We start from the raw sequence: 56,698 nt of genomic DNA, 5'->3' as shown, positions 1-56,698 counted from the left end.
CCCCGCTGTGGCTTGCGTTCCTGACGCTGGGCACCGCCCTCTGGCTGAGCGGCTCGAGCCTCGTGTCGAGCTGGAGCGTGCTGCCCGCCGAACTCGCCGGCCTGTGGCTCTGGACCCTGTGCCTGCTGTTCCTGCCGCGCGTGCTGGGCATCGCTGCCGTGCTGATGCGCGGCGAGCAACGCCAGTACGGTGGTGTGTGGGGCCTCGTGAAGAGCTCGGTGCTCGAAGCCGGCCTGGCCATCGTGCAGGCCCCGGTCCGCATGCTGGCCCACTCGCTGTTCGTGCTCGTCGCCCTCACCGGCATCAAGCTCGACTGGAAGTCGCCCCCGCGTGAAGCCGCTGCCGTGCCGTGGAAGGTCGCTGCAACCCAGCTGGCCCCCATGACGCTGGTGATCGCCATGCTCGCCGTCGGCGTCGCCATGATCGACCCGAGCGCGCTGATCTGGCTCATGCCTGTCGGCCTGCCGCTGCTGCTGGCGATTCCGCTGACCGTGCTGACCAGTCAGATCGCGCTGGGCACCACGCTGCGCGACCGCGGCTTCCTGCTGATTCCCGAGGAATCGCGTTCGCCCGCCGTGCTACGCCGTGCGTGGATGCATGCCTTGCGCCTGGCGCGCCCGGCACTGGCGACCGCCTGATGCGCTGAAGACACAGCACCGATAAGAAGCCGACCTCAGGGTCGGCTTTTTTCATGGCGCATAGCTAGAATCGCGCCTTCCTTTTTTATCCCCCCACGGATCTCTTCGATCCCCTGGAGCGCCAAGTGCCTCGATTCGCCGTCATCACTCTCTGACGCCGACAACACCACTTCATTGCTGGTCATGTCGGGCGCCAAGCTGCGTTCCCACATTGACCAGACACGGCCCGCTCCGGCCGCCGAGTCGATCTCTCTTCCAGCTTCGCTCCCGCACGTTGTCGGTTCTTCCTGATTTGCATCTGGAGAACAACGTGTTCCCTCTCCCTTCCCTTTCTCTTTCGTCGATCCCGCTGCTCAAGTACCCGCGTACTGTGCATCTGGAAGGCTCGCGCCTGCAGGCCGGCGATACCGACGACGGCCAGACGCCGCTGTCTGCACTGCACGGCCAGCAGGTGGTCATCGAGGAAAAACTCGATGGCGCCAACGCGGCCGTGTCGTTCACTTCGGCGGGCGAACTGCTGCTGCAATCGCGCGGCCACTACCTGGCCGGCGGCGCGGGCGAGCGGCAGTTCAACCTGTTCAAGCACTGGGCCGCGGCGCATGAAGCGGCACTGCTCGAGCGGCTCGAAGACCGCTACGTGATGTACGGCGAGTGGTGCTTTGCCAAGCACAGCTGCTGGTACGACCGGCTGCCGGCCTTCTTCCTCGAGTTCGACATCTACGACCGGCAGGCACAGTGCTTCCTGTCGACGCCCGCGCGGCATGCGCTGCTGGCCGGTGGCCCGGTGCTGTCGGTGCCCGTGCTGTACGAGGGCGAGATGCCGCGCAACGCAAAGGCATTGCGCACGCTGGTGCAGCCGTCGCTCGCGCGCAGTGTCGACTGGAAGCCGGCCTTCGAGCAGGCGGTGGCGCACGAAGGCCAACCGCTCGACCTCGTGCGGCAGCAGACCGACCTGTCCGACCTGGCCGAGGGCCTGTACCTCAAGACCGAATCGGACGGCGAGGTGACCGGCCGCTACAAGTGGGTGCGACCCGACTTCGTGCAGACCATCCTCGACTCGGGCTCGCACCACAGTCGCCGACCCGTGCTGCCGAACCAAATGGCGCCGGGTGTGGACCTCTACGCGCCGACACCGCAAGTGAGCTGGCAAGACCTGGGGCTGCGCACGCTGCGCGACCCAGCCGAGCTGGCACCAACTACAAGGAGGCCGCGATGACCTACGACGATTTGCGCGCACTCGTCCCGACGTCTTCACAGGACTACGACTGGGCGCAGTGCTGCGACCTGCTGCCGGCCCTGCTGCGCCTGGAAGAAACACCACAGGACCCGTACTACCACGCCGAAGGCAACGTCGGCATCCACACACGCATGGTGCTCGACGCGCTCCTGGCCGACGCGCACTACCAGCGCGCCGATGCCGACGGCCGCTTCGTGCTGTTCATGGCCTGCCTGCTGCACGACATCGCCAAGCCCGACACCACGGTGATCGACGAGGCCAGCGGCCGCATCGGCCAGCCGGGCCATTCGCGCCGCGGATCGGTCGACGTGCGCGTGCTGATGTGGAAGGCCCGCGTGCCGTTCGCGTTGCGCGAGGCCGTGTGCCGGATCATCGCCGTGCACCAGGTACCGTTCCACGCCTTCGCCTCGCGCAAGGGCGTGCGGCCCGAGTGGCTGGTGCACAAGCTCTCGTGGGAGCTGAGCCTGCCCGACCTGTGCTGCGTGGCGCGCTGCGACATGGTGGGACGCCACTATGAAAAGCGCGCCGACAGCCTGGCCGACATCGCGCTCTTCGAGCAGCTGGCGCAGGAAGAAGGCTGCTGGGAAGGTCCACGAAAAATGGCCGATGCACACACGCGCCTGGCCTACTTCCGCGGCGCCGACACCAGCCCCGACTACCCGCTGTTCCAGACGCCGGGATCGCAGGTCACCGTGATGTGCGGCCTGCCCGCGAGCGGCAAGAACCACTGGGTGGCGCAGCACCGCAAGGGCTGGCCGGTCGTGTCGTTCGACGACGCGCGCGCCGAACTGGGCCTCAAGCACGGCGAGAACGACGGGCTCGCCGCGCACCACGCGGTCGACCAGGCGAAGGCATTGCTGCGCAAGCAGGAACGCTTCGTGTGGAACGCCACGCACCTGAGCCAGCAGATGCGCACCAAGACGCTCGACCTGCTCTGGGCGTACCACGCACAGACCGAGCTGGTGTACCTGGAGGTGCCGCACGCCGAGCTGATGCGCCGCAACCGCACGCGCGACACGACGCTGTCGAACGCCGGCATCGAGCGGATGCTGCACCGCTGGGAGCTGCCCGCGCCCGTCGAAGCGCACGCCACGGTCTACGACGTGCAAGCCTGAAAACGACAAAGCCCGCCGGGGCATCCCCCGGCGGGCTTCTGTCTGTCTCTATATATGCAGGCGACTCAGAACGGCAGCTTGCCGCCGCCTCCGCCCATGCCGGGCATTCCGCCCATGCCCTTCATGCCGCCCATCTTCTTCATCATCTTCATGAGGCCGCCGCCCTTCATCTTCTTCATCATGCCCTGCATCTGCTCGAACTCGTTGAGCAGGCGGTTCACTTCCTGAACCTGCACGCCGGCGCCGGCCGCGATGCGGCGCTTGCGCGTGGCCTTCAGCAGTTCGGGCTTGCGGCGTTCCAGCGGCGTCATGCTCTGGATGATCCCTTCCTTGCGGCGGATGTCGCGCTCGGCGCGGGTCATGTCGGCCTCGCTGGCCTTGGCGGCCATCTGCTGGGGCAGCTTGTCCATCAGGCTCGAGAGTCCGCCCATCTGCTTCATCTGCTGCAGCTGGCCAAGGAAGTCGTTCAGATCGAAGCCCGCGCCGCTCTTGACCTTGGCCGCGAGCTTCTGCGCCGCCTCGACGTCGACGCCAGCCGTGACCTGTTCGACCAGCGCGACGATGTCGCCCATGCCCAGGATGCGGCCGGCATGGCGCTCGGCGTCGAACACCTCGAGGCCGTCGATCTTCTCGCTCGTGCCGGCGAACTTGATCGGCACGCCCGTAACCTGGCGCACCGACAGCGCCGCACCGCCGCGCGAATCGCCGTCGGTCTTGGTCAGGATGATGCCGGTGAGGGGCAACGCTTCCTTGAAGGCCTTGGCGGTGTTGATCGCGTCTTGGCCCTGCATGGCATCGACCACGAACAGGGTTTCGACCGGATCGAGCGCCGCGTGCAGCTGCTTGATTTCGGTCATCAGCACTTCGTCGATGGCCAGGCGGCCGGCCGTGTCGACCAGCAGCACGTCGAAGTAGTGGCGCTTGGCGTGGTCGAGCGCAGCGCGTGCGATGTCCAGCGGTTTCTGGTCGGGCGTGCTCGGGAACCACTCGGCGCCGGCCTGCTTGGTCACCGTCTTGAGCTGCTCGATGGCGGCCGGGCGGTACACGTCGCCCGACACGGTGAGCACCTTCTTCTTGCGCTTCTCGATCAGGTGCTTGGCCAGCTTGGCGGTGGTGGTGGTCTTGCCGGCGCCCTGCAGGCCGGCCATGAGGATCACCGCCGGCGGCTGGGCCGCGAGGTTGATGTCCGACACGCCCTCGCCCATGGTGGCGGCGAGTTCGCGGTTGACGATACCGACCAGCGCCTGGCCCGGCTTGAGGGAGCCCAGCACTTCCTGGCCGAGCGCCTTCTCCTTCACGCGGGCGACGAAGTCGCGCACCACGGGCAGCGCCACGTCGGCCTCCAGCAGCGCCATGCGCACCTCGCGCAGCATGTCCTGCACGTTGCTTTCGGTGATGCGCGCCTGGCCGCTCATCGTCTTGACGAGGCGGGAGAACTTTTCGGTGAGGGCGGTGGCCATGAGCGGGATGCCTTGTCGCCCGCTGCGGCGGGCTATTTGAAAATCGGAAAGCGTCGCCCCGGTGAGGGGGTTGGCGCTGCGACACGAAGTGCGCAAGCCTGGGGGAGATAAACTGTACTGATGATTTTAGCGATCCCCTCCCCACTCGGCGTGGCGCTGGGCATCGCCACCGCGGCGGCCTACGGTTTTGCCGCTGCCGCCGGTGCGCGGCTCAGCCGCCAGACCACCCAATGGGCGCTCGGCATCGCATGGCTTCTGCATGCCGCGGTGCTCGGCCATGGGTTGGTCGGCGGCGACCCTCGCTTCGGTTTTGCGCCGGCGCTGTCGGTCACGGCGTGGCTGGTGCTCACGGTCTACGCGGTCGAAAGCCGCCTGTACCCGCAACTGAAGGCACGCCGCGCGCTGGCCTGGCTGGGCGCGGCCGCCGTGCTGCTGGCGCTGCTGTTCCCCGGCACGCCGCTGCATGTCAGCGCCTCGCCGTGGCTGCCGCTGCACCTGGCGCTGGGCATCGCTTCGTATGGTCTGTTCGGCGCCGCCGTGGTGCACGCCTGGCTGATCACGCGGGCCGAAAAGCAGATCCGCCTCGCCAGTGCCGATGCACAGGCCGGCGTGCCGCTGCTCACGCTGGAACGCCTCACCTTCCGTTTCGTCACCGCGGGCTTCGTGCTGCTGTCGGCCACGCTGCTGGCCGGCCTGCTGTTCAGCGAACAGCTCTACGGCGCCGCCGGCCGCGCCTGGAAGTGGGACCACAAGACCATCTTCTCGGTGCTCGCCTGGCTCAGCTTCGCGGTGCTGCTGACCGGGCGCGCGCGCTTCGGCTGGCGCGGACGCACCGCGCGACGCGTGCTGTACGCAGGCGCCGCGCTGCTGCTGCTGGCCTACGTGGGCTCGCGCTTCGTGCTCGAAGTCGTGCTGACGCGCCTGCCGGCATGAAGTACCTGCTCGTCCTCGCGGTGGTGTGGGTCGCGATCTGGCTCTGGCGCAAGAACCGGCGCGAAGAGATGCGCGACGCCCAACAGGAACGCGCCAGGAAGGCGCAGCAACGCACACCGGCCGTCGGCCCGCCGCAAGCCATGGTGCGCTGCGCCCACTGCGGGCTGCACCTGCCCGCGGCCGACGCACTCCCCGGGCCGGACGGCGCGGTGTACTGCAGCGCCGCGCACCGTCAGGCCGGCGCCGCCTCATGAGTTCGTTGCGCCGGTCGCGCGGCGAGCCGGCCACCGACTGGGACGTGCTCGACCTGGGCGCCGGCGACAGCACCGCCCTGCTGCGGCTGTGGCGCGGCTTCATGGCGGCACGCTGTTTCGTGGCGCTGGTGCTGGTGCTGCTGCAGGGCGTGGCTTTCGCCATCGGACAGGCCGTGCAGCCGCTGCCGATCGTGCTGTCGGGCGGCTACCTCGTGCTGGCCTGGCTGGAGATGCGCTACGCGCACTTCGAACCGCCGATCCGCGGCTTCTCGACGCTCTGGCTGCTGACCATCGGGGTCGACCTGGGCATCTTCAGCGCCTTGCAGGTGCTGCAGGGCGGCAGCGTCAACTACACGCCGCTGTTCGCGCTGCCGGTGTTGATGAGCGCGGTGCTCGGCACCCTGCTCGTCGGCCTGGGCACCACGGCCACCGTGACGCTGCTGCTGCTGGCCGACGCCGGCTGGCACTGGCTGCAGCAACCCAACGACCCGTCTGCGCGCTTCGTGCAGGCCGCCCTCACCGGCACCGGCCTGTTCGTGGTGGCGCTGCTCGCGCACGAGCTGGCACGCCGGCTGGCGCGCGAAGAGGCGGTGGCGCAACGCAGCCGCAGCCATGCGCAGATGCAGGCGCAGGTCAACGACCTCGTGATCGAAACGCTCAGCGAAGGCGTGCTCGTGATCGACGCCGAAGGACTGGTGCATGCGGTCAACCCGGCGGCCGACGCCATCCTCGGCCAGGGCCTGGCGCAACTGGCGCTGCCGTTCCCGCTGCACACCCAGCCGGCCTGGCATGCGCTGGCCGCGCTGGCGCGCCAGACCTTCGCGCGGCGCGCGCCGCAGACCGAAGAAATCCCGGTGGCGCAGGCACGCGGCGCGGCGCGCGAGGTGCGCGTGCGCACCCGGCTCACGCCCACCGACGACCGGCGCGCCGACAGCCTGTGCGTGATGTTCCTGCAGGACCTGCGCGAGCTCGAAGCCCGCATCCGCACCGAAAAGCTCGCCGCGATGGGCCGCATGTCGGCCGCGGTGGCGCATGAAATCCGCAACCCGCTGGCCGCCATCGCGCAGGCCAGCGCGCTGCTCAGCGAAGACCTGACCGACCCGGCGCACCGCAAGCTGACCGACATGGTGCAGCACAACGCGCAGCGCCTGGCGCGCATCGTGGACGACGTGCTCGACGTCTCGCGCGCGCGCCAGCAGCGCGTGCTGTCGCTGGGCGAACAACTGGTGCTCGACCCGGCCGCGCAGATCCTGGCCGAGGAATGGGTGCGCCAGACGCAGCGCAAGGGCGTGCGCATCGCGCTCGACGCGCCGGGCAGCGAGGTGCGCTTCGAGGCCGAGCACCTGCGCCGCCTGCTGGTGAACCTGCTGGACAACGCGGCGCGCTACGCGAGCCAGCGCGAGGGCGCGATCCAGGTCATCACCACCTTGCAGCGAGCCGGCGTGCAGCGCGCCGCGTTGCTGGTGTGGAGCGATGGTGCACCGCTGGAACCGGCGGTGCAGCGCCACCTGTTCGAACCCTTCTTCTCGTCCGAGAGCCGCTCCAGCGGCCTGGGCCTGTTCCTGTGCCGCGAGCTGTGCCGGCGCCACGGCGCGACCATCGGCTACGAACGGCGCGCGCTGGTGCCGGGCGGCCCCGAGGGCAATGAATTCTTCGTCAGCTTCGCACCGAGCGAAAACCGGCTGACACAATAGCGGCCGTGAGCTCCCTCCCGCCCTCCGCCGCCGCCTCGCGCCCCGCGCAGATCCTCGTCATCGACGACGAGCCCGACCTGCGCACGCTCTACGAACTCACGCTGCTGCGCGAAGGCTACCGGGTGGAGGCCGCGGGCAGCGTGTCCGAAGCCTGGCAGCACCTCGAGGCCGGCCGCTTCGACGCCGTGATCACCGACATGCGGCTGCCCGACGGCGAAGGCATGGAGATCATCCACCGCATCCAGAAGGACCAGCGCAGCGAGCGTTGCGTGGTCATGACCGCCTACGGCTCGGCCGAGAACGCGGTCGAGGCGCTGAAGGCCGGCGCCTTCGACTACCTCACGAAGCCGGTCGACCTGAAGCAGTTCCGCGCGGTGGTCGCGTCGGCCGTGCAGGCCAACCGCGCCGCGGTGGTCGTGCCGCAGAAGCCCGCGCCGCAAGCCGCCGGCCGCAGCGGCGAACGCCCCGACGCACTGGCCGTGACGCGCAGCGGCGCCACCGCGCTCGACCGGCTGGTCGGCGACTCCGAGCCGATGCGCCTCGTCAAGTCGCGCATCGCCAAGGTGGCGCGCGGCATGGCGCCCGTGCTGGTGCGCGGCGAATCGGGCACCGGCAAGGAGCTGGTCGCGCGCGCCGTGCACGGCTGCAGCCAGCGCAGCGACGGCCCGTTCGTTGCGGTGAACTGCGGCGCCATTCCCGAGAACCTGCTCGAGGCCGAGTTCTTCGGCGCCAAGAAGGGCTCGTACACCGGCTCGTCGCAAGACCGCGACGGCTACTTCCAGGCGGCGCGCGACGGCACGCTGTTTCTCGACGAGATCGGCGACCTGCCGCTGGCCATGCAGTCGAAGCTGCTGCGCGCCATCCAGGAACGCAGCGTGCGCGCCATCGGCTCGACGCAGGAAGACGCGGTCGACGTGCGCATCGTGAGCGCCACCCACAAGGATCTGCACGCCGAAGTGCTGGCCGGCCGCTTCCGGCAAGACCTGTTCTACCGCCTCAACGTGATCGAGATCGCGGTGCCCGCGCTGCGCGAGCGCCGCGAAGACCTGCCCGCCCTGTGCACCGCGCTGCTCGCACGCATCGCGCAAGACGGGGGCCTGCCGGCGCCGCGCCTGTCCGACGCGCTGCTGCAGCGCCTGGCCCAGCACCCGCTCGACGGCAACGTGCGCGAACTCGAGAACCTGCTGCACCGCGCCGTGGCGCTGAACGACGGCGACGAGCTGCACATCGACCTCATGGGTGCGATGCCGGTGGCGCCTCGCACCGAATCGATCGTGCCGACCGAGGCGGCGACCGCCGCTGTTGCGGCGCCCGCACCGGCACCAGCCGTCGAGCCCAAGCCCGCACCGCCGCCGCTGCCTTCCGATCTGCAAGCCTGGCTCGACCAGCAGGAGCGCGAGATCCTCGTGCGCGCGCTGCACGAAAGCGGCTTCAACCGCACGGCCGCCGCCGCGCGGCTGGGCATGAGCCTGCGCCAGATCCGCTACCGCATCGCGCGCTTGGGCATCTCCACGCCCAACGGCGACGACGGCGCCACCGCGCATGCCGACGACTGACGGCCTCGCCAATCCACCGACCGGCGACGACGGACTCTGGCGCGCCGGCTGGTACCGCTTCGCCAAGGCCCTGCCCTCGCCCAACTTCGGCCCGCGCCCCGTCGGCGCGCAGACCGACCTGATCGTGCTGCACTCGATCAGCCTGCCGCCGGGCGAGTACGGCGGCGACGCGGTGCAGCAGCTCTTCACCAACCGGCTCGACTGGGACGCGCACCCGTACTTCCAGTCGATCCGCGGGCTCGAGGTGTCCTCGCATTTCTATGTGCGGCGCAACGGCGAGCTCTGGCAATTCGTGAGCTGCGACGACCGCGCCTGGCATGCCGGTGTGTCGTCGTGGCGCGGACGCACCAACTGCAACGACGACTCCGTCGGCATCGAGCTCGAAGGCCTCGAGGGCGAGCGCTTCGAAGAGGCGCAGTACGAAACGCTGGCCAGCCTCTGCGCCGCGCTCGCGCAGCACTGCGCCATCGCCCACATCGCCGGCCACGAGCACATCGCGCCCGGCCGCAAGCAGGACCCCGGCGCCGGTTTCGACTGGCGCCTGCTGCGCGAACAGCTCGGCTGGAATCCACAGATGTTTCCCGAGCAGGTGGTGGCGCGCTAATTTTTTCAATCGCTCCGTGGCCCGCGATGCGCCGCTCTCGCAGCGCAGCAATCTCGTAAGCGCAGGCACGCGACGCAGCAACCATGCGGCCTGCAGGCCCAAATCGCCTTGCAAGCCGCGCCCCGCGTGGGTTGCGCCACCATGGTCCAGTATTCACGCGGCATCGCTGGCGATGCGCTGAGTGCGGAGCAATTTCCGCAGGGACCGCCCCAGAGGAAAACACTACCTGTAGTGGCTTGTAGGGCGCCGACACCCTAGATATAGTGTCTTCCCGTTCGGCAACAACGCCGACGCAAGGCCCGCGAGGCCTTGCCAACCAACAAGAATTGCACAACCGAGAGGAAGCGAATGCAAACTGCACTGAACACCCCGTCGACCCCCCGCGCCGTCCCCGCGACGCCGCAGCAGCAACAAGACACTGCGGGCTCGCCCACCGGTCAGAACCTCGCCCACTACCAGATCATTCGCCGCAACGGCGCCGTCGTTCCCTTCGAACCGAACAAGATCGCCATCGCCATGATGAAGGCCTTCCTGGCCGTGCATGGCACCCAGGGCGCGGCTTCGGCCAGCGTGCGCGAGACGGTCGACACGCTCACGCAAGGCGTGATCCGCGCCATGGTGCGTTCGCGTCCGGGCGGCGGCACCTTCCACATCGAAGACGTGCAGGACCAGGTCGAGCTCGGCCTGATGCGTGGCGGCCACCACGAAATCGCGCGTGCCTACGTGCTGTACCGCGAACGCCGCACGCAGGAACGCTCCAAGCAAGTCGAGCAAGACCTGCCCACCGCGCCGGTGCTGCACGTGCTCGACAACGGCGAGCGCGTGGCGCTCGACCTGAACGAGCTCAAGGGCCTGATCGAATCGGCCTGCGAAAACCTGGGCGACAGCATCACCGCGGCCCCCATCGTCGCCGAGACGATGCGCAACCTGTACGACGGCGTGCCGCTGGACGAGGTCTACAAGGCCTCCATCCTGGCCGCCCGCACGCTGATCGAGAAGGACCCCGACTACACCTTCGCCACCGCGCGCCTGCTGCTGCACACGATCTTCAAGGAGATCATCGGCCGCGAAGTGATGCCGGTCGAGCGCGCCACCGCCTACGCCGATTACTTCCCGCAGTTCATCAAGAAGGGCGTCGAGAACGAGCTGCTCGACGAGAAGCTGCTGCAGTACGACCTGCCCCGCCTGGGCGCCGCCCTGAAGGCCGAGCGCGACAACCAGTTCGACTACCTCGGCCTGCAGACGCTGTACGACCGCTACTTCCTGCACGTGCGCAAGACCCGCATCGAGCTGCCGCAGGCCTTCTTCATGCGCGTGGCCATGGGCCTGTCGCTTGGCGAAATCGACCGCGAAGCCCGCGCCATCGAGTTCTACGAAGTGCTGTCGTCGTTCGACTTCATGTCGAGCACGCCCACGCTGTTCAACGCCGGCACGCTGCGCTCGCAGCTGTCCAGCTGCTACCTGACCACCGTGCCCGACGACCTGGACGGCATCTACGAGTCGATCAAGGAAAACGCGCTGCTGTCGAAGTTCGCCGGCGGCCTGGGCAACGACTGGACCCGCGTGCGCGCGCTGGGCAGCCACATCAAGGGCACCAACGGCGAATCGCAGGGCGTGGTGCCCTTCCTGAAGGTGGTGAACGACACGGCCGTGGCCGTGAACCAGGGCGGCAAGCGCAAGGGCGCCGTCTGCACCTACCTGGAAACCTGGCACCTCGACATCGAGGAGTTCCTGGAGCTGCGCAAGAACACCGGCGACGACCGCCGCCGCACGCACGACATGAACACCGCCAACTGGATCCCCGACCTCTTCATGCGCCGCGTGATGGAAAAGGGCACCTGGACGCTGTTCTCGCCGTCGAACGTGCCTGACCTGCACGACCTGTTCGGCGCCGACTTCGAAAAGGCCTACGTCGCCTACGAAGAGAAGGCCGCCCGCGGCGAGATCAAGCCCGCGCGCACCCTCCAGGCGTCGGACCTGTGGCGCAAGATGCTCACGATGCTGTTCGAGACCGGCCATCCCTGGATCACGTTCAAGGACGCCTGCAACGTGCGCTCGCCGCAGCAGCACGCCGGTGTCGTGCACTCGTCTAACCTGTGCACCGAGATCACGCTGAACACCAGCGACACCGAAACCGCCGTGTGCAACCTGGGTTCCGTGAACCTGCTGCAGCATCTGAAGGACGGCAAGGTCGACCAGGAAAAGCTGAAGAAGACGATCTCCACGGCGATGCGCATGCTCGACAACGTGATCGACATCAACTACTACGCCGTGAAGAAGGCGCGCGACTCCAACCTGCGCCACCGTCCGGTCGGCCTGGGCCTCATGGGCTTCCAGGACGCGCTGTACGAACTGCGCATTCCCTACGCTTCGCAGGAAGCCGTGCAGTTCGCCGACGAGTCGATGGAAGCCATCTGCTACCACGCCTACTGGGCCTCGACCGAGCTGGCCAAGGAACGCGGCAAGTACTCGAGCTACAAGGGCTCGCTGTGGGACAAGGGCATCCTGCCGATCGACTCGCTCGACCTGCTCGAGAAGGCCCGCGGCGGCTACGTCGAAGTGGACCGTTCGGCCACCCTCGACTGGGACACGCTGCGCGCCAAGATCAAGGCCGACGGCATGCGCAATTCGAACTGCGTGGCGATCGCCCCGACCGCGACCATCTCGAACATCATCGGCGTGGATGCTTCCATCGAACCCTGCTTCGGCAACCTGTCGGTCAAGTCGAACCTGTCGGGCGAATTCACCGTCATCAACCACTACCTGGTGCGCGACCTGAAGCGCCTGGGCCTGTGGGACGACGTGATGGTCATGGACCTGAAGCACTTCGACGGTTCGCTGCGTCCCATCGACCGCGTGCCGCAAGACGTGAAGGCGCTGTACGCCACCGCGTTCGAAGTGGAAACCACGTGGCTGGTGGAAGCCGCCGCACGTCGCCAGAAGTGGATCGACCAGGCGCAGTCGCTGAACATCTACATGGCCGGCGCCTCGGGCAAGAAGCTCGACGACACCTACAAGCTCGCGTGGCTGCGCGGCCTGAAGACCACGTACTACCTGCGCACGCAGAGCGCGACGCACGCTGAAAAGTCGACGGTGCAATCGGGCCGTCTCAACGCGGTGTCGTCGGGCAACGACGCACCCTCGGGCATGAGTGCACTCGAAGCCGCCGCTGCTGCAGCGAAGGCACAGATGAGCGCGATGCCCGCCACCGACATCGCGTTCTGCGGTGTCGACGATCCGACCTGCGAAGCCTGCCAGTGATGTGCAAGTGAAGCGTCATTGAAAAAAAGACGCTTCGATCGATCAGCGAGGTGCTCGCAAAAGCGAAAGCGAAAAGCGCGCGACGTTCAATCAATCAAGGCATTGACTGACGTCGCGCGATGCATGCGAGCAACATAACAACCCCATAAATGGCGCACGATGTGAACGAGCACTTTGCAACTCACATCGTTGCTCCGATAATTGCGCATTGGATTTTTCTATGTTGACCTGGGACGAAGAAGTCAAGCCCTCCTTACCAAAGGATATGCAACAAGGATTGCAGCAGCACCACGCATCGACCAGCGGTTCTTCCGCAGGTCGCGCGGTCGCCGCTCCGACTTCGTCGCTTGCACAACCCACCACTGCCACCGCACCGGTGGCCGCCGCTGCAGGCCAGCGCGTCAAGGCTTCCGACAAGCGCATCATCAACGGCCAGACCGACGTCAACCAGTTGGTGCCGTTCAAGTACAAGTGGGCCTGGGAAAAGTACCTCGCCACCTGCGCCAACCACTGGATGCCGCAGGAAGTGAACATGACGCGCGACATCGCGTTGTGGAAAGACCCGAACGGCCTGACCGAAGACGAACGCCGCATCGTCAAGCGCAACCTCGGCTTCTTCGTGACCGCCGACTCGCTGGCCGCCAACAACATCGTGCTGGGCACCTACCGCCACATCACGGCCCCCGAGTGCCGCCAGTTCCTGCTGCGCCAGGCCTTCGAGGAAGCGATCCACACGCACGCGTACCAGTACATCGTCGAGTCGCTCGGCCTGGACGAGAGCGAGATCTTCAACGCCTACAACGAAGTGCAATCGATCCGCGAGAAGGACCAGTTCCTGCTCCCGTTCATCGACGCCATCAGCGACCCGCTCTTCAAGACCGGCACGCACGAGACCGACCAGACGCTGCTCAAGTCGCTCATCGTGTTCGCCTGCCTGATGGAAGGCCTCTTCTTCTACGTCGGCTTCACGCAGATCCTTGCGCTGGGCCGCCAGAACAAGATGACCGGCGCCGCCGAGCAGTACCAGTACATCCTGCGCGACGAGTCGATGCACTGCAATTTCGGCATCGACCTGATCAACCAGCTCAAGCTCGAGAATCCCGGCCTGTGGACTGCAGAGTTCAAGGCCGAGATCAAGGACCTCTTCATGAAGGCCGTCGAGCTCGAATACAAATACGCCGAAGACACCATGCCGCGCGGCGTGCTCGGCATGAACGCCTCCATGTTCAAGGGCTACCTGCGCTACATCGCCAACCGGCGCGCGCAGCAGATCGGCCTCGAAACGCTCTTCCCGAACGAGGAAAACCCGTTCCCCTGGATGAGCGAAATGATTGACCTGAAGAAAGAGCGCAACTTTTTCGAAACCCGCGTGATCGAGTACCAGTCGGGTGGTGCGCTCTCCTGGGATTGAATTTTTCGATACACAACAATTCATGAATTCAAGAATTGCCCTTGCCACCGACTGCGCCACAGAGCGCGGCATGGACGAGGGCTCAGGTGTTCATGGTGCTGGAGCTCAGATTCCAACGCCATGAATCACTTCACGCTCCCAACGCGCGTGGAGTGCTTCAATAGGTTGATTTTTTCAACTTGATCAAGGAGAAATAGAAATGGCAACTGCAAAGAAAGCGCCGACCAAGAAGGTCGCTGCAAAGAAGGCTCCGGCAAAGAAGGCTGTCGCCGCGAAGAAGGCTCCGGCAAAGAAGGTCGCTGCCAAGAAGGCTCCGGCTAAGAAGGCTGTCGCCAAGAAGGTCGTAGCGAAGAAGGCTCCGGCAAAGAAGGTCGCGGCCAAGAAGGTTGCAGCCAAGAAGGTCGTAGCGAAGAAGGCTGCACCGGCGAAGAAGGCCGCTGCCAAGAAGGCTCCGGCAAAGAAGGCCGCCGCCAAGAAGGCGCCAGCCAAGAAGGCCGTAGCGAAGAAGGCGCCTGCCAAGAAGGCTGCTGCCAAGAAGGCCCCTGCGAAGAAGGCTGCCGCCAAGAAGGCTCCTGCCAAAAAGGCAGCCGCCAAGAAAGCCGCGAAAAAGCCCGCTGCCAAGCCTGCCGCTGCTGCCAAGAAGCCTGCTGCCAAGAAGGCCGCCGCGCCTGCGAAGGCTGCCGTAGCGCCTGCCCCTGCGGCGCAAACGACGCTGAATCCCCAGGCAGCCTGGCCGTTTCCGACGGCCAGCAAGCCCTGAGTGAATTCTCAGCGGCCCTGAAAGGCACAAAGCCCGGCACCGCAAGGTGCCGGGCTTTTTTCATGGGCGCCCGCTATTTGCCGTATCGCCGAAGCGATGCAGGCACGTCAGCGAATCACAGGTCGAGCGTCGCGCGATCGATCTGGTAGTTCTGCGGTCCGCGTTGCGCAATCTTGAGCGCGCCGATGCGATTGCCGAGGGCTGCGCAGCGGGCCAGCGGCCATTCCTTTTCCAGGCCGTACAGCAGGCCGCCGCGCCATGCGTCGCCGCAACCCGTGGGCTCGATCACCGCTGCGGGCACCACGCCGGGCACGTGCTCGCGCTCGCCGTTCGTCCACACCTCGCAGCCTTCGGCGGCCAGCGTGACCACAAGACCACGCACGCGCTGCGAGATCTCGGCCAGGCTCCATCCGGTGCGCTGCGCCAGCATCTTGCCTTCGTAGTCGTTGACCACGACCCAGCTCGCGAGCTCGATGAAGTGACGCAGCGCGTCGCCGTCGAACATCGGAAGGCCCTGGCCCGGATCGAACACGAAGGGAATGCCGGCGGCGGCGAATTGCTCGGCGTGCTGCAGCATCGCGTCGCGGCCGTCGGGCGCGATGATGCCGAGCTTGATGTCTTCGCGCGCCACCACCTTCGTGACGTGCGCCTGCTGCATCGCGCCGGGGTGGAACGCCGTGATCTGGTTGTTGTCCGTGTCGTTCATGATCATCGCCTGCGCGGTGAACGTGTCGTCGAGCTGACGCACGAACTCCGTGCTGATGCCCAGCGTGCGCATGCGTTCGGCGTAGTCGGCACCGTCGCTGCCCAGCGTGGCCATCGGCAGCGCCGTGCCGCCGAGTGCGTTGAGGCTGTAGGCAATGTTGCCGGCACAGCCGCCGAAGTCACGACGCAGGCCCGGCACCAGGAACGACACATTCAGGATGTGCAGCTGGTCCGGAAGGATCTGGTCGGCGAACCGGCCCTCGAAAGTCATGATGGTGTCGAACGCGAGGGAACCGCAAATCACTGCTGCCATGGGTGGACCGTAGGTTGGATGAAAAAGGGAACGAACGGCGCGCGTGTCGGCGCTCCGCTCAGGGATAGAAAGCTTCGACGCGGTAGCCCGCGATCGGCGGCAGCGCCGCTGCTTCGCTGGCCGACAAGGTCAGCGGCAGCGAGGCCGCACGGTCGGCACGCGCGGCCAGCACGCCGGGCGCGCCGTAGTCGGTCGGTGTCAGCACGCGCCGCACGACAGCCTGCTCCTGCGAGTCGAGCAGCGACAACTCGATGGCCGGCATGGCGAGCGGCACGGTCGCCGCATTGCGCAAGGTGAAGCTCAGCCGGTAGTCGTTGCCACCGCTCTTCTCGCGCGCGAAGGCCGCGCCTTCGATCACGATGTCGCCGATCTGGCGCAGCGGTGCGAGCTCGCAGCCGGTGTACTGGCACAGCGCCGACAGGGCCGGCCGCAGGTTCGGCTGGCGCGCCACGATGCCGTCGCGCTCATGGCGAACGACCTGCACGATGAGGATCAACGCCGCGAGCACGGCCAACACCGCGATCAGGCGACGTGTGCCCTTGCGTTGCCAGAAGCCGAGAGACTTTTTGACCGGCTCGTCTTCTTCGGCGAAGGGATGGTCCTCGGGCGCCTCGAAGGTTGCGGAGAGCGAGAAGTCGGGCTCGCCTTCGGCACGGATGCCGGGGCCGGGCAGCGGCGCGACCGCCGCTTCGTGCTGTTGCGCGTCGCGGGCCTTGGCGTTCGCGATCTTGGCCGACTTGGCGCGCGCGCGGCGCAACGCCTTCTGGATCAGGAGCTGGTCGTGGTCTTTTTCTTCCTGCTCACGCTCTCCAGCCGCGCCGTCGTCATCCTCACCGGTCGCTGCGACCAGCCCGCGCAGCGCGGAACTGCGCGGCAGGTTGGGCAAGGGCGGCGCAGGCGACGGTGACGCGGGCGGCGGTGCGCCGAGGTTCAGGTCGATGTTCGGAAACGGCGGCAGCGAACTCGCGGGCGGACGCCATGCGGGTTCTCGGGTGTCAAGATCGGACCAGGGCTCGTCTGCAGAAAGTCCGTGCGCGGGCAGCGTCAGCGAGAAAGGCAGGGGCGGCGCGGCCGGCGCCGCGGCAGCGGTCGACAGGCCCGCCTCGTCGTGAGGCGCAGGCGTTGGCGCTTGCGGCTCGGACTCGTCGTCGAGAAAGTCTGCTTCCTCGACTGCTGCTGGCACCGCCGTCAGGTCGATGCGCGCATCCTCGAAAGACGCCACCAGTGCGGCCATCGAAGCCATCGGCGAAGAGGCCGGTGCGGGTGCCGGCGCGGCAGGCGCGGACGCGGCACCATCGGGCGCATCCTGCAGGTCGAGCGTGGCATCGAACACATGGCTGCAGCGGCCGCAGCGCACCCAACCGTCCGAGATGCGAAGCTGGTCGCGCACCACCTTGAAGGTGGTGGTGCAGGCGGGGCAACGCGTGACGAGGCTCATGACGGGGCGATTGTAGGGTTGGGCCCTCGCCACTCAGGCAGGCGCCCGGGGCGCCCGCAGCGCGAGCGCCCGGCCGCGCGCTTCAGCAGCGCGCGGTCATGAGGATCCAGCCGTCCTCGGTGTCGCTGACTTCGAGCGCGGCGTAGGGCGCATAGGCTGCCTTCAGCTCGTCGGCCTGGCGCTCGAGGATGCCGGCCAGCACCAGCGAACCGCCGGCGGCCACGTGGCTGCGCAGCAGCGGCGCCAGCACCTTGAGCGGCGTCGCGAGGATGTTGGCGAGCACCGTCTGGTACTCGCCCTTGGCCGCTTCAGGCAGGCCGGCGTTCAGTTGCACGCTGTTGGCTTCGGCGTTGAGGCGGGTCGAGGAGACCGCGGCCTCGTCGATGTCGACGGCGTCGATGGTGCGCGCGCCGAACTTCGCTGCACCGATGGCCAGGATGCCGGAGCCGCAGCCGTAGTCGAGCACGCGCTGGTCGGCAAAGGCGCCCTCGCCTTGCGTCGCGATCCAGCGCAGGCACATGCGCGTGGTCGGGTGCGTGCCGGTGCCGAAGGCCAGGCCCGGGTCGAGCCGGATCACCTGCCTGGCTTGTGCCGGCGGCTCGTGCCAGGTGGGCACGATCCAGAACTCGGGCGTGATCTCGACCGGCGCGAACTGCGATTGCGTGAGCCGCACCCAGTCCTGATCGGGCACCGGCGCCACGCCGAGCACCGCACAACCGCCGAAGAGGTCCTGCAGCGCGAGCACCGAGGCGGCCTCGTTGGCAGCAGCTTCATCGGGGAACAGCGCGATCACGCGCGAACGCTGCCAACCCTCCTTGGGCGGCGGCATGCCGGGCTCGCCGAACAGGGCCTGCTCGGCATCGGTTTGCGCGTCGGCGTCTTCGACCGACACGCTCAGCGCATCGAGTGCGTCGAGCGCATCGCCGAGCCATTCGACCCGGTCTTCCGGCGCCATCAGGCGGAGTTCAAACATACAGGGCGTTTTCGCGCGTGGACTCAGCGCTTGTGCGCTGCGAGCCACTCTTCGAGGTAGTGGATGTTCGTGCCGCCACTCATGAACTTGGCGTCGACCATCAGCTCGCGGTGCAGCGGCATGTTGGTCTGGATGCCTTCGATCACGGTTTCGTTCAGCGCCGTGCGCATGCGCGCCATGGCCTGCTCGCGCGTGTCGCCGTACACGATGATCTTGCCGATCATCGAGTCGTAGTTCGGGGGCACGAAGTAGTTGGTGTACACGTGCGAGTCGACGCGAACACCCGGACCACCCGGCGGGTGCCACATGGTGATGCGGCCCGGCGACGGCGTGAACTTCCACGGGTCTTCGGCGTTGATACGCACCTCGATGGCGTGGCCGCGCATCTCGATCTGGCGCTGCGTGAACGGCAGCTTTTCGCCCGCGGCGACCATGATCTGCGTCTTCACGATGTCGATGCCGGTGGTGAACTCCGTGACCGGATGCTCCACCTGCACGCGCGTGTTCATCTCGATGAAGTAGAACTCGCCGTTCTCGTACAGGAACTCGAAGGTGCCGGCGCCGCGGTAGCCGATCTTCTTGCAGGCGGCGGCGCAGCGCTCGCCGATCTTCTCGATCAGCTTGCGCGGAATGCCGGGGGCCGGCGATTCCTCGATCACCTTCTGGTGGCGGCGCTGCATGGAGCAGTCGCGTTCGCCCAGGTAGACCGCGTTCTTGTGCTTGTCCGCGAGGATCTGGATTTCGATGTGGCGCGGGTTCTGGAGAAATTTCTCCATGTACACGGCCGGATTGTTGAAGGCCGCGCCGGCTTCCGCCTTGGTCATCTGGATCGCATTGACCAGCGCCGCCTCGGTGTGCACCACGCGCATGCCGCGGCCACCGCCGCCGCCTGCCGCCTTGATGATCACCGGGTAGCCGATCGCACGGGCGATGCGCTTGTTGGTGGCGGCGTCGTCGGACAGTTCGCCTTCCGAGCCGGGCACGCAAGGCACGCCAGCCTTGATCATGGCCTGCTTGGCCGAGACCTTGTCACCCATCGTGCGGATGTTGTCGGGCGTCGGGCCGATGAACTGGAAGCCGCTTTGCTCCACGCGTTCGGCGAAATTGGCGTTCTCGCTGAGGAAACCGTAGCCGGGGTGAATGGCTTCGGCATCCGTCACCTCGGCGGCCGAAATGATGGCCGGCATGTTGAGGTAGCTCAGGCCTGACGGCGCGGGGCCGATGCAGACGGCTTCCTGTGCCAGCTTGACGTACTTGGCGTCGCGATCAGCCTCGGAATAGACCATCACGGCCTTGATGCCCATCTCGCTGCAGGCACGCTGAATCCGAAGGGCAATCTCGCCGCGATTGGCGACCAGAATCTTCTTGAACATGCTTACTCGATGATGAACAGCGGCTGGCCGTATTCGACCGCCTGGCCGTTTTCGCCGAGGATCTGGGTGATCGTGCCGGACTTGTCGGCCTCGATTTCGTTAAGGATCTTCATCGCCTCGATGATGCAGACCGTGTCGCCCTCGTTCACCTTGCTGCCGATTTCGACAAAGGCCGCAGCACCGGGGCTGGACGAACGATAGAAAGTGCCAACCATCGGCGACTTCACGGCATGGCCGCTCGGTGCAGCTTCGATGGTGGGGGCCGCGGCGGCCGGGGCGGCAGCACCAGCCACGGGCGCTGCGACAGCGGGCGCGGCGGCCAGGGTCTGCACGTACTGCACGGGGGCGGCACCGCCACCCTTGACGATGCGGACCTTGCCTTCGGTTTCGGTGATTTCCAGTTCGGAAATATTCGATTCGGACACCAGATCGATCAGTGTCTTGAGTTTGCGCAGATCCATGGGACTCCAGTGCCAGCTTTGCCGGTCTTTAGGAAAGAACTTGACCGAAAACCGTCGATTTTCGGCGTTTGGCGTCTAACGCCAGCTTGTGTATTTAAATTCTAACCGTGAACAAGTTGGCGTCGCCAAGCGTCCAGGTCGGTGGTTTCAAGCTTGCCCATTTTACGAGCCAGCACGGAACCATCGCCATGAAGCACCAAGGTGAACGGCAGGCCGCCCCCAGTGTTGCCCAGATTCTTGACCAGTTCCATGCCCTGCAACCCGGCCAATGCGGTCGGGTAAGTGACGGGCGTGCGCTGCAGGAACTTGCGCACGGCACTCGGTTGATCAATGGCCAAGCCTACAACTTGCCAGCCGTTGACACCATGTTCACGGAAAAAGGCGTCGATCATCGGCATTTCTTCGACGCAGGGCGGGCACCACGTGGCCCAGAAGTTGAGCAGCACGGGCTTGCCGCGCAGGCTCGTCAGGGCCAGCTCGCCGCCTTCGGGGCGCTCGAAGCGCTGGTCCCAGAACATGGCCGCATCGAGCTTTTCGCCGCCCGTGGCCGCCACGCCGTTGTCATTGCGCTCCCGCCACCAAGCGCCGGCCACGCCGGCCGCAGCAGCGACTGCCGCCACGCCGGCATACAGCATGCCGCGTCGTGTGGGCGTTGAAGTCATTCACTGGTCCTTTTCTTGTTCAATGCGTCGGCGCAGCGCGTTCAGGTCGCCGCGCGGCGCTCGCCCCTGGGCGTCGGGCTTGAGGGCGCCGCGCAGGTCGTCGAGGTCGTACACCAACAGGTGAACCCCGATTTCCTCGCCCAGCGCCCGGCTCGGCGCGTGGACGCTGAGGGCTTCGACCTGTTCGCCATGGAAGCCGGTCACCATGCGCGGCTCGTAGTCCACATGGTGATCGATCAAGGCAATTTCGGCCGACTTGGAATCATCGCAGAACAATTGAATATAAATGTCTGACAAACGTGTGGCCGTGCCATGCCAGACGGCCCCGCCCACATGCGGCCGGAACACGGCCATGCGCTCCATCCACTCGAGCGCGAGCAGGCGCAGCGCGTGCAGTTCCTGGGGTTGGGTGTCGGCGCAGAAGAGCGCGATGTAGTCGCGCACCTCAGCCTCGACCTCGTCGTTGTTGGGCAGGCCGGTGCGCGTCGGGAGGCCGAGTTCGCGCAGCGCCCGGCGCTTGGCCGGGCCGTACTCGAGCCCCTCCTCGACGACGAGTCGGGCGGCAACGGCTGCGATTTCACGCTTGGACGTGTCCATCGGGGCATTTTGCCCGCTGCGGGCGTCCCTCACATGAACATCAGTACGGCGCCCGGGGCGAAGCGGCCAAGGCACCCGCGGCGCCTCCCTAGAATTGGCCGATGCACATTCATATTCTGGGTATCTGCGGCACGTTCATGGGCGGTGTGGCCGCCCTCGCACGCGAAGCAGGCCACCGGGTCACGGGCTGCGACGCCGGCGTGTACCCCCCGATGAGCGACCAGCTGCGCGCGCTCGGCATCGACCTCATCGAAGGCTTCGGCGCCGACCAGCTGGCCCTCGCCCCCGACATGTTCGTGGTCGGCAACGTGGTGTCGCGGGCCCGCCTGCCCGACGGCAGCCCCAAGTTTCCGCTGATGGAAGCCATCCTCGACGCCGGCAAGCCCTACACGAGCGGCCCGCAGTGGCTGGCCGAGCACGTGCTGCAGGGCCGGCACGTGCTGGCCGTGGCCGGCACACACGGCAAGACGACCACCACCTCGATGCTGGCCTGGGTGCTCGAACAGGGCGGCAAGGCGCCCGGCTTCCTGGTCGGCGGCGTGCCGCTCGACTTCGGCGTGTCAGCCCGATTGGGCGACGGCCCGGCCTTCGTGATCGAGGCCGACGAGTACGACACGGCCTTCTTCGACAAGCGCAGCAAGTTCGTCCATTACCGGCCGCGCACCGCCGTGCTGAACAACCTGGAGTTCGATCACGCCGACATCTTTGACGATCTGGCCGCCATCGAACGCCAGTTCCATCACCTCGTGCGCACCGTGCCCGGCACCGGGCGCCTGGTGGTGAACGCCACCGAAGAGAGCCTGCAGCGCGTGCTGGCCCAGGGCTGCTGGAGCGAACTCGCCCGTTTCGGCGATGGCGGTCCGGCCACGGAATGGCAGGCGCGCGGCACGCACGATGCCTTCGATGTGCTGCACTGCGGCGAGGTAGTCGGCCGGGTCGAGTGGGACCTCTCCGGCCTGCACAACCAGATGAACGCGCTGGCCGCCATTGCCGCAGCCGACCACGTGGGCGTGCCGCCGGCCGAGGCCGCCCGCGCGCTCGGGCGCTTTCGCAACGTGCGCCGCCGCATGGAGCTGCGCGGCACGGTCGAGGGCAGCGGCGGCGCGATCACCGTGTACGACGACTTCGCGCACCACCCCACCGCGATCCGCACCACGCTCGACGGCCTGCGCAAGAAGCTCGACGATGCCGGCAAGCAAAGTGAGCGCATCCTCGCGGCCTTCGAGCCGCGCAGCAACACGATGAAGCTGGGCGTGATGGCCGCGCAACTGCCATGGAGCCTGGAATCGGCCGACCTGTCGTTCTGCCACACGGCCGGCCTCGACTGGGACGCCGCCGCCGCGCTGGCGCCGATGGGCGCAAGCGCCCAGGTCGCCGGCGCCATCGAGCCGCTGGTGCAACAGGTCGTGGCCGCCGCGCGGCCGGGCGATCACATCGTCTGCATGAGCAACGGCGGCTTCGGCGGCGTGCACGAGAAACTGCTGGACGCCCTGCGCGCCGCCCACGGGTCATGAGCAGCATGCGCGCGCGTGAGTTGATCGACAGCTTGAAGCTCCAGCCCCACCCCGAGGGCGGCTGGTACAGCGAGGTGTTCCGGTCGGCCGCAAGCGTGACGCCTGCTGATGGCCGCGCGCCGCGCAGCGCGCTGACAAGCATCTATTTCCTGCTCGAAGCCCACCAGCATTCACGCTGGCACCGGGTGCTGTCCGATGAAGTCTGGGTGCATCTGGAAGGCGTGCCGCTGGCGCTGTGGACTTGCGATGCCGCGATGCGGACTGCGCCGGCCCGCGTGAAGCTGGGCCCTGTCGATATCCACGGCACCCGGCCGCAGCACGTGGTGCCCGCCGGCCAATGGCAGGCCGCGCGCCCGATCCAGGGCCACGCGGCCGGCGACTACACGCTGGTCGCCTGCATGGTCGGGCCGGGTTTCGACTTCGCGGATTTCTCGCTGGTGCCGCAGGGCAGCGACGAAGCGGCGTCGATGCGGCACCACTGGCCTGACCTGGCCGGCATGCTCTAACTAGCTACGCTTCAGCCGCGGCGCTGCTTGACGGCTTGAGACAAGGTCTCGAGCACCTGCACCGAATCGTCCCAGCCGATGCACGCATCGGTGATGCTCTTGCCGTACTCGAGGCCCGACAGCTGGTCCTTGCCCGGCGTGAACTTCTGGGCGCCCGCCTGCAGATGGCTTTCGATCATCACGCCGAACACGCGCTTGGAGCCGCCGGCGATCTGGTCGGCGATGTCCTTGGCCACGTCGATCTGCTTCTGGTGCTGCTTGGAGCTGTTGGCGTGGCTGCAGTCGACCATGAGCGTGGGCGGCAGCTTGGCGGCTTCGAGGTCCTTGCAGGCGGCCTCGACGCTGGCGGCGTCGTAGTTCGGCGTCTTGCCGCCGCGCAGGATCACGTGGCAGTCGCGGTTGCCGTTGGTCTGCACGATCGCGACCTGGCCGTTCTTGTGCACCGACAGGAAGTGGTGGCCGCGTGCCGCCGCCTGGATGGCGTCGGTGGCGATGCGGATGTTGCCGTCGGTGCCGTTCTTGAAGCCGATGGGCGCCGAAAGGCCCGAGGCCAGCTCGCGGTGCACCTGGCTTTCGGTGGTGCGCGCACCGATGGCGCCCCAGGCGATCAGGTCACCGATGTACTGCGGCGAGATCACGTCGAGGAATTCGCTGCCCGCCGGCAGGCCCAGGCGGTTGATGTCGATCAGCAGCTGGCGCGCAATGCGCAGGCCTTCGTCGATGCGATAGCTCTCGTCCAGGTACGGGTCGTTGATGAGCCCCTTCCAGCCGACCGTGGTGCGCGGCTTTTCGAAGTACACGCGCATCACGATTTCCAGCGTGCCGGCGTACTTGTCGCGCTCGGCCTTGAGGCGGCGGGCGTACTCGAGGGCTGCGGCCGGGTCGTGGATCGAACACGGGCCCATGACCACCAGCAGCCGGTCGTCCTTGCCGGCCATGATGTTGTGGATGCCCCGGCGGGTGCCGGTGATCAGCGTTTCGATCGGCGTGCCGCGGATCGGGAAGAAGCGGATCAGATGTTCGGGAGGGGGGAGCACGTTGATGTCCTTGATGCGTTCGTCGTCGGTCTTGCTGGTTTTTTCGACGCTCGCATACCAGCTGTCGCCGGTGGGAGGGGTGTTCGTGCTCATCATTTCTTCCTTGTTGGTGTGAATGAAAAATCGTCAGGGCATAAAAAAACCGCCGGGGGCTGGAAGCCACCGGCGGTTCTGGGAGGGTGTTCGTTTGCTTTACGCGCTCGCCTCTCGTCCGCCGGAAACCGGGAACCAAAAGTAGGCAAAAAAGTAAGCGCGGAGGGCGGACATGTGGGCGGAATGTAGCACGGAAAACAAAAACCCGGTCACGCGACCGGGCCCCTGTTGTTTTTACCTGTAGCCGGATTCGTTGGCGTTGTGAATGATCCAGATCAGGTTGCCGCTGCTGAAATCGCCCATGCCGCCGCCCGCGAAGATCAGGCGGCCCTGGCCCTTGTAGGTCATCTCGAAACGGTGGCGGTCGCTGCCGAAGTAGAACGGAATCCAGGCCTTGCCCGTCATGTAGGCGCCCTGGTCGGTGGGCTGGCCGGCGATGTCGGTGACCTGCTTGGTGCTCATGCCGATCTGCAGGCGCGTGAACTTGCTGTTGCGCGCCGGGTTGCCGGTGATCTCGCCTTCGTAGCCGTTCAGGCCCTTGACGGTGCGGCCGCTGCCGGCCTCGACCTTGGACGAGTCGACCACGTTGCCACGGGCGTCCAGGCCGGCCCTGGAACCGCTGGGCGCCGCGGGCGCTGCAGCAGCGGGTGCCGGTGCGGCAGCGGGCTGGCTGCCCGAACCGCCGCGCGAGGCGCAACCTACGGTGGCCAGCGCCACCACGGCGGTCGCGGCCCACAACACCGCGGGCGAATTGATCCTGTTCCCCATTGAAATGCTCCTTGATTCGTCGTTCGCAAAAAAGGAGCGCAGCTTAGCAACCGAACGAAACAGCCGGCAAGTGCCGAAAGTCCTAAGCCGTTCCACCTACCGTCAGGCCATCGATGCGAAGGGTCGGCTGGCCGACGCCCACGGGCACGCTCTGGCCTTCCTTGCCGCAGGTGCCGACGCCCGAATCGAGCGCCATGTCGTTGCCGATCATGGTCACGCGGGTGAGCGCGTCGGGGCCGTTGCCCACGATGGTCGCGCCCTTCACCGGGTACTGGATCTTGCCGTTCTCAACCCAGAAGGCCTCGCTGGCCGAGAACACGAACTTGCCGCTCGTGATGTCGACCTGCCCGCCGCCGAAGTTGGTGGCGTACAGGCCCTTCTTGATGCTGGCGACGATTTCCTTCGGGTCCTTGTCGCCGCCGAGCATGTAGGTGTTGGTCATGCGCGGCATCGGCACGTGGGCGTAGCTCTCGCGGCGGCCGTTGCCCGTGGGCTTGACCTTCATGAGGCGCGCGTTCATCGAATCCTGGATGTAGCCCTTGAGGATGCCGTCCTCGATCAGCACGTTGCGCTGGCTGGCGTGGCCTTCGTCGTCCACGTTGAGCGAGCCCCGGCGATCGACGATGGTGCCGTCGTCGAGCACCGTGACGCCCTTGGCCGCCACGCGCTGGCCGATGCGGCCCGAAAACGCGCTCGAGCCCTTGCGGTTGAAGTCGCCCTCCAGGCCGTGGCCGATGGCTTCGTGCAGCAGGATGCCGGGCCAGCCCGAGCCGAGCACCACGGTCATCTCGCCGGCCGGGGCCGGGCGGGCATCGAGATTGGTCAGCGCGGCCTTCACGGCGTGGTCGACGTACTCGGCGATCTGCTCGTCGGTGAAGTAAGCCAGGCCGAAGCGCCCGCCGCCGCCGCCCGAGCCGACCTCGCGGCGGCCGTTCTGCTCGGCGATCACGGTCACCGACAGCCGCACCAGCGGTCGCACATCGGCCGCCAGCGTGCCGTCGGCGCGCGCCACCAGAATCACGTCGTACTCGCTGGCCAGGCCGGCCATGACCTGCGCCACGCGCGGGTCGCGCGAACGGGCCAGCTTCTCGACCCGTTCGAGCAGCTTGACCTTGGCGGTGCTGTCGAGCGTGGAAATGGGATCGACGCCGTTGTAGAGCGAGCGGCTCGCGGCGATCTTGCGGGCGGGCGTCTTCACGCGGGCCGTGCGACCGGCGGAAGAAATGGAGCGCACCGTGCGCGCCGCGTCGAGCAGCGAAGCCTCGGAGATGTCGTCCGAATAGGCAAAGGCGGTTTTCTCGCCGCTCACGGCGCGCACGCCGACGCCCTGGTCGATGCTGAAGCTGCCGGTCTTGACGATGCCTTCCTCGAGGCTCCAGCCTTCGCTGCGGGTGTACTGGAAGTACAGGTCGGCATCGTCCACGCGGTGCGCGGTGATCTCGGCCAGTGCCTTGCTCAGGTGCGATTCGTCCAGGCCGAACGGCGTGAGCAGGAGCTGTTGCGCTATAGCCAAGCGCTCGATGGTGGGTTCGCGAGAGATCATGACGGATTATTGCTCGCCCCCAGGCTCCGCGCACTTCGTGTCGCTTCTCCAACCCCCTACCGGGGGCAACACCTGAGGCCCGGCAAAGCCGGTTCCTCGGTGTTTCTGGCCTGATTCAGTTCTGGGACAGTTTCCGCGCCCGGGCAATCGACATCAGCAGGCCCAGCCCCAGCCCCAGCGTGACCATGGCGGTGCCGCCGTAGCTGATGAACGGCAGCGGCACGCCCACCACAGGCAGGATGCCGCTGACCATGCCCATGTTCACGAAGGCGTAGGTGAAGAAGATCATGGTCACCGCCCCGGCCAGCAGGCGCGAGAACAGCGTGGTCGCGTTCAGCGCGATGGTCAGCCCGCGGAAGATGAGCAGGATGAAGGCCGCGATCAGCGCCAGGTTGCCGATCAGGCCGAATTCTTCCGAATACGCCGCGAAGATGAAGTCGGTGGTGCGCTCGGGAATGAACTCGAGGTGCGTCTGCGTGCCCTGCATGAAGCCCTTGCCGCCCACGCCGCCCGAGCCGATGGCGATCATCCCCTGGATGATGTGAAAGCCCTTGCCCAGCGGGTCCTTGCTGGGGTCGAGCAGCGTGCACACGCGCTGCTTCTGGTAGTCGTGCAGCACGCGCCAGTCGACGCCGTCGACGCACAGCCGCGACTCGAAACCCACGATGAGCGTGATCGCCACCGCGCCGATCACCACCGGCGGCACGATGAGCTTCCACGGCAGTCCGGCAAAGAAGATCACCGCCAGCCCGGCCGCCAGCACCAGCAGCGAGGTGCCCAGGTCGGGCTGTTTCATGATGAGCCCGACCGGCACCGCCAGCAGCACGGTCGCCACCACGAAGTCGAGCGGGCGCAGCTGCCCTTCGCGGCGCTGGAACCACCAGGCCAGCATCAGGGGCATCGCGATCTTGAGAATTTCGCTGGGCTGGATCACCACGCCCACATTGATCCAGCGCTGGGCGCCTTTCTTCGTGATACCGAACAGCGCGACCGCGATCAGCAGCGCCACCCCCGCTGCGTAGAGCGGCACGGCGAACACCATCAGCCGCTGCGGCGGCACCTGCGCCACCACGAACATGATGCCGCCGGCCAGCAGCATGTTGCGGCCATGGTCGAGAAAGCGCGAGCCATGGTCGTAGCCGGACGAATACATGGTGAGCAGCCCGGCAAAGGCGAGCAGCATCACGGCAAAGGCCAGGAAGCCGTCGAAGCCCTGGAAGATGGGCGCAATGCGACGCGCCAGGGAGGGCTGGTTGAACACGGCAGACATGATGGGGGCGGATTATCCCCGCCCCGCCCGCCCGATCAGTCGAAACCGAGCTGAACGACCGTGCGGCCCGGTCGGCTTTCGAGCGCCAGACGCGCCCCGATCGCGGCGGCGCGCTTCGACAGCGCCGTCGGCACCTCGGCGGCGTCGAAACCCACGCCGTTGTCGATCACACGCAGGTGCACGGCGCCGGCGCGCGCGTCGGCCTCGATGCGCAGCGCGCTCGCGTGGGCGTGCTGCAGCACGTTCGAGATGGCCTCGAACAGCAGGAACTGCAGCTGCCGCGTGGCGTGGGCGTCGAGCTGCGTCACCGTGGGCAGCTCGTCCACACCCCATTCGAAGGCGATGTCCGCCGCGGCCAGCCGGGGCTCCAGCCGGTAGCGCAGCGCCGCCAGCAGCGCGCCGATGTCGCCGGGCGGCAGGTGGATGGAGTCGATCGACAGCTTGAGCTGGTCGAGCGAGTCGCGCAGGGTGCGCAGCAGTTCTTCGGGGCTGGTCTGGCCCGATTGCAGCTGGCGGATCGCCGAACTGATGTGCGAGCCCACGCCGTCGTGCATGTCGCGCAGGATGCGCTCGCGCTCGTGGGTGCGCGCCTGGTCGCGCGCCACGGCTTCCAGCTCGGCGTAGGTGGCCGCCAGTTCGCGCTCGCGCTGCGCCACGCGGTCGGCCAGCGTCTGGACCCAGCCGCGCGCCTGCACGCTCGCGAAGTGAAAGCGCCGCAGCACGATGAGCAGCAGCGCCACCCCGAACAGCACCGAGGTGTAGCGCACCCAGGTGGTTTCGCCGTAGGCGTCGCTCAGGCGGATCACCAGCCAGTCGCGCACGCCGAAAGCCACCGTGACCAGCGCGGCGCCGGCCACCAGCAGCCGCTCGACACTGGGCCGGCGCACCGTGGCCACGGCAAAGGCGATCACGAAGCCGACGACGATGGTGATCTCGACCGCCAGCCAGCCCGTGAGCCAGCGCGGTTCTTCGCGGTTCAGCGCCAGCCAGGTGAACACCACGGTGCCGGCCACCACGGCCGCCATCGGCCAGCGCGCCCAGCGCAGGCGCGGGTTCTGCGCCCAGTCGGCGAGGTGATAGCAGAACATCATGGCAGAGGCGGCCCAGCCTGCGTAGCAGCCGGCCATCAGCACGCCCCAGAGCTGCCACGGCAGCGGCGGCTCGGGAATCATGGCGTCGGCCACGCGCACCGCCCAGCAGAACTCGGCGACCGCGGCCCAGAAATAGAGGGCGTCGCGCTGGCGGCGGCCGGTCGCGCCGGTGTCGACCTGGGTGAACCACAGCGCCAGCGCGATGCTGCCGACGATCAGGCTGAACGCCGTCAGCAGCACCGACCCCGTGAAGCGCCAGGCGTAGGCGCGCTCGAACAGCGCGGTGCGCACCGGCGTCGCCGGCCCGATGGTGACGCGCGACAGGCCGGCGCGCCGTTCGCTGTCGGCGCGGATGCGGATCTGCAGCAGGTTCTCGCCCTCTTTCAGCAGCCGCCCGGGCACCGGCACGTAGACGGGGGCCTTGGCGTAGTCGGCACGGTTGCCCTGGCCGAGGTCGCCATAGGCCTGCAGCAGCGCGCCGTTGAGCTGCACTTCGAAGACGCTGCCGGCACGGGGAATGAAGACGCCCCAGGGCACCTCGGGCACGGTCTCGATCCGGAACGGCAGGTCGAAGCTCGCGAAGCCGGTGCGCCCCTGGTGCCGGCGGTCCCAGTGATAGGACAGGTCGACGGCTTCCGTCTGCACGACGCCGTCGATGGTGGTGGTCACCCTGGCGTGGCGCAGTTCGATCGGTCCCTGCGCGCTGGCCGCCATGACATTCACCACGGCAAACAGCGCGGCCAGCCCCAGCAGGCACAGGAACGCCAGCCGCCGCAGCATCCGCGCTCAGCCCGGGTGGGACAGCAGGCCGAGGCGCGTGGCCTCGAACACCGCTTCGCTCTTGGAATGCACCGCGAGCTTGCCGTAGAGATTCTTGATGTGGGTCTGCACCGTGTGCACGCTCAGGCCCTTGAGGCGCGCGATCTCGGCGTACGAGAAGCCGCGTGCGATCAGCGTCAGCACCTCGTGTTCGCGCGCCGAGAGCAGGCCGCGGTCGGTCTCGTCGAGCGCCGTCTCTGCCGGCGCCGCGCCGGCTGTGCCCGGCACGGCCGCCTGCAGGCTGCGGTACTTGGCGAGCACGCGGCGCGCGATCATGGGCGAGATCGGCGAGGCCCCGGCCTTCATCTCGACGATGGTCTGCGCGATGTCTTCGGGTGCGGCGTCCTTGTGGATGTAGCCCACGGCGCCGGCCTCGATGCTGGCCAGCACGTTCTCTTCGTCGCCGAAGACCGATACCACCAGCGGCTCGCAGCCGGGAAAGCGCGCGACGGCGTCGCGGATGACATCGAGCCCGGTGCCGTCGGGCATGCCGAGGTCGACCAGCAGCACGTCGGGAATGGTCGCGGTGGCGGCCAGCCAGCTGCGCGCTTCCTGCACCGTGCCGGCGCTGCCGAGCCAGAACAGGCGCGGGCTGCGCTGCACGCTCGCTTCGAAGAAGGCGCGTGCGCGGCTGTCGTCCTCGACCACGAGCACGCCCCAGCGGCGTGGCATCCCGTCATCCTGTGCCTCGGTATTCATGGGTTGAAGCATAAGCCTCGACACCCGCCGCCACGCCCGACCGGCCTCCCTCGTTCATGGGATGCCCCCTGCCAGATGCGTCACGAAACTTGTCTCATCCTTCGTCACCGCATCACCCGCACCCCGGCGCGGCTGCGCCGTGAGTACTTTCGGATTCCAGCCACGTTCCCGTTGCCTCTTCACGGGCCGGTTCGCAGGGATTTATGAGGTCACCACGCCAGCAGCGGCGCGGACCTCATGCAAAATTGTCTGAACCCGGCCACGGGGCGCGACCTGCGCACCGCCAGTCACCTCCTCTCCATGGACCCGCAAACCACCCATCTGTTGTACCTGCACGGCTTCCGCTCGTCGCCCCGCTCGACCAAGGCGCGGCTGGTGGCGAAGCACGTGGCGAGCGAGCATCCGAACCTGGAGTGGTGGTGCCCGCAACTGCCGCCGTCGCCGCACGATGCCATCGACATGGTGATGAAGGGCATCGCGCACTGGCCGCGCAAATCGATGGCGGTGATCGGTTCGTCGCTCGGCGGTTTCTACGCCACCTACGTCGCCGGCATGACGCGCTGCCGCGCGGTGCTGCTCAACCCCGCCGTGCACCCGGCGCGCGACCTCACGCGCTACATCGGCAGTCAGACCGCCTGGCACGACCCGTCCGAGCACTTCTATTTCCAGCCGGAATTCATCCAGGAGCTGCGCGCCATGGAAATCGGCGCGCTCACGCGGCCGGAGCGCCTGTTCGCGATCATCGCCAAGGGCGACGAGGCGCTCGACTGGCACGAGATGTCGGCGCGCTATCCCGACAGCCGCATCAAGCTGCTCGAAGGCGGCGACCATGCGCTGTCCGACTTCGAAAAAGCGCACCTGGCCGACGTGATGGCCTTCATCAACCCTGTTTAGGGCGCGCGCCGCCGGCCGGGGCGGCGGCTCCGGGGTTGCCGAGTCGTGGACAATCGCGGCATGTTTGTATTGTTTGAAGAAGCCGGTAAATACCTCGGCGGCCGCGTCCTGTCGGAAGCCGAAGCCTCGGCACAGGTCGAGCTCGAGACCGGCAAGCGCGTCAAGGTCAAGGGCGCCAACATCGTTCTGCGTTTCGAGAAACCGGCCCCGGCCGAGCTGATGGCCGAGGCGCGCGCGCTGGCCGCCGCCATGGACCTCGACCTCGCCTGGGAATTCGCAGCCGAAGGCGAGTTCGGCTTTGCCGACCTGGCCGCCGACTATTTCAGCGAGAAGCCCACGCTGGCGCAGCAGGCCGCTGCGCTGTTCGCGCTGTTCGAGGCGCCGCACTACTTCCGCCGCGCGGGCAAGGGGCGCTTCAAGAAGGCGCCCGCCGAGATCGTGCAGCAGGCGCTGGCCGCCATCGAGAAGAAGAAAGCCATCCAGGCGCAGATCGTCGAATGGGCCGGGCAACTGGCCGAAGGCGTGTGCCCGCCGGCGATCCGCGAGCAGCTCTACAAGATCCTGTTCAAGCCCGACAAGAACGCCCCCGAATACAAGGCCGTGGTCGATGCCGCGCGCGCCACGCAGCGCCCGCCGCTCGACCTGCTGGAGCGCGCCGGCGCCATCGATTCGCCCTACCAGTTCCACTGGCGGCGCTTCCTGTTCGAGAACTTCCCCAAGGGCACCGGCTTTCCCGCGCTCGCGGCGCCGGCCGTCGCCGACGACCTGCCGCTGGCCGAAGGCGTGCGGGCCTTCTCGATCGACGATTCGCAGACCACCGAAATCGACGACGCGCTGTCGGTGCAGGGCATGGGCAGCGGCACCATCACGGTCGGCATTCACATCGCGGCGCCGGGCCTGGCGCTGACGCCAGGCAGCGCCATCGACGCGGTGGCGCGCGCGCGCATGTCCACCGTGTACATGCCGGGCTACAAGATCACCATGCTGCCCGACGAGGTGGTCGACACCTACACACTGCTCGAAGGCGGCGACCGCCCGGCCGTGTCGCTCTATGCGCGCTTCGACGAAGCCACGCTGGAACTGCAAGGCACCGAGACCAAGCTCGAGCGCGTGCCGATCGTCGCCAACCTGCGCCACGACCAGCTCGACGCCGTCGTCACGCAGCCCTGGCTCGAAGACGCCACCTTCAATTCGGACAACACGCCCGACGCCGCCGCGCAACTGCGCGCGCCGCTCTCCTTCCTGTTCCGCCTCGCCAAGCACCTGAAGGCGCAGCGCGAAGTGGTGCGCGGCAAGCCCGAGAACTTCAGCCGGCCCGACTACAACTTCCGCCTCGTCGGCAACGACGGCGCGGAACCCACCGGCAACGAGCAGGTGCAGATCACCACGCGCCAGCGCGGCGCGCCGCTCGACCTGATCGTGTCCGAGGCCATGATCCTGGCCAACAGCAGCTGGGGCGGCTGGCTCGGCGAACTCGGCGTGCCCGGCCTGTACCGCAGCCAGGCCAGCCTGGCGCCCGGCATCAAGGTGCGCATGGGCACGCGCGCGCTGCCGCACGCGGGCCTGGGCGTGAAGAGCTACGCCTGGAGCACCTCGCCGCTGCGCCGCTACACCGACCTCGTGAACCAGTGGCAGATCATCGCGGCCGCGCGCCACGGCAAGACCGCCGCGCTGGCCGCGCCCTTCAAGCCGAAGGACGCCGACCTGTTCTCGATTCTTTCGGGCTTCGACGCCGCCTATGCCACGTACAACGCCTACCAAGGCGGCATGGAGCGCTTCTGGACGCTCAAGTACCTGCAGCAGCAAGGCATCACCGAGCTCGAAGCCACGGTCATCAAGGACATTCCCAACGGTGCGCTGGTGCGTGCCGATGCGCTGCCGCTGGTGTTCCCGGTGGCCGGCCAGCAGGAGCGCGGTGCGCGCGTGCGCGTGAAGCTCGGCGAAATCGACGAGATCGCACTCGACGTGAGCGGCACCGTGCTCGAACGCTTCGACATGCCGAAAACCGATGCCGCAGCCGATGAAAGCGGCGGCGAGGACGACGAAGAAGAAGTCGCCGGCCCGATCGCCATCGCGGTCGACCTGAGCGACAGCGAGGCCGCACCCGACCCGACGACGACCGCGCCTGCATGACCCCCGGTCGAACGACCGGAGGCACGCGCCGCCCCCTGGAGGAGTTTCGAGAATGAATCTCAAGGACCTCAGCACGCTGCAGATCGCTCTGGGCGTGTCGGTCATCGCGCATGCCGCGTTGCTCGCGGTGCGCTTCGTCGATCCCGAATCGTTCAACCGGGTCTTCAGCGAAACCCCGCTCGAAGTGATCCTTGTCAACAGCAAGACCAACGACAAGCCCGACCCTTCGGCCCGTGTGATGGCGCAGACCACGCTCGCGGGTGGCGGTGACCTCGACAAGGGCCGTGCCACCAGCCCGCTGCCGCCGTCGAGCTTCACCACCATGGGCGACTCGTTCGAGGAATCGCGCCGCCAGGTCGAGGCCATGCAGGCCCAGCAGATGCAGATGCTGGCGCAGCTCAAGCGCGAGCTGGCCGCCATGCCCGTGCCCGATCCGCGCCAGGCCGGCGACCCGACCGAGGCCGCCGCGCGCGAGGAAAAGCGCCGCCAGATGGTCGCGCTGCTCGCAGAAATCGAACGCCGCGTGAACGAAGAAAACGCGCGCCCCAAGAAGCGCTACCTGAGCCCCGCCACGCGCGAGGCCGCCTACGCGCTGTATGTCGACACGCTGCGCCGGCGCATTGAGGTCAAGGGCACCGAGAACTTCCCGACCGCGGCCGGCAAGAAGCTCTACGGCGAACTCAAGATGACCGTCACCATCAACCACGACGGGCGTGTGCTCGACACCGTGGTCGACGAAAGCTCGGGCGACACCACGCTCGACCGCCGGGCCCAGGCCATCGTGCGCAGCGTGGGCAACTTCGGCAAGTTCACCGACGCGATGCGCAAGCAGACCGACCAGATCGTGCTGCAGTCGCGCTTCAAGTTCACGCGCGACGAGACCATCGAGCTGTCGTCCCAGTAACCCCCACAGCAGAACACGGAACACCGGCCATGGATCAGTACTGCGTCATGGGCAACCCCGTCGAGCACAGCCGCTCGCCCCGCATCCACGCGCGTTTTGCCGAGCTCTGCGGCCAGCCCATGGCCTACGGCCGGCGGCTGGTGCCGATCGGCGCGTTTGCCGAAGGCATCGCCGCTTTCCGCAGCGAGGCCGCCGCGCAGGGCGACACCGCGCGCGGCTGCAACGTCACCGTGCCCTTCAAGTTCGACGCCGCCGCGCTCGCGCAGCACACCAGCGAGCGCGCCACGCTGGCGCAGGCCGTGAACACGCTGCGCTTCGAGGCCGACGGCGGCATCCATGCCGACAACACCGACGGCATCGGCCTGGTCAACGACATCGTGCGCAACGCCGGCGTGCCGCTGGCGGGCCGCTCGCTGCTGCTGATCGGCGCCGGTGGCGCTGCGGCGGGCGTGCTCGGGCCGCTGCTCGACGCGGGCGCCGCACGCATCGTGGTGGCCAACCGCACGCTCGACAAGGCCATCGCGCTGGTGCAGCGCCATGCCGCGCTCGCGCTGCGCCACGGCGCCACGCTCGAGGCCTGGGCGCTCGACGAAGTGCCCGGCGCCTTCGACGTGGTGGTCAATGCCACGGCCTCCAGCCTCGCGGGCGACGCGGTGCCCGTGAGCGCGCAGGTGCTGCGCCCCGGCGCGCTGGCCGTCGACATGATGTACGGCCCCGCCGCTGCAGGCTTCATGGCCTGGGCCGAAGCACACGGCGCGGTCGCACGCGACGGCCTCGGCATGCTGGTGGAACAGGCCGCCGAAGCCTTCGAATTCTGGCGCGGCGTGCGCCCGCCGTCGGCACAGGTGCTGGCCGAGCTGCGCGCCTCGCTCGCCGCCGGCGCATGAAGGGCCTGCTGCGCCTGATCGCCTGCCTCGTGGTGGCGGGCCTGGCGCTCGAACTGTTCTTCGTGGTGCGCATCGCGGCCATGGCGGTCGTCGATCCGCAGAGCACGGCCTTCCAGCGCTCCGAAGCCTGGCGCGTTGCGCTCTCGCAGGGCCGCGAGGGCGGATGGCGCCAGGACTGGGTGCCGTACACGCAGATCAACGACACCCTCAAGCGCGCCGTGATCGCGAGCGAAGACGCCGGCTTCGTCGACCACAACGGCGTCGAGTGGGAAGCCATCGAGCGTGCCCGCCAGCGCAACGCCCGCGCCGAACAGCTGGCCGCCAAGCGCATGGCGCGCGCGGCGGCGCGTGGCAAACCGGTGCAGCCGGCCCCGTTGCGCGGCGGCTCCACCATCACGCAGCAGCTCGCGAAGAACCTGCTGCTGTCGGGCGAACGAACCATGCTGCGCAAGGGCCAGGAGCTGGTGCTCGCCACGCTGCTCGAGGTGCTGCTCGACAAGCGACGCATCCTCGAGATCTACCTGAACAACGTCGAATGGGGCGAAGGCGTGTTCGGCGCCGAGGCTGCGGCGCAGTACTACTTCAAGAAGCCGGCGGCGCGCCTGAGTTCACACGAGGCCGCGCGCCTGGCCGTGATGCTGCCGAGCCCGAAGTTCTTCGAGCGGCGGCCCAATTCGTCGTACATCAACGGGCGGGCATCGACGATCGTGGCGCGGATGTCGGCGGTCGACCTGCCCTGAACTTCCGCACCGCCGCTTCCACCGCCAGCACGGCGACGAAGCCGATCGCGTAGGCCACCACGTCCCACCAGTCGGCGGTGGCGCCGAGCACGATGCGCAGCGCGCGGTTCGGAATGTGCAGGTGCCACGCTGACGCGAGGAACTGCCCCAGCTCCACCAGCAGCCCCACGCCGAAGGCGGCCAGCGCGAGCGGCAGCACGCGCGCGGCGACGAAGGTCTTGAACACCACGTACACCCACGCCACGGCCAGCACGTCGCCGAAGAAACTTCGCACCCAGCCCCAGCGCGCGCCGACGGTGGCCAGCAGCACGAGCAACACAAAGAGGGCCACCGCCCACGCCAGGGAAAGAAGATCGAAACGCCATCGCATGGCCCGTATCATCGCCTCCATATGCTGGCAAAGCTCACAGGTTGGTTGCTGCTGGGAATCGTCCGATTGCTCACCGGTGCGCAGGCGCGCTGGTACGGCTGTCCGCCGAAAGCCGAGCAGCGCATCTACTTCGCGAATCACCAGAGCCACGCGGACCTCGTGATGATCTGGGCCGCGCTTCCCGAAGAACTGCGCAGCATCACGCGGCCGATCGCGGCGCGCGACTACTGGGCCAACACGCCGTTCAAGCGCTGGATCACGACGGAGGTGTTCAACGCGGTGTATGTGGAGCGTGCGGCCACGGCGCCTGCGACGGCAGCAACACCGGTTGCGCCACCGCCGCCTGAGGTGCGGCCACCCGCGGCGTCCAATGCACCGGCCGAGCGCATCGAGCCTTCGATGGAACCGCTGCTGCCGATCGAAACGATCACCGTCGCCGAGGCGCCGCAAGAAATCCAGGGCCAGCTCGACCTTCCCGCGCCCCCGCCCCCGCCTCCACCACCGGTCGCTCCGCCGCCCGTCATCGAACCCGAAGCACCAGTCGCCGCACCCGAGCCGCCCGCCGCCGACCCGCTTGCACCGCTCATCGACGCCCTGCGCAGCGGCGACTCGATCATCATCTTCCCCGAAGGCACGCGCGGCCACACCGGCGAGCCGCAGAAATTCAAGTCGGGCCTGTACGCACTGGCGACGATGTTCCCCGACGTGGTCCTTGTGCCGGCCTGGATCGACAACGTGCAGCGCGTGATGCCTAAAGGTGAGATCGTGCCCGTGCCCATCCTGTGCTCCGTCACCTTCGGCGCCCCGATCCGCGTCGAAGAAGGCGAGGAGCGCCGCCCTTTCCTCGACCGCGCGCGTGCCGCCGTGATCGCTTTGCGCGACGTCTGAATATGCCCCCCCACGCTCATCACTTCGTGTATTCGCTGCCCCCTGAGGGGGCGCAGACCTCCCTTGGGGCGGCCCGGCGGGAGGCCTGAAGGTATGAACCAGTTCCTGCGCAGCCTCAGCCCGACCGAACAGGTCGCGGCCCTTTTCCTGATCGTCTTCGGCCTGCTCGTCATCGTGAGCACCACCGTCTTCTTCCTGAGCTTCAAGGAGCGGCGCAACCCGGTGCACGACGAGTCGTGGCAGGCCGAGCTGGCGCATGTGCGCGCGCTGCTCGGCACCACGTGGTTCATGGTGATCGTGTTCTGGATCGGCTGGGCGCTGGGCGAAACGGTGGCCACCGTGCTGTTCGCGCTGATCTCGTTCTTTGCGCTGCGCGAGTTCATCACGCTCTCCCCGACGCGGCGCGGCGACCACCGCAGCCTGATCCTCGCGTTCTTCGTGGTGCTGCCGATCCAGTTCTGGCTGGTGGCCACGGCGCGCTTCGACCTGTTCACGGTATTCATCCCGGTCTACGTGTTCCTCGCCATTCCGGTGGCGAGCGCGCTGGCGAACGACCCGAGCCATTTTCTGGAGCGCAACGCCAAGCTGCAGTGGGGCATCATGGTCTGCGTGTACGGCATGAGCCACGTGCCCGCGCTGCTGCTGCTGACCTTTCCGGGCTACGAAGGCAAGAGCGCGTTCCTCGTGTTCTTCCTGGTGTTCGTGGTGCAGACCTCGGTGCTGGTGCAGCACCTGATCTCGCGGCGCATGCAGCGCACGCCGTTTGCGCCCAACGTGAGCCGCAGCTTCAACTGGACCAGCTGGGGCATCGGCATCGTGGTGGCCAGCCTGGTCGGTGCGCTGTTCTCGTTCATCACGCCGTTCAAGTTCGGGCAGGCGCTCGCGGTGTCGATCATTGCCTGCGTCGCGGGCTCGATGGGCCACCTCGTGATGAAGGCGCTCAAGCGCGACCGCGGCATTCCGAACTGGGGCCAGAAGGGCGTAGGCGTGACCGGCGCCAACGGCCTGCTCGACCGCGTCGATGCGCTGTGCTTCGCGGCGCCGATCTTCTTCCACTCGATCCGCTGGTACTTCAACGTCTGAAGCACCGGGCGGCGGGCGGTCACGCCTTGCGCCGCACCACCCGATCGAAGGCCTGCTTCGCGCGCCGTCCCAAAGCCTTCGTCTTCAGCGCCTGAAGCTCACGCTTGAGCCGCGTGCGCTGCTCGGCCGACAGCGCGGTGCCGAAGCGCCCCAGCGCCTGTTCGAGCGCCTCGCGCTGCGCCGCCACCCGCCCCTGCCGGCCTTCGGCCTCGGCCAGCCATTCGCAGGCATTGGCGACGCGCTCGCGCAAGGCCGCGTCGCCCGACTCGCCGAAGCGCGCGATGAGCAAGCGGTAGGCCTTGGCCTGGCCCGGCAGGTCGTCCATCTTGTCGAAGGCCTTGGCCTTGTTGATCATCGACTTGGCGGCCCACAGCTGCAGGGCGCTGTCCCGCGCCATCGCCGTGCGCGCGATCACCTCGTCGTAGCTGACCACGGCCTCGGCGAACCGGCCCGCGCGGCGCAGCACGGCGCCCTTGCGAAACAGCGCGCCGGCCACGCGCGCGCGCAGGTCGGCCAGCTCGGAGTTGCCCCAGCGCGCGACGATCTCGTCGTGCACACGCATCTCGTCCGCCGGCCGCGCGAGGCGGTCGAGCGCGGTGCTCTTGTATTGCAGGCACAGCGCCACCTGCGACTGCATCTCGGTGGAGGCATCGGCGCCGTAGCGCGCGTCCATCGCGTCGGCGGCCTCGACAACCTCGGCGAACTGTTCGAGCGCCAGCAGGCAGAAGGTCTTGTGCGACAAGGCGCGCGCGCACTGGCGGCGCATCAGCGGGTGCGGCGAGGCGGCATGCGCCGCGAGCACCTCGTCGAACAGCGCGATCGCTTCGCGCGATGCGCCCGCGTCGCCGAGCTTGCGGCCTTCGCGGACGGTGTCGCACGCTGCATCGAAGCGCTCGGGCAGCTCGCCGGCCTCGAGGCCGCCGGTCTTGCGCAGCCGCTTCAGGCAGGCCTCGCGTCCCGCCGTCGCCTTCACGCGCAGCTCGCGCAGTTCGGGTGTGGCGCCGTCGCGCGACACCGCGACGAGTGGCTCGTACACCGCGAGCGCGGCCTCGGGCCGCCCGAGCAGATCGAGCAGCACGAAGCCCTTGTGCAGCAAGGTGGTGGCCACGGTGCGCTGCACCACGGCGTCGCCGTCACGCGCGAAAGTGCCGAGCAGGCGCTCGCAGGCGGCCAGCGCGGCATCGCCGTCACCCTGGTCGCGCAGCCCCACGGCCCAGTCGTGGGCGCGCATGGCCGCGAGGCGACGCACCTGCGCAGAGGCGTCGTGGCCGTAGCGGTCGAGCAGCCAGCCGACCAGTTCGGCGCGGCGCGCGACCTCGTCGAGCCCGAGGCCGTCGAAGAACAAGGCCAGCGCGCGCACGCCTTCCAGCCGCAGCTCGGGCGCGGCATCGGCCAGCCCGGTCTCGATCTGGTCGGCCACCTGCAGGCACAGCACCTGGGCCTGGGTGTGCTGCGCCAGCTCGCGCAGGTTGAGCACCGTGGCCAGCCGGGCCCGCGCCACGCGCAGGACCACGCCGGGATCGGTGTCACCCTCGAAGCGTTCGATGGCTGCGTCGAGCGTGGCCAATGCGTCTTGCGGCAGGCCGCGGTGGTGTTCGATCTCGGCCTTGAGCAGGCGCGCGTCGAGCCGCCACATATCGAGCGCGGCATCGGCCTGCGCATCGAGCTGTTCGCTCATGAAGTCGCAAGCCTCGCAACGCGCGGCGGCGTCGTCGATGAGCCAGGTGCGCTGATAGAGCGCGTGGGCGATGTGCGCACGGATCTCGGGCTCGCTGCGCTGGCCGTGCGCAGCGACGAGGCGGTCGAGCGTGGCCAGCGCGTCGGCCGGGCGGTGCAATTGGCGCAGCACGTGCGCGAGCAGGCGCAGCGCCTGGCAGCAGGGCACGACCACGGCGGCGTCGGGCAGTGCGCCGAACTCGGCGATCAATTGGCTGCAGGCGGCGATCGCCTCGCGGCGGCGGCCGAGGTCGCTCCACAGCTCCGCCTGGCGAAAGCTCGCGGCGGCGCGTTCGGCGGGAGGCTGCAGGCGCGTGATCAGGGACTGGGCGTCGTTCAGTTGCTTCAGTTGTTGTTCCGCGGAGGACTCGACTACATTCACCTTCGCTTCCTTGTGTGGCGCGCCTCGCGTGGAGCGGGGCGGAATGCAAGAACCGGGCGGATTCTGCCCGCGATACCCACGCATCCCGCACGAATTCGCGCCTTCTTCAACCTTCCTCACCCAGGCTTAGGCCTTTACGCTTCCTTTTCATGCGGATTCTCGGCATCGACCCCGGATTGCAGACCACCGGCTTCGGCGTGGTCGATGCGGACGGCCATGCGCTGCGCTACGTGGCCAGCGGCACCATCAGCACCCGGCACCTGGGCAGCGGCAACCTGCCGGCGCGCCTGAAGGTGCTGTTCGACGGCATCGGCGAGATCACGGCGCGCTACCAGCCCGATGCGTCGGCGGTCGAAATCATCTTCGTCAACGTCAACCCGCAGTCGACGCTGCTGCTGGGCCAGGCGCGCGGCGCCTGCGTGACGGCGCTGGTGAGCTGCAACCTTTCGGTGGCCGAGTACACGGCGCTGCAGATGAAGAAGGCCGTGGCCGGCCACGGCCAGGCCGCGAAGGCGCAGGTGCAGGAGATGGTGAAGCGCCTGCTCGACCTGCCCGGCCTGCCGGGCGCCGATGCGGCGGACGCGCTGGGCATCGCCATCACGCACGCGCAGGTCGGCCGTTCGATGGCGCGGCTCGCGGAAGCGGCCGAGCTGTCGAAGACGCACGCCGGCACCTACCGGCAAGGGCGTTCGCGCTGAGGACGTTTCAGCGCACGATGTAGCGCAGGTCGCCCAGGCGCTGGCGGCGTTCACGCACCTCAAGGGCCACGGCGTTCGCATCGCCTGCCAGCGCCCGCGCGATCCAGCCGGCCAGTTGCGGCATGTCCTCGGGCGTGAAGCCCAGCCGCACGATCTCGGGCACGCCCAGGCGCAGGCCGTTGATGTCGCCGTCGATCGGCGCGATCGGCAGGCCGATGCCGCAGGCCAACAGGCCGCCTTGGGCCAGCTGTTTCGCGGCGCGCTGCCCGCCGCCCCAGCGCGCGGCCTCGAGCGCGAACTGGTGCGACTGCGTGAAGCCGCGCGCCTTCGCGAACACGGGCAGGCCTTCGGCATCGAGCGCACGTGCGAGCGCCTGCGCGGTATCGCGCATCGCTGCCGCATAGGCCACGCCATGCACCTTCCAGTCGAGCAGGCCACGGGCCAGTGCGGCCGTTCGGCCTGCGTCCGAGTTGGCCGTGAGGCCGGGGTAGGCGATCGCGTCGATGCGCTCCATCAGCGCCGCATCGTTCGACACGATCAGCCCGCCGGCCGGGCCGCCCAGGCTCTTGTAGGTGCTCATGGTGATCGCATGCGCGCCCTCTTCGAGCGGCTGCGGCCAGGCCTTGCCGGCCACCATGCCCGAGAGGTGCGCGGCATCGAAGAGCAGCTTCGCGCCCACGCTGTCGGCCACCTCGCGGATGGCGGACACCGGGTGCGGGAACAGGTTCAGGCTGCCGCCGATGGTGATGAGCTTGGGCTTCACCTCGCGCGCGAGCTTGGCCAGCGCGACCACGTCGACCGAGTAGCCGTCGGCATCGACCGGCGCCGGCACGGTCTTCAGGCCGTAGAGCCCGGCCGCGCCCGCCGCATGGTGCGTCACGTGGCCGCCGATGGCGGGCGGCGGCGCGATGATCGTGTCGCCGGGCTGGCAGGTCGCCATGAACACGTAGAGGTTCGACAGCGCGCCCGAGCTCACGCGCACCTCGGCGAACCGCGCGCCGAACACCTCGGCCGCGAGCTCGGCGGCGACGACTTCGATGCGCTCGATGGCCTCCAGCCCCATCTCGTACTTGTCGCCCGGGTAGCCCAGCGACGGCCGCGAGCCGAGCCCGCGCGACAGCAGCGCCTCGGCGGCGGGGTTCATCACGTTGGTGGCGGGGTTGAGGTTCAGCCCGTCGACGTCGTGGAGGCGGTGGTTGTCGGCCACGAGGCGTTCGATCTCGGCGGCCACGCCCGCGGCGTCGCGCGCGGCGGCGTCGGCGGCAATGGCGAGCACGTGGTCCTCGCTGGCGGCGGGAACCCAGGAACGGCGGTGAAGGGCTGCGGGCATGCGGCGTCTCGCTGAGGAAAGGAATGACCGCATGGTCGCGCCCTGTGCCTGCGCCGGCAACACGGATAAACTGGGCCCGAGCCCTAGAAAAATTGGGCCTCCACCCCATGTCCCTCGCCCCACCCCGCCCTCGCCTGCCGCCGCACACGGCCGTGCGCGCCTTCGAGTCGGCAGCGCGCCACGGCAGCTTCGCGCGGGCGGCCGAAGAGTTGTTCGTGACGCCCGCCGCCGTCGCGCAGCAGATCAAGGCGCTCGAGACCTGGGCCGGCGGTGCGCTGTTCGAGCGGCACAGCCAGGGCATCCGGCTCAGCGCGCACGGCCGGCGCGCGTTGCCCGCGCTCAGTGCGGCGGTCGACCAGCTCGGCCTCGCGGTGCAGGCGCTGCGCCAGGAAACGCAGACCGCCGCGCGCCGCAGCACGCTGCAGGTGGCGGCCCTGCCGGCCATGGCACAGCTGTGGCTGTCGCCACGGCTCTCGCGGCTGAAGGCTGCGCTGCCCGGCGTGCAGGTGTCGGTGACGGCGCTGGAGCAGCCGCCGAACTTTCGGCGCGAACCCTTCGACCTCGGGTTGTTCTACGCACGCGACACAGAGGCTGCCGTCGGCGCAACGGGCATCCCGCTCGCGCGCGACCGCCTCGTGCCCGTGTGCAGCCCGCGCGTGCGGCGGTCGCTGGACAGCGGACGCCCGCGCCCGCTCGACGACCTCATCGACGTGCTCCCGCGCTGCGGCGGCCTGCACGACACGGTGTGGCGCGACGACTGGTCGCGCTGGCTGCAGGCCGTGCGCCCCGGCACCTCTTCAACCGAGGCCGATGCGCTGGCTGCCGGGCCCGATTTCTCGCTCTACAGCCTCGCGCTGCAGGCCGCGCTTGATGGCGAAGGAGTGCTGATGGGGCGCGAACGACTGGTGGCGCCGCTGCTAGAGAAAGGCCGGCTGCACGCGCCCTGGGGGCGGCCGAAGGCACTGGGAGACACGCTGATGTTGCTGGTGCCCGCGCACCGCAAGGGGCCGCTGCTGGCGCAGCAGGTGCAGGCGCTGCAGGCTTTGGTCGACTGAGGTCGATCATTGGCCGCGCGGTATTTTTCGTGAAACACCGAGGAACCGGCTTTGCCGGGCCTCTGGTGTTGCCCCCGGTAGGGGGTTGGCGCAGCGGACACGAAGTGCCGCGCAGCCTGGGGGCGAGCCAGATTACGCGACGCGCTCGGCGATGAGCACGGCGAAGAAGCCGAGCGCCGCAAGAATCGTCCACTTGAACACGACCCAGCCGAAGCGGCGGTACTTGACCTGCCCCGTGCCCGCATAGAACGCGAAGGACACGCCCGCCACCAGCAGAAGCAGCAGGATGGCCCAGCGAAAGAGAAGCATCTGGAAAAAGGCGCGCGCTGCTTACCAGGCCCGCGCCACTTCGCCGAAGCCGCGCGGCGCGCGCTTCTCGTCTTCGAAGGTCACGACCTCGTAGGCGTCGCTGTGCGAGAGCAGCTCGCGCAGCAGCTTGTTGTTGAGCGCATGGCCCGAGCGGAACGCGGTGTACGCGGCCAGCAGCGGCTTGCCGATGATGTACAGGTCGCCCATCGCGTCGAGGATCTTGTGCTTCACGAACTCGTCGTCGTAGCGCAGGCCACCGGCATTGAGCACCTTGGTGTCGTCCATGACGATGGCGTTGTCGAGGCCGCCGCCGAGCGCCAGGCCCTTGCTGCGCATGTACTCGACCTCTTTGGTGAAGCCGAAGGTGCGCGCGCGTGCGATGTCGCGGCTGTACGAGTCGGTGCCCAGGTCGAACTCCACGCGCTGGCCGGTGGAGTTGACGACGCGGTGGTCGAAGTCGATCTCGAAGCTCAGCTTGAAGCCGTGGTACGGCTCCAGGCTCGCCCACTTCTCGTTGGCGCCCTCGCCTTCGCGCACCTCGACCTTGCGCAGCACGCGGATGAAGCGGCGCGGCGCCTTCTGCAGTTCGATGCCCGCGCTTTGCAGCAGGAACACGAAGGACGAGGCCGACCCGTCGAGGATCGGCACTTCGTCGGCCGTGATGTCGATATAAAGGTTGTCGATGCCCAGGCCCGCGCAGGCGGACATGATGTGTTCGACCGTTTGCACCTTGGCGCCGCCCGTGGACACGGTGGACGCCAGGCGCGTGTCGGTGACCGATTCGGCGGTCATGCGGATCTCGACCGGCTCGGGCAGGTCGACGCGGCGGAACACGATGCCCGTGTCGGCCGGGGCCGGTCGCAGGGTCAGCTCCACGCGTTGGCCGCTGTGTAGCCCCACGCCCACGGCGCGGCTGATCGACTTGAGGGTTCGTTGTTGCAGCACGCCCATGATTTTAGGCGGGCTGCGACCTTGACGCCCTATTCCCCTGGCTATGGCCGCGATAGACATGGACCGGTCAAAAAAAGAAAACGCACACAAAAAAGCCGGGGAGCCCCCGGCGGTGGACGCAAGGGGCACGAGGTGGACGCAGCGCCTAGGGCCGGGGGTCAGTCCCTTTCAGGTCTTCCCCGTCCCCTTGCGAACCCTCGTGCCCTCTGCGTTCGGTGGCCTGCGGTCAGTCGGCCTGACGGCGCAGGAATGCAGGGATTTCGAAGTCGTCCATGCCACCCGACGACAGCGCGTCGACCTTGGCGGCGGCCATCGTGCGGTTGGTGCGCCACACGCTGGGCACGGCCATGCCGTCGTAGTTGGGCTGGCTGCCCGAACCACCACCCGCGTGGCCCATGCCGCCGAGCGTCGGCACGGTGAACGGGATGTTGTCGGTGCCGGTGCGGATCACTTCGAGCGTCGGAGCCTGGCGGCGTGCGTCAGCACGCGACAGACCCGTGGCCACCACCGTGACGCGCATCTGGTCGCCCAGGCTCTCGTCGTAGGCGGCGCCGTAAATCACGTGCGCGTCCGGCGAGGCGTAGGCGCGGATGGTGTTCATCGCGAGCTTCGACTCGTTCAGCTTCAGCGAACCCTTCGATGCCGTGACCAGCACCAGCACGCCCTTGGCACCCGAGAGGTCGATGCCTTCGAGCAGCGGGCAGGCCACGGCCTGTTCGGCGGCGATGCGCGCGCGGTCCGGGCCTGCAGCCGCGGCCGTGCCCATCATGGCCTTGCCGGGTTCGCCCATCACGGTGCGCACGTCTTCGAAGTCGACGTTCACGCCGCCGTACTCGTTGATGATTTCCGAGATCCCGCCGACGGCGTTCTTCAGCACGTCGTTGGCGTGCGCGAAGGCTTCGTCCTGCGTGATGTCTTCACCCAGCACGTCGAGCAGCTTCTCGTTGAGCACGACGATCAGCGAGTCGACGTTGGCTTCGAGCTCGGCCAGGCCGGCGTCGGCGTTGGTCATGCGACGGCCGCCTTCCCAGTCGAAGGGCTTGGTCACCACACCGACGGTGAGGATGCCCATTTCCTTGGCCACGCGCGCGATCACGGGTGCAGCGCCGGTGCCGGTGCCGCCGCCCATGCCGGCCGTGATGAACAGCATGTGCGCGCCGTCGATGGCAGCGCGGATGTCGTCCACCGCGGCTTCGGCCGCGTCACGGCCCTTCTCGGGCTTGCTGCCGGCGCCCAGGCCGCTGATGCCCAGCTGGATGTTCTTGTGCGCGTTGCTGCGTTGCAGGGCTTGCGCGTCGGTGTTGGCGCAAACGAACTGCACGCCTTGCACACCACGCTCCATCATGTGGGCGACCGCATTGCCACCGCCGCCGCCGACACCGATCACCTTGATCTGCGTGCCCTGGTTGAATTCTTCGACTTCGATCATTTCGATGGTCATTTCTAACTCCTTGAATATTGCAGTTGCCGTTATGTATCTATGAATATTTCTTCTGCCTGACGTGATCAACGGGATCGCCGTCGCGATGGTGGACCGGTGCGTCGCCATCGCTCGTTGAAATGCAGCGGAGGACCCGCGCGTGCGAGCCAGAGTGGGGAGTGGTTCATGGTCAGAAGTTCCCCACGATGAAGTCCTTGAAACGTCCGAACGCAGTCTTTACGGACCCGTTCTTCTGTGCGACCTTGAAACCACGCATGCGTGCAAAACGTGCCTCCTCGAGCAGGCCCATCACGGTGGCCGCGCGCGGCTGCGCCACCATGTCCGAGAGCGCGCTCGAGTACTTCGGGATGCCGCGGCGCACGGGCTTCAGGAAGATGTCTTCACCGAGCTCGACCATGCCGGGCATGACGGCGCTGCCGCCGGTCAACACCACGCCGGAAGACAGCACTTCCTCGTAGCCCGACTCGCGCACCACCTGCTGCACCAGCGAGAAGATTTCTTCGATGCGCGGCTCGATCACGCCGGCAAGCGCCTGCTTGCTCAACATGCGCGGGCCGCGATCGCCAAGGCCGGGGACTTCGACCTGCGATTCAGGGTCGGCCAGCAGTTGCTTGGCGTAGCCGTGCTCGACCTTGATGTCCTCCGCGTCCTTGGTGGGCGTGCGCAAGGCCATCGCGATGTCGCTCGTGATGAGGTCGCCGGCGATCGGGATCACGGCCGTGTGGCGGATCGCGCCGTTGGTGAAGATCGCCACGTCGGTGGTGCCCGCGCCGATGTCGACCAGCACCACGCCGAGTTCGCGCTCGTCTTCGGTGAGCACCGCCTGGCTCGAGGCCAGCGGATTCAGCATCAGCTGGTCGACCTCGAGGCCGCAGCGGCGCACGCACTTGATGATGTTCTCGGCCGCGCTCTGCGCGCCGGTCACGATGTGCACCTTGGCCTCCAGGCGCATGCCGCTCATGCCGATCGGCTCCTTCACGTCCTGGCCGTCGATCACGAACTCCTGCGGCTCCACCAGCAAGAGGCGCTGGTCGCTCGAGATGTTGATGGCGCGCGCCGTCTCGACCACGCGGGCCACATCGGCGGGCGTGACTTCCTTGTCCTTCACCGCCACCATGCCGCTCGAATTGATGCCGCGGATGTGGCTGCCGGTGATGCCGGTGTAGACGCGGCTGATCTTGCAGTCGGCCATCAGCTCGGCTTCTTTGAGCGCCTGCTGGATGCTCTGCACGGTGGCGTCGATGTTCACCACGACGCCGCGCTTGAGGCCGTTGCTGGGCGCGATGCCCAGGCCGGCCAGCTTCAGCTCGCCGCCTTGCAGCACCTCGGCCACGACCACCATCACCTTGGCGGTTCCGATGTCCAGGCCTACGACCAGGTCTTTGTATTCTTTGGGCATGTAGATGTCCTCGGTATTCGCTACTTGATTTTTCTTGGGGCCTCGGGCGAGACCGTGGTGACGCCGCGCAGCCGCAGGGCATACGCGTCGTTGTGGCGCAGATCGGCGCGTTCGACGTCGGCCACCGTGCGGCGGTACTGACCCGCGACCTGCGTCACGGTCTTCAGGAACCGCTGCAGGCGCGCCGACACCTCGTCGCTCTGGCCACGGCCGAGTTCGATCTCGGCGCCGTTGTCCAGCAGCACCTTCCAGCTGCCGCGGCTGGACAGCCGCAGCTCGGCGATGTCGAAGTCGTAGGGCTCGAACATCGGCGCCAGCACGCGGTACATGCCCAGCACCTGCCCGGCCTGCTCGATCGGGCCGTCCAGGCGCGGCAGGTCGCCGTCGACCTCGGCCACGTTGGCCTCGAACACGTCGCCGAAGCCGTTGATCAGCTTGGAGCCGGCCTCCTCGCCCCACACCGCCACGGGCACCTGCTCGGTCAGCGTCACGCGCAGCTTGTTCGGGAACTCGCGCCGCACCACCGCGCTGCGCACCCACGGCACTGTCTCGAAGGCGGTGCGCGCACGCGCCAGGTCGATGGTGAAGAAGTTGCCCTTCAGCTGCGGCGCCACGTTGGCGCGCAGCGTGACCGCGTTGTTGTGCGTCACCTCGCCGTCCACCTTGATGCCCGAGATCGGGAAGAAAGGCTGGCGCAGCACCCACCACGCGCTCGCCGCCAGCAGCATGAGCGCCACCAGCACGAACGCAACGTTCGCGACGATGTTCATCAGCTTGACGTCAAAAGGAGCGGGGATGCTGTCGGCCATGGCTTAGTTCGCGCCTCCCTTGGCATCGAGCGATGCGGACGCCAGCACGCGCACGCACAGCTCTTCGTAGGGAATGCCCGCCGCGCGCGCCGACATCGGCACCAGCGAATGGCTGGTCATGCCGGGCGAGGTGTTCATCTCGAGCAGGAAGGGCTTGCGGTCGCTGGCGCGGATCATCACGTCGGCGCGGCCCCAGCCGCGGCAACCGAGCGTGTGGTACGCGGCCAGCGTGATGCGCTGGATCTCGCGTTCCTCGGCGTCGGGCAGGCCGCTCGGGCACTGGTACTTCACGTCGTCGGTGAAGTACTTGTTCTGGTAGTCGTAGGCGCCCTCGGGCGCGGCGATGCGCACCACCGGCAGCGCGCGTGCATCGAGGCCCTGGCCGAGCACGGCGCAGGTCACTTCTTCGCCGTCGATGAACTCTTCGCACAGCACGTCGGCATCGAACTTGGCCGACAACGCGACGGCGTCCTGCATCTGCGAGTAGCCCTCGACCTTGGTCACGCCGATGGACGAGCCCTCGCGCGGCGGCTTCACGATCAGCGGCAGGCCGAGCACGTCGGGCACCACCATGACCTGCTCGCGGCTTTGCTGGTCGAAGGCCAGGCGCACGTACTTGGGCGTCGGCAGGCCGTCGGCCTGCCAGATGCGCTTGGTCATGACCTTGTCCATCGCCACGCTCGAGGCCATCACACCCGAGCCGGTGTAGGGAATGCCGAGCAGCTCGAGCGCGCCCTGCACGGTGCCGTCTTCGCCATGGCGGCCATGCAGCGCAACGAAGCAGCGCGCGAAGCCTTCGCGCTTCAGGTCGGTGAGTTCACGCTCCGACGGGTCGAACGCATGCGCGTCGACGCCGCGCGAACGCAGGGCCTGCAGCACGCCGGCGCCGGACATCAGCGACACCTCGCGTTCGGCGGAACTGCCGCCGAACAGCACGGCGACCTTGCCGAAAAGATGTGGTTCCTGAAGGCTCACGAGGCCCTCCCCTTGCGCGCGGTGCGCTCTGAAGTTGTTGATGAGGGGGGGGGCGACGGCACGACAGCCGCGCCGAGTTCGACCACCTTGCCCGGCACGGCGCCGATGGAGCCTGCGCCCATGCACAGCACCACGTCGCCCGCGCGGGCGTTGTCCAGGATGGTCTGCGGCAGCGCGGCGATGTCGTCCACGAACACCGGCTCGACCTTGCCGGCCACGCGCAGCGCGCGCGCCAGCGACCGGCCATCGGCGGCCACGATGGGTGCTTCGCCTGCGGCATAGACCTCGCCCAGCAGCACCGCGTCCGCCGTGCCGATGACCTTCACGAAGTCTTCGAAGCAGTCGCGCGTGCGGGTGTAGCGGTGCGGCTGGAAGGCCAGCACCAGCCGGCGGCCCGGGAAGGCGCCGCGCGCGGCGGAAATGGTGGCCGCCATCTCGACCGGGTGGTGGCCGTAGTCGTCGATGACGGTGAAGCGACCGCCGGCCGTGTCGTTCGGCACGGCCACGTCGCCGTAGCTCTGGAAGCGACGGCCCACGCCCTTGAAGCCTTCGAGGCCGCGCTGCACGGCCTCGTCGGGAATGCCAAGCTCGACCGCCACGGCGATCACCGACAGCGCGTTGCGCACGTTGTGCTCACCCGGCAGGTTCAGCACGATGGGCAGATCGGGCAGCGTCACGCCGTTGCGGCGCTGCGCGGTGAAATGCATCTGGGCGCCGACGGCGCGCACGTCGATGGCGCGCACCTGGGCGTCTTCGCCGAAGCCGTAGCTGGTGACCGGGCAGGTCACGTCGGCCACGATGTCGCGCACCGCCGGATCGTCGGTGCACAGGATGGCCACGCCGTAGAACGGCATGCGGTGCAGGAAGTCGACAAAAGCTTTCTTCAGCTTCGCGAAGTCGTGCCCGTAGGTCTCCATGTGGTCGGCGTCGATGTTCGTGACCACCGCCATCACGGGCAGCAGGTTCAGGAACGAGGCATCCGACTCGTCGGCCTCGACCACGATGTAGTCGCCGCTGCCCAGCTGCGCGTTGGCGCCGGCGCTGTTCAGGCGACCGCCGATCACGAAGGTCGGGTCGAGCCCGGCGGCGTCGAGCACGCTCGCCACCAGGCTGGTGGTGGTGGTCTTGCCGTGCGTGCCGGCGATGGCGATGCCCTGCTTCAGGCGCATCAGCTCCGCGAGCATCAGCGCGCGCGGCACGACCGGAATGCGCTTCTCGCGCGCGGCCAGCACCTCGGGGTTGTCCGACTGCACGGCGGTGGACGTGACGACCGCGTCCGCGCCGTCGATGTGCGCGGCGGCGTGGCCCACGAAGGTGCCGATGCCCAGGCCCGCGAGGCGGCGCAGCGTGGCGCTGTCCGACAGGTCGGAGCCCGTGATCTTGTAGCCCAGGTTCAGCAGCACCTCGGCGATGCCGCTCATGCCGGAGCCGCCGACGCCGACGAAGTGGATGTGACGGATCGCGTGCTTCATTTCGCGAGCTCCTCGCAGGCGCGGACGACCGCGTCTACAGCGTCGGTCTTCTGCAGGGTCTTGGCCTTCTGGGCCCGGTCGATCAAGGTCGCGCGTTCGGTTGTCTGTAGCAAATCAGCCAGCAATTCAGGGGTGAGGTCGGTCTGTTGCACCAGCCAGCCGCCGCCCGCGTCCACGAGGAAGCGCGCGTTGGTGGTCTGGTGGTCGTCGACCGCCGAGGGGAAAGGCACGAACAGCGCTGCTGCGCCGACGGCCGCGATTTCGGTGACGGTGCTGGCACCGGCGCGCGCGACGATGAGGTCGGCCTCGGCGTACGCCTGCGCGGTGTCGTCGATGAAGGGCGTGAGTTCGCCCTCGACGCCGGCCGCCGCGTAGTTGGCACGCAGCTCGTCGATCTGCTTGGCGCCGCTCTGGTGCAGCACCTGCGGGCGAAGGTCGGGCGCGATGCGCGCCAGCGCCTGCGGCACGACGGTGTTGAGCGCACGCGCGCCGAGGCTGCCGCCGACCACCAGCAATTTCAGCGGACCCGTACGGCCCGCGAAGCGCGTGGCCGGATCGGGCTGCGACGTGAACGCCGCGCGCAGCGGATTGCCCACCCACTGCGCCTTCTTCAGCACGTTCGGGAAGGCGGTGAACACGCGATCGGCCACGCCCGCCAGCACCTTGTTGGCGAGGCCCGCGACCGAGTTCTGTTCGTGCAGCACCAGCGGCTTGCCCATCAGCACGCCCATCATTCCGCCCGGAAAGGTGATGTAGCCGCCCAGGCCCACCAGCACGTCGGGCTTCACGCGGCGCACCACGCCCAGGCTTTGCCAGAAGGCGCGCAGCAGCTTCAGCGGCAGCAGGAACAGCGTGAGCGGGCCCTTGCCGCGCACGCCGCCGAACTGCACCGGCTCGAAGGCGAAGCCGCGCGGGGGCACGAGTTTTTCTTCCATGCTGCCGGGCGCGCCCAGCCAGTGCACGCGCCAGCCGCGCTCGCGCAGGGCCTCGGCCACGGCCAGGCCCGGGAAGATGTGGCCGCCTGTGCCGCCTGCCATGACCAAAGCAGTGCGCGTCATACGCGACCTCCCCGCATCAGCACGCGGTTCTCATAGTCGATGCGCAGCACGACAGCCAGTGCCACGAGGTTCATCAAGATCGCCGAACCGCCGAAGCTCATCAGCGGCAGGGTCAGGCCCTTGGTCGGCAGTGCGCCGAGGTTCACGCCCATGTTGATGAAGGCCTGGAAGCCGACCCACACGCCCACGCCCTGCGCCACGAGGCCCGAGAACACGCGGTCGAGCGCGATGGCCTGGCGGCCGATGTGCATGATGCGGCGCGTGAGCCAGAGGAACATGCCGATGATCAGCAGCACGCCGACCAGGCCGAACTCTTCGCCGATCACGGCGAGCAAAAAGTCGGTGTGCGCTTCGGGCAGCCAGTGCAGCTTCTCTACGCTGCCGCCCAGGCCCACGCCGAAGATCTCGCCGCGCCCGATGGCGATCAGCGAGTGCGACAGCTGGTAGCCCTTGCCCAGCGCGTGCTCTTCGCTCCACGGATCGAGGTACGCAAAGATGCGCTCGCGGCGCCACGGGCTGCTCGCCACGATGGAGCCGAAGGCCACCACCACCAGCGTCGCGATCACGAAGAACATGCGCGCGTTCACGCCGCCCAAAAACAGGATGCCCATGGCGATCACGGCGATGACCATGAAGGCGCCCATGTCGGGCTCGGCCATCACCAGCATGCCGACCACCACCACCGCGATGCCCATCGGCAGCACGGCGCGAAAGAAGCGCTCCTTGATCTCCATCTTGCGCACCATGTAGCTGGCGGCGTAGAGCACCATCGCGAACTTGGCCAGCTCCGACGGCTGGAAGCGCATGAAGCCCATCGGCAGCCAGCGGCGCGCGCCGTTCACGTTGATGCCGATGTGCGGAATGAGCACCGCCACCAGCAGCAGCAGCGAGGCCACGAAGAGCCAGGGCGCGGCGCGCTCCCAGGTCTTCATCGGGATCTGGAAGGTCAGCAGCGCGGCGATGAACGCGATGACCAGCGAGGCCGCGTGCCGTGTGAGGAAGTACGAGGCGCCGTAGCCTGCGCGCGCGAAGCGCGGGTTGTCGGGCAGCGCGATCGAAGCCGAATACACCATGACCAGGCCCCAGGTCAGCAGCGCGACCGTGACCCAGACCAGTGCCTGGTCGAAGCCCAGCACGCGCATCGGCGTGGCCTTGGTCTGCGCGACGCCGGCGCCGCCCAGCCGCACGGGCAGGTGCACGGGCAGCGAATCCATGCCGCTGCGGGCGCGCCGGAACCAGCCGCCGAAACGGCTGCCGGTGCGGGTTTCCTGGCCTGCGGCTGCGGAGTTCAAATCGGGTCCTCCATCGATCCGGCGGTGGACAGCGACGCGCCGGGCACGTACGACACCACCGCGTTGTCGCCACCCACGGCCTCGCGCGGGCTGTCGGCGTAGGCCTCGACGGCCTCGCAGAACACCTCGGCGCGGTGCGCGTAGTCCTTGAACATGTCGAAGCTCGCACAGGCCGGTGACAGCAGCACGGCATCGCCGGGGTGGGCGCGCGCGGCGGCGAGCTTGACGGCTTCTTCCATCGAGCCCGCGTGCTTCAGCGACACGCCGGTCGTGGCCAGCGCGGCCTCGATGAGCGGGGCGTCGCGGCCGATGAGCACGACGGCGCGCGCGTACTGACGCACGGGGTCGGCCAGCGGCTCGAAGTCCTGGCCCTTGCCTTCGCCGCCGAGGATCACGACCACGCGGCGTTCCTCACCAAGACCGCTCAATGCGGCCACGGTGGCGCCGACGTTGGTGCCCTTGCTGTCGTCGAAGAACTCGACGTCGTCCACGATGGCGATCGGTTCGACGCGGTGCGGCTCGCCGCGGTACTCGCGCAGGCCGTAGAGCATGGGGCCCAGCGGGCAGTCGGCGGCGCTGGCGAGCGCGAGCGCGGCCAGGGCGTTCATGGCGTTGTGGCGGCCGCGGATGCGCAGCGCGTCGGCGGGCATGAGGCGCTGGAAGAAGATCTCTTCTTCGACCACCGCGCCGCGCTTGCGCTTCTGCGTTTCGTCGGCTTCCAGCGCGCGCACCAGCCACGAAACGCCATTGATGCGCTCGATGCCATAGTCGCCGGGGCGCAGCGGCATCGCGCCGCCGAAGGTGACATGGGTGCGGATCTGCGGACGCTGCAGCTTCACGCGAACGGGCGGCGGCAGCATGGCCATCACGCCGGCGTCGTCGCGGTTCAGGATCATCAGGCCCTTGGCGCCGAAGATGCGCGCCTTCGCGGCCGCATACGCCGGCATGTCGCCATGCCAGTCGAGGTGGTCCTGCGTGAGGTTGAGCACGGTCGCGGCCGTGGGCTCGAAGCCTTGCACACCGTCGAGCTGGAAGCTCGAGAGTTCGAGCACCCACACCTCGGGCAGCGTGTCGGCGTCGATGTGCGCGGCCAGCGTGTCCAGCAGCGTCGGGCCGATGTTGCCGGCCACGGCCACGGTCTTGCCAGCGCGCTCGACCAGCTGGCCGGTGAGCGAGGTGACGGTGGTCTTGCCGTTGGTGCCGCTGATCGCGAGCACGGCCGGCGTGTAGCCCTTGGGCGCTTCGGGCTCGGGTTCCGGCACGAGCACCATCTGGGGCGTGTCTTCCTCGACCGCAGCCGACGCCGGGTTGGTGGCGGACAGCTCGGCGATCGTGGCGACGAACGCGGCGGCCTCCAGCGCGGCCGTGGGCACGTAGGGCTTGCCGGGGGGCGGGAGCCGGGAGAGGCTGGCGGCGGTCGCGGGCGCGGGCGGCGCGTCGGGTGCGTCGGGCACGTCGGTGGTGGCGGCCGGTGCTGCGCCGTTTTCCGTGGCGGCGTCTTCGGCGACGACGTCTTCGGTCGGCGGCGTCACCGGCACGCTCAGCGACGCGTCGCGCGGCATGGCTTCGGCCATGGCGGGCGGCGTGGCGTCGACAGCTTCGGTCGGTTCGACGGGCGCGGCCGGCTCGGCTTCTGCGGCAGACGCATCGACTGGCAGTGCGGCTTCGATCGGCTCCGCCGTCGGCTCGGGGGCCACGGCGTCAGCGGGGGCAACAACGTCAGTTGCTTCAACAGGCGCAGCCGTTTCGGCTTCGCCTTCGACAGCCGCAGCAGCCTCCGGCGCAGGGACTTCCGGCGTCTCGACCACCGCAGCATCCACCGCAGGGGCTTCTTCGCTCAAGGCCAGCTCGGCCTGGGCCGGCGTTTCAACGACAGGTTCGGCCACGGCGGTTTCAACCGGCACGTCAGCCTCGACTTCCACCACCGGCACCTCGACCGTGCGCAGGTCGAGCAGCGCGCGCGCGAACAGGTCCAGCTCGCCGCCGACCACGAGGCCCACGGCCTTGGCGGCATCGACGACCGGCGCCAGCGTCGCGGGCGACAGGCCCGGCGAACGGAACACGGCGCGGATCGGCGTGCCTTCGACCAGCGCGGCCGTGAACGTTCCGCCGATGAAGCTCACGTCGGGCAGCTCGGCCTGCAGCGTTGCCAGCGAAGCCGGCGCCTCGCGCGTGTCGGCCACGGTCACGACCGCGCCGTGGCGCGCGCACCAGCGCGCCATCGCCAGCCCGGACGCGCCGAGGCCGAGGATGAGAACGGGGAGGTCTTTCAGGTGCCGCATGGTCGTGTGGTTACCGCAGCTTCAGCGTGGAAAGGCCGATGAGGCACAGCAGCATCGTGATGATCCAGAAGCGCACGACGACCTGCGTCTCGCGCCAGCCGCTCTTCTCGAAGTGGTGGTGCAGCGGCGCCATCTTGAGCACGCGGCGGCCTTCGCCGTAGCGCTTCTTCGTGTACTTGAAGTACATGACCTGCGCCATCACCGAGATCGCCTCGACCACGAAGATGCCGCCCATGATGAAGAACACGATCTCCTGGCGCACGATGACCGCGATGGTGCCCAGCGCGCCGCCCAGCGCCAGCGCGCCCACGTCGCCCATGAAGACCTGCGCCGGATGCGTGTTGAACCAGAGGAACGCGAGCCCCGCGCCGGCCATGGCCGAGCAGAACACCAAGAGCTCGCCCGAGCCCGGGATGTAGGGGAACAGCAGGTACCTGGAGAACACCGCGCTGCCCGTGACATAGGCGAACACGCCCAGCGCCGAACCCACCATCACGACCGGCATGATCGCCAGGCCGTCGAGGCCGTCGGTCAGGTTGACGGCGTTGCTTGCGCCCACGATCACGAGGTACGTGAGGATCACGAAGCCGATGCCGCCCAGCGGGTAGCTCACTTCCTTGAAGAACGGCACCAGCAGGTTGATCTTGGGCGGAAAGTCGAGGTCGAAGCCCGAGCGCACCCAGGCGAAGAACAGCTCGAGCACGCGCCAGTTGGAGCTCTCGGAAATGCTGAACAGCAGGTAGAAACCCGCGAGCAGGCCGACCACCGATTGCCAGAAATACTTCTCGCGCGAGCGCATGCCTTCGGGGTCCTTGCGCACCACCTTGCGCCAGTCGTCCACCCAG

At 68.1% G+C, this 56,698-nt stretch carries 51 protein-coding genes (2 of these 51 only partly in view); 22 read left to right on the top strand and 29 right to left on the bottom strand.

What is annotated here, in order from left to right:
* On the top strand, positions 1-638 hold the end of the coding sequence (mdoH, locus tag RZE79_RS04440) for a glucans biosynthesis glucosyltransferase MdoH (RefSeq protein ID WP_319359186.1). The gene continues 1,378 nt to the left of window position 1, outside the view; 638 of the gene's 2,016 nt are visible here — the last part of the coding sequence; its start codon lies beyond the left edge, outside the window; it ends in the stop codon at positions 636-638.
* A 35-nt stretch (positions 639-673) separates the two neighbouring features.
* On the opposite strand, the gene RZE79_RS04435 is transcribed toward mdoH, so the two are convergent.
* Positions 674-823 (bottom strand): hypothetical protein, encoded by a 150-nt coding sequence (locus RZE79_RS04435; RefSeq protein ID WP_319359185.1) that lies wholly within the window; start codon positions 821-823, stop codon positions 674-676.
* A 125-nt stretch (positions 824-948) separates the two neighbouring features.
* Here RZE79_RS04435 and RZE79_RS04430 point away from each other — a divergent pair, with 125 nt between their 5' ends.
* Together RZE79_RS04430 and RZE79_RS04425 are read left to right on the top strand one after the other, a co-directional pair.
* Complete coding sequence (locus RZE79_RS04430) at positions 949-1,854, top strand: RNA ligase family protein (protein WP_319359184.1); 906 nt, start codon at positions 949-951, stop codon at positions 1,852-1,854.
* Entirely contained in the window at positions 1,851-2,990 is a 1,140-nt protein-coding gene (locus RZE79_RS04425; protein WP_319359183.1) for an AAA family ATPase, read from the top strand. The genes RZE79_RS04430 and RZE79_RS04425 overlap by 4 nt, the downstream gene beginning before the upstream one ends.
* A 65-nt stretch (positions 2,991-3,055) precedes the next feature.
* Here RZE79_RS04425 and ffh read toward each other — a convergent pair whose 3' ends face one another.
* A complete protein-coding gene (gene ffh, locus RZE79_RS04420) occupies positions 3,056-4,450 on the bottom strand; it encodes a signal recognition particle protein (protein ID WP_101491166.1) in 1,395 nt (464 codons plus the stop codon).
* A gap of 120 nt (positions 4,451-4,570) precedes the next feature.
* Between ffh and RZE79_RS04415 the strand changes: the two genes are divergently transcribed.
* From RZE79_RS04415 to RZE79_RS04380, 8 genes are all read left to right on the top strand, one after another.
* Positions 4,571-5,383 carry an inner membrane protein YpjD gene (locus RZE79_RS04415; RefSeq protein ID WP_153280617.1) on the top strand — a complete coding sequence of 271 codons (813 nt, stop codon included), beginning with the start codon at positions 4,571-4,573 and terminating at the stop codon, positions 5,381-5,383.
* The gene (locus tag RZE79_RS04410; protein WP_319359182.1) at positions 5,380-5,637 is read left to right on the top strand and encodes a PP0621 family protein; all 258 of its coding nucleotides are present in this window, start codon (positions 5,380-5,382) and stop codon (positions 5,635-5,637) included. The genes RZE79_RS04415 and RZE79_RS04410 overlap by 4 nt, the downstream gene beginning before the upstream one ends.
* Complete coding sequence (locus RZE79_RS04405) at positions 5,634-7,331, top strand: histidine kinase dimerization/phospho-acceptor domain-containing protein (protein WP_319359181.1); 1,698 nt, start codon at positions 5,634-5,636, stop codon at positions 7,329-7,331. Before RZE79_RS04410 ends, RZE79_RS04405 begins: the two co-directional genes overlap by 4 nt.
* A 5-nt stretch (positions 7,332-7,336) precedes the next feature.
* Positions 7,337-8,887 (top strand): sigma-54 dependent transcriptional regulator, encoded by a 1,551-nt coding sequence (locus tag RZE79_RS04400; RefSeq protein WP_319359180.1) that lies wholly within the window; start codon positions 7,337-7,339, stop codon positions 8,885-8,887.
* A complete protein-coding gene (gene ampD / locus RZE79_RS04395) occupies positions 8,874-9,491 on the top strand; it encodes a 1,6-anhydro-N-acetylmuramyl-L-alanine amidase AmpD (RefSeq protein WP_319359179.1) in 618 nt (205 codons plus the stop codon). Before RZE79_RS04400 ends, ampD begins: the two co-directional genes overlap by 14 nt.
* 348 nt (positions 9,492-9,839) lie before the next feature.
* A complete protein-coding gene (locus RZE79_RS04390) occupies positions 9,840-12,752 on the top strand; it encodes a ribonucleoside-diphosphate reductase subunit alpha (protein WP_319359178.1) in 2,913 nt (970 codons plus the stop codon).
* 220 nt (positions 12,753-12,972) lie between these two features.
* Complete coding sequence (locus RZE79_RS04385; RefSeq protein ID WP_319359177.1) at positions 12,973-14,163, top strand: ribonucleotide-diphosphate reductase subunit beta; 1,191 nt, start codon at positions 12,973-12,975, stop codon at positions 14,161-14,163.
* A gap of 199 nt (positions 14,164-14,362) precedes the next feature.
* Positions 14,363-14,923: a histone H1-like DNA-binding protein gene (locus RZE79_RS04380; protein WP_099795107.1), complete on the top strand. Its 561-nt coding sequence runs from the start codon at positions 14,363-14,365 to the stop codon at positions 14,921-14,923.
* Positions 14,924-15,038: 115 nt separating this feature from the next.
* Here the strand turns inward: RZE79_RS04380 and RZE79_RS04375 are convergent, their stop codons facing one another.
* The 7 genes from RZE79_RS04375 to RZE79_RS04345 form a co-directional block, all read right to left on the bottom strand.
* Positions 15,039-15,941, bottom strand: coding sequence for a carbohydrate kinase family protein (locus RZE79_RS04375; RefSeq protein WP_319359176.1), 903 nt, complete (start codon positions 15,939-15,941; stop codon positions 15,039-15,041).
* 58 nt (positions 15,942-15,999) lie between these two features.
* Complete coding sequence (locus tag RZE79_RS04370) at positions 16,000-17,379, bottom strand: zinc-ribbon and DUF3426 domain-containing protein (protein WP_319359175.1); 1,380 nt, start codon at positions 17,377-17,379, stop codon at positions 16,000-16,002.
* A gap of 82 nt (positions 17,380-17,461) precedes the next feature.
* Positions 17,462-18,352: a 50S ribosomal protein L11 methyltransferase gene (prmA, locus tag RZE79_RS04365; RefSeq protein ID WP_319359174.1), complete on the bottom strand. Its 891-nt coding sequence runs from the start codon at positions 18,350-18,352 to the stop codon at positions 17,462-17,464.
* Positions 18,353-18,375: 23 nt separating this feature from the next.
* Positions 18,376-19,725: an acetyl-CoA carboxylase biotin carboxylase subunit gene (gene accC, locus RZE79_RS04360; protein WP_099795103.1), complete on the bottom strand. Its 1,350-nt coding sequence runs from the start codon at positions 19,723-19,725 to the stop codon at positions 18,376-18,378.
* Between the two features lie 2 nt (positions 19,726-19,727).
* Entirely contained in the window at positions 19,728-20,186 is a 459-nt protein-coding gene (accB, locus tag RZE79_RS04355) for an acetyl-CoA carboxylase biotin carboxyl carrier protein (RefSeq protein WP_319359173.1), read from the bottom strand.
* Positions 20,187-20,287: 101 nt separating this feature from the next.
* Complete coding sequence (locus RZE79_RS04350) at positions 20,288-20,848, bottom strand: TlpA disulfide reductase family protein (RefSeq protein ID WP_319359172.1); 561 nt, start codon at positions 20,846-20,848, stop codon at positions 20,288-20,290.
* Entirely contained in the window at positions 20,849-21,445 is a 597-nt protein-coding gene (locus RZE79_RS04345) for a hypothetical protein (protein WP_319359171.1), read from the bottom strand. It lies immediately after the preceding gene.
* A gap of 101 nt (positions 21,446-21,546) precedes the next feature.
* Here RZE79_RS04345 and mpl point away from each other — a divergent pair, with 101 nt between their 5' ends.
* Positions 21,547-22,959 carry a UDP-N-acetylmuramate:L-alanyl-gamma-D-glutamyl-meso-diaminopimelate ligase gene (gene mpl, locus RZE79_RS04340; protein ID WP_319359170.1) on the top strand — a complete coding sequence of 471 codons (1,413 nt, stop codon included), beginning with the start codon at positions 21,547-21,549 and terminating at the stop codon, positions 22,957-22,959.
* On the top strand, positions 22,956-23,465 hold the full coding sequence (locus RZE79_RS04335; protein ID WP_319359169.1) for a cupin domain-containing protein: 510 nt from the start codon (positions 22,956-22,958) through the stop codon (positions 23,463-23,465). The genes mpl and RZE79_RS04335 overlap by 4 nt, the downstream gene beginning before the upstream one ends.
* An 11-nt stretch (positions 23,466-23,476) precedes the next feature.
* On the opposite strand, the gene RZE79_RS04330 is transcribed toward RZE79_RS04335, so the two are convergent.
* The 6 genes from RZE79_RS04330 to RZE79_RS04305 form a co-directional block, all read right to left on the bottom strand.
* Positions 23,477-24,595: a 3-deoxy-7-phosphoheptulonate synthase gene (locus RZE79_RS04330; RefSeq protein WP_319359168.1), complete on the bottom strand. Its 1,119-nt coding sequence runs from the start codon at positions 24,593-24,595 to the stop codon at positions 23,477-23,479.
* Positions 24,596-24,829: 234 nt separating this feature from the next.
* On the bottom strand, positions 24,830-25,363 hold the full coding sequence (locus tag RZE79_RS04325) for a hypothetical protein (protein ID WP_319359167.1): 534 nt from the start codon (positions 25,361-25,363) through the stop codon (positions 24,830-24,832).
* Positions 25,364-25,445: 82 nt separating this feature from the next.
* On the bottom strand, positions 25,446-26,906 hold the full coding sequence (tldD, locus tag RZE79_RS04320; RefSeq protein ID WP_319359166.1) for a metalloprotease TldD: 1,461 nt from the start codon (positions 26,904-26,906) through the stop codon (positions 25,446-25,448).
* A gap of 115 nt (positions 26,907-27,021) precedes the next feature.
* Positions 27,022-28,176 (bottom strand): rod shape-determining protein RodA, encoded by a 1,155-nt coding sequence (rodA, locus tag RZE79_RS04315; RefSeq protein ID WP_153280633.1) that lies wholly within the window; start codon positions 28,174-28,176, stop codon positions 27,022-27,024.
* Positions 28,177-28,211: 35 nt separating this feature from the next.
* Positions 28,212-30,047 carry an ATP-binding protein gene (locus tag RZE79_RS04310; protein WP_319359165.1) on the bottom strand — a complete coding sequence of 612 codons (1,836 nt, stop codon included), beginning with the start codon at positions 30,045-30,047 and terminating at the stop codon, positions 28,212-28,214.
* Positions 30,048-30,053: 6 nt separating this feature from the next.
* Complete coding sequence (locus RZE79_RS04305; RefSeq protein WP_319359164.1) at positions 30,054-30,797, bottom strand: response regulator transcription factor; 744 nt, start codon at positions 30,795-30,797, stop codon at positions 30,054-30,056.
* Positions 30,798-31,085: 288 nt separating this feature from the next.
* Here RZE79_RS04305 and RZE79_RS04300 point away from each other — a divergent pair, with 288 nt between their 5' ends.
* Genes RZE79_RS04300 through mtgA form a run of 5 tightly spaced genes read left to right on the top strand, consistent with a single transcriptional unit; the run spans position 31,086 to position 36,343 of the window.
* Positions 31,086-31,679 carry a YqiA/YcfP family alpha/beta fold hydrolase gene (locus RZE79_RS04300; RefSeq protein ID WP_319361090.1) on the top strand — a complete coding sequence of 198 codons (594 nt, stop codon included), beginning with the start codon at positions 31,086-31,088 and terminating at the stop codon, positions 31,677-31,679.
* A gap of 60 nt (positions 31,680-31,739) precedes the next feature.
* Positions 31,740-33,812: an RNB domain-containing ribonuclease gene (locus RZE79_RS04295; RefSeq protein WP_319359163.1), complete on the top strand. Its 2,073-nt coding sequence runs from the start codon at positions 31,740-31,742 to the stop codon at positions 33,810-33,812.
* A gap of 52 nt (positions 33,813-33,864) precedes the next feature.
* Positions 33,865-34,716, top strand: coding sequence for a TonB family protein (locus RZE79_RS04290; protein WP_319359162.1), 852 nt, complete (start codon positions 33,865-33,867; stop codon positions 34,714-34,716).
* A 29-nt stretch (positions 34,717-34,745) separates the two neighbouring features.
* Positions 34,746-35,603 carry a shikimate dehydrogenase gene (aroE, locus tag RZE79_RS04285; protein ID WP_319359161.1) on the top strand — a complete coding sequence of 286 codons (858 nt, stop codon included), beginning with the start codon at positions 34,746-34,748 and terminating at the stop codon, positions 35,601-35,603.
* Positions 35,600-36,343, top strand: coding sequence for a monofunctional biosynthetic peptidoglycan transglycosylase (gene mtgA / locus RZE79_RS04280; protein WP_319359160.1), 744 nt, complete (start codon positions 35,600-35,602; stop codon positions 36,341-36,343). The genes aroE and mtgA overlap by 4 nt, the downstream gene beginning before the upstream one ends.
* Here mtgA and RZE79_RS04275 read toward each other — a convergent pair.
* Positions 36,288-36,725: a DUF2809 domain-containing protein gene (locus tag RZE79_RS04275; protein ID WP_319359159.1), complete on the bottom strand. Its 438-nt coding sequence runs from the start codon at positions 36,723-36,725 to the stop codon at positions 36,288-36,290. The genes mtgA and RZE79_RS04275 overlap by 56 nt on opposite strands.
* Before the next feature lie 9 nt (positions 36,726-36,734).
* On the opposite strand from RZE79_RS04275, the gene RZE79_RS04270 reads away from it, so the two are divergent.
* Both RZE79_RS04270 and RZE79_RS04265 read left to right on the top strand, forming a co-directional pair.
* The gene (locus RZE79_RS04270) at positions 36,735-37,601 is read left to right on the top strand and encodes a lysophospholipid acyltransferase family protein (RefSeq protein ID WP_319359158.1); all 867 of its coding nucleotides are present in this window, start codon (positions 36,735-36,737) and stop codon (positions 37,599-37,601) included.
* A 93-nt stretch (positions 37,602-37,694) separates the two neighbouring features.
* Entirely contained in the window at positions 37,695-38,684 is a 990-nt protein-coding gene (locus tag RZE79_RS04265; RefSeq protein WP_101491192.1) for a phosphatidate cytidylyltransferase, read from the top strand.
* Positions 38,685-38,703: 19 nt separating this feature from the next.
* Here RZE79_RS04265 and RZE79_RS04260 read toward each other — a convergent pair whose 3' ends face one another.
* On the bottom strand, positions 38,704-40,782 hold the full coding sequence (locus RZE79_RS04260) for a hypothetical protein (protein WP_319359157.1): 2,079 nt from the start codon (positions 40,780-40,782) through the stop codon (positions 38,704-38,706).
* 149 nt (positions 40,783-40,931) lie between these two features.
* Here RZE79_RS04260 and ruvC point away from each other — a divergent pair, with 149 nt between their 5' ends.
* Positions 40,932-41,480, top strand: coding sequence for a crossover junction endodeoxyribonuclease RuvC (gene ruvC, locus RZE79_RS04255; protein WP_319359156.1), 549 nt, complete (start codon positions 40,932-40,934; stop codon positions 41,478-41,480).
* 7 nt (positions 41,481-41,487) lie between these two features.
* Here ruvC and glyA read toward each other — a convergent pair whose 3' ends face one another.
* On the bottom strand, positions 41,488-42,810 hold the full coding sequence (gene glyA, locus RZE79_RS04250; protein WP_319359155.1) for an aminotransferase class I/II-fold pyridoxal phosphate-dependent enzyme: 1,323 nt from the start codon (positions 42,808-42,810) through the stop codon (positions 41,488-41,490).
* Positions 42,811-42,917: 107 nt separating this feature from the next.
* Between glyA and RZE79_RS04245 the strand changes: the two genes are divergently transcribed.
* Positions 42,918-43,865, top strand: coding sequence for a LysR family transcriptional regulator (locus RZE79_RS04245; protein ID WP_319359154.1), 948 nt, complete (start codon positions 42,918-42,920; stop codon positions 43,863-43,865).
* 132 nt (positions 43,866-43,997) lie between these two features.
* Here the strand turns inward: RZE79_RS04245 and RZE79_RS04240 are convergent, their stop codons facing one another.
* The 11 genes from RZE79_RS04240 to mraY all read right to left on the bottom strand — a co-directional run.
* On the bottom strand, positions 43,998-44,174 hold the full coding sequence (locus RZE79_RS04240) for a hypothetical protein (protein WP_192194973.1): 177 nt from the start codon (positions 44,172-44,174) through the stop codon (positions 43,998-44,000).
* 21 nt (positions 44,175-44,195) lie between these two features.
* Complete coding sequence (lpxC, locus tag RZE79_RS04235; protein ID WP_056575680.1) at positions 44,196-45,119, bottom strand: UDP-3-O-acyl-N-acetylglucosamine deacetylase; 924 nt, start codon at positions 45,117-45,119, stop codon at positions 44,196-44,198.
* Positions 45,120-45,351: 232 nt separating this feature from the next.
* Complete coding sequence (ftsZ, locus tag RZE79_RS04230) at positions 45,352-46,566, bottom strand: cell division protein FtsZ (protein WP_099795080.1); 1,215 nt, start codon at positions 46,564-46,566, stop codon at positions 45,352-45,354.
* A 169-nt stretch (positions 46,567-46,735) separates the two neighbouring features.
* Positions 46,736-47,965, bottom strand: coding sequence for a cell division protein FtsA (gene ftsA, locus RZE79_RS04225; RefSeq protein ID WP_056575685.1), 1,230 nt, complete (start codon positions 47,963-47,965; stop codon positions 46,736-46,738).
* 20 nt (positions 47,966-47,985) lie between these two features.
* Positions 47,986-48,774 carry a cell division protein FtsQ/DivIB gene (locus tag RZE79_RS04220; RefSeq protein WP_319359153.1) on the bottom strand — a complete coding sequence of 263 codons (789 nt, stop codon included), beginning with the start codon at positions 48,772-48,774 and terminating at the stop codon, positions 47,986-47,988.
* Positions 48,775-48,777: 3 nt separating this feature from the next.
* Positions 48,778-49,749 carry a D-alanine--D-alanine ligase gene (locus RZE79_RS04215; RefSeq protein ID WP_319359152.1) on the bottom strand — a complete coding sequence of 324 codons (972 nt, stop codon included), beginning with the start codon at positions 49,747-49,749 and terminating at the stop codon, positions 48,778-48,780.
* Entirely contained in the window at positions 49,746-51,221 is a 1,476-nt protein-coding gene (gene murC / locus RZE79_RS04210; protein WP_319359151.1) for a UDP-N-acetylmuramate--L-alanine ligase, read from the bottom strand. Before murC ends, RZE79_RS04215 begins: the two co-directional genes overlap by 4 nt.
* Positions 51,218-52,279, bottom strand: coding sequence for an undecaprenyldiphospho-muramoylpentapeptide beta-N-acetylglucosaminyltransferase (murG, locus tag RZE79_RS04205; protein WP_319359150.1), 1,062 nt, complete (start codon positions 52,277-52,279; stop codon positions 51,218-51,220). Before murG ends, murC begins: the two co-directional genes overlap by 4 nt.
* Complete coding sequence (gene ftsW / locus RZE79_RS04200; protein ID WP_373696535.1) at positions 52,276-53,571, bottom strand: putative lipid II flippase FtsW; 1,296 nt, start codon at positions 53,569-53,571, stop codon at positions 52,276-52,278. Before ftsW ends, murG begins: the two co-directional genes overlap by 4 nt.
* Positions 53,568-55,853: a UDP-N-acetylmuramoyl-L-alanine--D-glutamate ligase gene (gene murD / locus RZE79_RS04195; protein ID WP_319359149.1), complete on the bottom strand. Its 2,286-nt coding sequence runs from the start codon at positions 55,851-55,853 to the stop codon at positions 53,568-53,570. The genes ftsW and murD overlap by 4 nt, the downstream gene beginning before the upstream one ends.
* A 10-nt stretch (positions 55,854-55,863) precedes the next feature.
* Positions 55,864-56,698, bottom strand: partial view of a phospho-N-acetylmuramoyl-pentapeptide-transferase gene (gene mraY, locus RZE79_RS04190; protein ID WP_319359148.1) — the 3' portion only. The gene runs 344 nt beyond the window's last position; only the last 835 of its 1,179 coding nucleotides appear in the window; its start codon lies beyond the right edge, outside the window; the stop codon is at positions 55,864-55,866.

The organism is Variovorax sp. EBFNA2 (genome assembly GCF_033802765.1).
Lineage (GTDB): Bacteria > Pseudomonadota > Gammaproteobacteria > Burkholderiales > Burkholderiaceae_C > Variovorax > Variovorax paradoxus_H.
This window is presented reverse-complemented; position numbering and strand designations above follow the sequence as displayed.

Coding starts and splice junctions, on each gene's coding strand:
- RZE79_RS04220 (WP_319359153.1), bottom strand. CDS start 48,774: ATGGCCGACAGCATCCCCGCTCCTTTTGACGTCAAGCTGATGAACATC.
- tldD (WP_319359166.1), bottom strand. CDS start 26,906: ATGATCTCTCGCGAACCCACCATCGAGCGCTTGGCTATAGCGCAACAG.
- RZE79_RS04385 (WP_319359177.1), top strand. CDS start 12,973: ATGTTGACCTGGGACGAAGAAGTCAAGCCCTCCTTACCAAAGGATATG.
- mtgA (WP_319359160.1), top strand. CDS start 35,600: ATGAAGGGCCTGCTGCGCCTGATCGCCTGCCTCGTGGTGGCGGGCCTG.
- RZE79_RS04325 (WP_319359167.1), bottom strand. CDS start 25,363: ATGGGGAACAGGATCAATTCGCCCGCGGTGTTGTGGGCCGCGACCGCC.
- RZE79_RS04300 (WP_319361090.1), top strand. CDS start 31,086: ATGGACCCGCAAACCACCCATCTGTTGTACCTGCACGGCTTCCGCTCG.
- RZE79_RS04410 (WP_319359182.1), top strand. CDS start 5,380: ATGAAGTACCTGCTCGTCCTCGCGGTGGTGTGGGTCGCGATCTGGCTC.
- RZE79_RS04425 (WP_319359183.1), top strand. CDS start 1,851: ATGACCTACGACGATTTGCGCGCACTCGTCCCGACGTCTTCACAGGAC.
- RZE79_RS04240 (WP_192194973.1), bottom strand. CDS start 44,174: ATGCTTCTCTTTCGCTGGGCCATCCTGCTGCTTCTGCTGGTGGCGGGC.
- accB (WP_319359173.1), bottom strand. CDS start 20,186: ATGGATCTGCGCAAACTCAAGACACTGATCGATCTGGTGTCCGAATCG.
- murD (WP_319359149.1), bottom strand. CDS start 55,853: ATGCGGCACCTGAAAGACCTCCCCGTTCTCATCCTCGGCCTCGGCGCG.
- ftsZ (WP_099795080.1), bottom strand. CDS start 46,566: ATGACCATCGAAATGATCGAAGTCGAAGAATTCAACCAGGGCACGCAG.
- RZE79_RS04330 (WP_319359168.1), bottom strand. CDS start 24,595: ATGAGCACGAACACCCCTCCCACCGGCGACAGCTGGTATGCGAGCGTC.
- RZE79_RS04295 (WP_319359163.1), top strand. CDS start 31,740: ATGTTTGTATTGTTTGAAGAAGCCGGTAAATACCTCGGCGGCCGCGTC.
- glyA (WP_319359155.1), bottom strand. CDS start 42,810: ATGCCCGCAGCCCTTCACCGCCGTTCCTGGGTTCCCGCCGCCAGCGAG.
- ruvC (WP_319359156.1), top strand. CDS start 40,932: ATGCGGATTCTCGGCATCGACCCCGGATTGCAGACCACCGGCTTCGGC.
- RZE79_RS04335 (WP_319359169.1), top strand. CDS start 22,956: ATGAGCAGCATGCGCGCGCGTGAGTTGATCGACAGCTTGAAGCTCCAG.
- murC (WP_319359151.1), bottom strand. CDS start 51,221: ATGAAGCACGCGATCCGTCACATCCACTTCGTCGGCGTCGGCGGCTCC.
- ffh (WP_101491166.1), bottom strand. CDS start 4,450: ATGGCCACCGCCCTCACCGAAAAGTTCTCCCGCCTCGTCAAGACGATG.
- RZE79_RS04305 (WP_319359164.1), bottom strand. CDS start 30,797: ATGCTTCAACCCATGAATACCGAGGCACAGGATGACGGGATGCCACGC.
- mpl (WP_319359170.1), top strand. CDS start 21,547: ATGCACATTCATATTCTGGGTATCTGCGGCACGTTCATGGGCGGTGTG.
- rodA (WP_153280633.1), bottom strand. CDS start 28,176: ATGTCTGCCGTGTTCAACCAGCCCTCCCTGGCGCGTCGCATTGCGCCC.
- RZE79_RS04350 (WP_319359172.1), bottom strand. CDS start 20,848: ATGACTTCAACGCCCACACGACGCGGCATGCTGTATGCCGGCGTGGCG.
- prmA (WP_319359174.1), bottom strand. CDS start 18,352: ATGTTTGAACTCCGCCTGATGGCGCCGGAAGACCGGGTCGAATGGCTC.
- ftsA (WP_056575685.1), bottom strand. CDS start 47,965: ATGCCCAAAGAATACAAAGACCTGGTCGTAGGCCTGGACATCGGAACC.
- murG (WP_319359150.1), bottom strand. CDS start 52,279: ATGACGCGCACTGCTTTGGTCATGGCAGGCGGCACAGGCGGCCACATC.
- ampD (WP_319359179.1), top strand. CDS start 8,874: ATGCCGACGACTGACGGCCTCGCCAATCCACCGACCGGCGACGACGGA.
- RZE79_RS04405 (WP_319359181.1), top strand. CDS start 5,634: ATGAGTTCGTTGCGCCGGTCGCGCGGCGAGCCGGCCACCGACTGGGAC.
- RZE79_RS04435 (WP_319359185.1), bottom strand. CDS start 823: ATGACCAGCAATGAAGTGGTGTTGTCGGCGTCAGAGAGTGATGACGGC.
- RZE79_RS04290 (WP_319359162.1), top strand. CDS start 33,865: ATGAATCTCAAGGACCTCAGCACGCTGCAGATCGCTCTGGGCGTGTCG.
- RZE79_RS04270 (WP_319359158.1), top strand. CDS start 36,735: ATGCTGGCAAAGCTCACAGGTTGGTTGCTGCTGGGAATCGTCCGATTG.
- RZE79_RS04380 (WP_099795107.1), top strand. CDS start 14,363: ATGGCAACTGCAAAGAAAGCGCCGACCAAGAAGGTCGCTGCAAAGAAG.
- RZE79_RS04415 (WP_153280617.1), top strand. CDS start 4,571: ATGATTTTAGCGATCCCCTCCCCACTCGGCGTGGCGCTGGGCATCGCC.
- aroE (WP_319359161.1), top strand. CDS start 34,746: ATGGATCAGTACTGCGTCATGGGCAACCCCGTCGAGCACAGCCGCTCG.
- RZE79_RS04310 (WP_319359165.1), bottom strand. CDS start 30,047: ATGCTGCGGCGGCTGGCGTTCCTGTGCCTGCTGGGGCTGGCCGCGCTG.
- RZE79_RS04370 (WP_319359175.1), bottom strand. CDS start 17,379: ATGAGCCTCGTCACGCGTTGCCCCGCCTGCACCACCACCTTCAAGGTG.
- RZE79_RS04390 (WP_319359178.1), top strand. CDS start 9,840: ATGCAAACTGCACTGAACACCCCGTCGACCCCCCGCGCCGTCCCCGCG.
- RZE79_RS04345 (WP_319359171.1), bottom strand. CDS start 21,445: ATGGACACGTCCAAGCGTGAAATCGCAGCCGTTGCCGCCCGACTCGTC.
- RZE79_RS04375 (WP_319359176.1), bottom strand. CDS start 15,941: ATGGCAGCAGTGATTTGCGGTTCCCTCGCGTTCGACACCATCATGACT.
- RZE79_RS04275 (WP_319359159.1), bottom strand. CDS start 36,725: ATGATACGGGCCATGCGATGGCGTTTCGATCTTCTTTCCCTGGCGTGG.
- RZE79_RS04265 (WP_101491192.1), top strand. CDS start 37,695: ATGAACCAGTTCCTGCGCAGCCTCAGCCCGACCGAACAGGTCGCGGCC.
- accC (WP_099795103.1), bottom strand. CDS start 19,725: ATGTTCAAGAAGATTCTGGTCGCCAATCGCGGCGAGATTGCCCTTCGG.
- RZE79_RS04245 (WP_319359154.1), top strand. CDS start 42,918: ATGTCCCTCGCCCCACCCCGCCCTCGCCTGCCGCCGCACACGGCCGTG.